General features: G+C 57.3%; 39 protein-coding genes and 3 pseudogenes. 18 read left to right on the forward strand and 24 right to left on the reverse strand.

Annotated features, from left to right (window positions below):
* Positions 1-596 precede the first annotated feature (596 nt).
* The 3 genes from V6S97_RS26390 to V6S97_RS26400 all read right to left on the reverse strand — a co-directional run bounded on the left by V6S97_RS26390 (position 597) and on the right by V6S97_RS26400 (position 3,344).
* Positions 597-1,286 carry a Fic family protein gene (locus V6S97_RS26390; protein WP_334428067.1) on the reverse strand — a complete coding sequence of 230 codons (690 nt, stop codon included), beginning with the start codon at positions 1,284-1,286 and terminating at the stop codon, positions 597-599.
* Positions 1,287-1,806: 520 nt separating this feature from the next.
* A complete protein-coding gene (locus V6S97_RS26395; RefSeq protein WP_060726580.1) occupies positions 1,807-2,793 on the reverse strand; it encodes an NAD(P)H-quinone oxidoreductase in 987 nt (328 codons plus the stop codon).
* Positions 2,794-2,807: 14 nt separating this feature from the next.
* Positions 2,808-3,344: a hypothetical protein gene (locus tag V6S97_RS26400; protein ID WP_087744414.1), complete on the reverse strand. Its 537-nt coding sequence runs from the start codon at positions 3,342-3,344 to the stop codon at positions 2,808-2,810.
* Between the two features lie 118 nt (positions 3,345-3,462).
* Between V6S97_RS26400 and V6S97_RS26405 the strand changes: the two genes are divergently transcribed.
* The gene (locus V6S97_RS26405) at positions 3,463-4,377 is read left to right on the forward strand and encodes a LysR family transcriptional regulator (protein ID WP_060726582.1); all 915 of its coding nucleotides are present in this window, start codon (positions 3,463-3,465) and stop codon (positions 4,375-4,377) included.
* Positions 4,378-4,530: 153 nt separating this feature from the next.
* Here the strand turns inward: V6S97_RS26405 and V6S97_RS26410 are convergent, their stop codons facing one another.
* The 4 genes from V6S97_RS26410 to V6S97_RS26425 all read right to left on the reverse strand — a co-directional run bounded on the left by V6S97_RS26410 (position 4,531) and on the right by V6S97_RS26425 (position 6,907).
* Positions 4,531-5,364, reverse strand: coding sequence for an oxidoreductase (locus V6S97_RS26410; protein WP_111792092.1), 834 nt, complete (start codon positions 5,362-5,364; stop codon positions 4,531-4,533).
* Positions 5,365-5,411: 47 nt separating this feature from the next.
* On the reverse strand, positions 5,412-5,717 hold the full coding sequence (locus V6S97_RS26415; protein WP_087744410.1) for a putative quinol monooxygenase: 306 nt from the start codon (positions 5,715-5,717) through the stop codon (positions 5,412-5,414).
* Between the two features lies 1 nt (position 5,718).
* The gene (locus tag V6S97_RS26420) at positions 5,719-6,384 is read right to left on the reverse strand and encodes an SDR family NAD(P)-dependent oxidoreductase (protein ID WP_111792091.1); all 666 of its coding nucleotides are present in this window, start codon (positions 6,382-6,384) and stop codon (positions 5,719-5,721) included.
* A 61-nt stretch (positions 6,385-6,445) separates the two neighbouring features.
* Positions 6,446-6,907: a VOC family protein gene (locus V6S97_RS26425; RefSeq protein WP_060726586.1), complete on the reverse strand. Its 462-nt coding sequence runs from the start codon at positions 6,905-6,907 to the stop codon at positions 6,446-6,448.
* 117 nt (positions 6,908-7,024) lie between these two features.
* Between V6S97_RS26425 and V6S97_RS26430 the strand changes: the two genes are divergently transcribed.
* A complete protein-coding gene (locus tag V6S97_RS26430; protein ID WP_060726587.1) occupies positions 7,025-7,909 on the forward strand; it encodes a LysR family transcriptional regulator in 885 nt (294 codons plus the stop codon).
* Between the two features lie 31 nt (positions 7,910-7,940).
* Here V6S97_RS26430 and V6S97_RS26435 read toward each other — a convergent pair whose 3' ends face one another.
* The 3 genes from V6S97_RS26435 to groES all read right to left on the reverse strand — a co-directional run bounded on the left by V6S97_RS26435 (position 7,941) and on the right by groES (position 10,796).
* Complete coding sequence (locus tag V6S97_RS26435; RefSeq protein WP_087744407.1) at positions 7,941-8,531, reverse strand: hypothetical protein; 591 nt, start codon at positions 8,529-8,531, stop codon at positions 7,941-7,943.
* 269 nt (positions 8,532-8,800) lie between these two features.
* Complete coding sequence (gene groL, locus V6S97_RS26440) at positions 8,801-10,429, reverse strand: chaperonin GroEL (protein ID WP_334428068.1); 1,629 nt, start codon at positions 10,427-10,429, stop codon at positions 8,801-8,803.
* A 52-nt stretch (positions 10,430-10,481) separates the two neighbouring features.
* Positions 10,482-10,796 (reverse strand): co-chaperone GroES, encoded by a 315-nt coding sequence (gene groES / locus V6S97_RS26445; protein WP_060726590.1) that lies wholly within the window; start codon positions 10,794-10,796, stop codon positions 10,482-10,484.
* A 275-nt stretch (positions 10,797-11,071) separates the two neighbouring features.
* Between groES and V6S97_RS26450 the strand changes: the two genes are divergently transcribed.
* Positions 11,072-11,344, forward strand: coding sequence for an usg protein (locus V6S97_RS26450; protein WP_334428069.1), 273 nt, complete (start codon positions 11,072-11,074; stop codon positions 11,342-11,344).
* A gap of 93 nt (positions 11,345-11,437) precedes the next feature.
* On the forward strand, positions 11,438-11,728 hold the full coding sequence (locus tag V6S97_RS26455; protein WP_307008203.1) for a hypothetical protein: 291 nt from the start codon (positions 11,438-11,440) through the stop codon (positions 11,726-11,728).
* Between the two features lie 771 nt (positions 11,729-12,499).
* On the opposite strand, the gene V6S97_RS26460 is transcribed toward V6S97_RS26455, so the two are convergent.
* A complete protein-coding gene (locus tag V6S97_RS26460) occupies positions 12,500-13,450 on the reverse strand; it encodes a LysR family transcriptional regulator (RefSeq protein ID WP_334428070.1) in 951 nt (316 codons plus the stop codon).
* Between the two features lie 145 nt (positions 13,451-13,595).
* On the opposite strand from V6S97_RS26460, the gene V6S97_RS26465 reads away from it, so the two are divergent.
* The gene (locus V6S97_RS26465) at positions 13,596-14,669 is read left to right on the forward strand and encodes a nucleoside hydrolase (protein WP_334428071.1); all 1,074 of its coding nucleotides are present in this window, start codon (positions 13,596-13,598) and stop codon (positions 14,667-14,669) included.
* A gap of 345 nt (positions 14,670-15,014) precedes the next feature.
* Here the strand turns inward: V6S97_RS26465 and V6S97_RS26470 are convergent, their stop codons facing one another.
* The 6 genes from V6S97_RS26470 to V6S97_RS26495 all read right to left on the reverse strand — a co-directional run bounded on the left by V6S97_RS26470 (position 15,015) and on the right by V6S97_RS26495 (position 22,107).
* Entirely contained in the window at positions 15,015-15,821 is an 807-nt protein-coding gene (locus V6S97_RS26470; protein ID WP_334428072.1) for an ABC transporter ATP-binding protein, read from the reverse strand.
* Positions 15,814-16,818, reverse strand: a complete 1,005-nt coding sequence (locus V6S97_RS26475; protein WP_334428073.1) for a FecCD family ABC transporter permease — start codon at positions 16,816-16,818, stop codon at positions 15,814-15,816. Before V6S97_RS26475 ends, V6S97_RS26470 begins: the two co-directional genes overlap by 8 nt.
* Entirely contained in the window at positions 16,815-17,828 is a 1,014-nt protein-coding gene (locus V6S97_RS26480; RefSeq protein ID WP_334428075.1) for a FecCD family ABC transporter permease, read from the reverse strand. Before V6S97_RS26480 ends, V6S97_RS26475 begins: the two co-directional genes overlap by 4 nt.
* Before the next feature lie 6 nt (positions 17,829-17,834).
* Complete coding sequence (locus V6S97_RS26485; RefSeq protein ID WP_334428076.1) at positions 17,835-18,758, reverse strand: ABC transporter substrate-binding protein; 924 nt, start codon at positions 18,756-18,758, stop codon at positions 17,835-17,837.
* Between the two features lie 58 nt (positions 18,759-18,816).
* Positions 18,817-20,961, reverse strand: coding sequence for a TonB-dependent receptor family protein (locus tag V6S97_RS26490; RefSeq protein WP_334428077.1), 2,145 nt, complete (start codon positions 20,959-20,961; stop codon positions 18,817-18,819).
* 279 nt (positions 20,962-21,240) lie between these two features.
* Positions 21,241-22,107 (reverse strand): MurR/RpiR family transcriptional regulator, encoded by an 867-nt coding sequence (locus tag V6S97_RS26495; RefSeq protein ID WP_129567089.1) that lies wholly within the window; start codon positions 22,105-22,107, stop codon positions 21,241-21,243.
* Between the two features lie 119 nt (positions 22,108-22,226).
* Between V6S97_RS26495 and V6S97_RS26500 the strand changes: the two are divergent.
* Positions 22,227-22,674: pseudogene (locus V6S97_RS26500) on the forward strand (GMC family oxidoreductase N-terminal domain-containing protein); the annotation flags it as partial.
* A gap of 11 nt (positions 22,675-22,685) precedes the next feature.
* On the opposite strand, the gene V6S97_RS26505 reads toward V6S97_RS26500, so the two are convergent.
* Positions 22,686-23,642 carry a LysR substrate-binding domain-containing protein gene (locus V6S97_RS26505; protein ID WP_307008217.1) on the reverse strand — a complete coding sequence of 319 codons (957 nt, stop codon included), beginning with the start codon at positions 23,640-23,642 and terminating at the stop codon, positions 22,686-22,688.
* Between the two features lie 129 nt (positions 23,643-23,771).
* Here V6S97_RS26505 and V6S97_RS26510 point away from each other — a divergent pair, with 129 nt between their 5' ends.
* The 8 genes and pseudogenes from V6S97_RS26510 (at position 23,772) to V6S97_RS26545 (ending at position 32,204) form a co-directional block, all read left to right on the forward strand.
* The gene (locus tag V6S97_RS26510) at positions 23,772-24,731 is read left to right on the forward strand and encodes a quinone oxidoreductase family protein (protein ID WP_129567091.1); all 960 of its coding nucleotides are present in this window, start codon (positions 23,772-23,774) and stop codon (positions 24,729-24,731) included.
* 242 nt (positions 24,732-24,973) lie between these two features.
* Positions 24,974-25,353 (forward strand): annotated as a pseudogene (locus tag V6S97_RS26515) (helix-turn-helix domain-containing protein); the annotation flags it as partial.
* Positions 25,354-25,600: 247 nt separating this feature from the next.
* Positions 25,601-27,076: an ABC transporter substrate-binding protein gene (locus V6S97_RS26520; RefSeq protein ID WP_334428078.1), complete on the forward strand. Its 1,476-nt coding sequence runs from the start codon at positions 25,601-25,603 to the stop codon at positions 27,074-27,076.
* Positions 27,077-27,242: 166 nt separating this feature from the next.
* Positions 27,243-28,214: an ABC transporter permease gene (locus V6S97_RS26525; protein ID WP_162697687.1), complete on the forward strand. Its 972-nt coding sequence runs from the start codon at positions 27,243-27,245 to the stop codon at positions 28,212-28,214.
* 1 nt (position 28,215) lies between these two features.
* A complete protein-coding gene (locus tag V6S97_RS26530) occupies positions 28,216-29,115 on the forward strand; it encodes an ABC transporter permease (RefSeq protein WP_060726597.1) in 900 nt (299 codons plus the stop codon).
* Positions 29,112-30,086: an ABC transporter ATP-binding protein gene (locus V6S97_RS26535; RefSeq protein ID WP_060726598.1), complete on the forward strand. Its 975-nt coding sequence runs from the start codon at positions 29,112-29,114 to the stop codon at positions 30,084-30,086. Before V6S97_RS26530 ends, V6S97_RS26535 begins: the two co-directional genes overlap by 4 nt.
* Complete coding sequence (locus tag V6S97_RS26540; RefSeq protein WP_129567093.1) at positions 30,083-31,072, forward strand: ABC transporter ATP-binding protein; 990 nt, start codon at positions 30,083-30,085, stop codon at positions 31,070-31,072. The genes V6S97_RS26535 and V6S97_RS26540 overlap by 4 nt, the downstream gene beginning before the upstream one ends.
* 115 nt (positions 31,073-31,187) lie before the next feature.
* Positions 31,188-32,204, forward strand: coding sequence for a serine hydrolase domain-containing protein (locus V6S97_RS26545; RefSeq protein WP_334428079.1), 1,017 nt, complete (start codon positions 31,188-31,190; stop codon positions 32,202-32,204).
* A 13-nt stretch (positions 32,205-32,217) separates the two neighbouring features.
* Here the strand turns inward: V6S97_RS26545 and V6S97_RS26550 are convergent, their stop codons facing one another.
* From V6S97_RS26550 to V6S97_RS26560, 3 genes are all read right to left on the reverse strand, one after another.
* Positions 32,218-33,168, reverse strand: coding sequence for a LysR family transcriptional regulator (locus V6S97_RS26550; RefSeq protein WP_060726601.1), 951 nt, complete (start codon positions 33,166-33,168; stop codon positions 32,218-32,220).
* Positions 33,169-33,259: 91 nt separating this feature from the next.
* Complete coding sequence (locus V6S97_RS26555) at positions 33,260-34,381, reverse strand: serine hydrolase domain-containing protein (protein ID WP_129567095.1); 1,122 nt, start codon at positions 34,379-34,381, stop codon at positions 33,260-33,262.
* A gap of 49 nt (positions 34,382-34,430) precedes the next feature.
* Complete coding sequence (locus V6S97_RS26560; RefSeq protein ID WP_334428080.1) at positions 34,431-36,080, reverse strand: tannase/feruloyl esterase family alpha/beta hydrolase; 1,650 nt, start codon at positions 36,078-36,080, stop codon at positions 34,431-34,433.
* A gap of 172 nt (positions 36,081-36,252) precedes the next feature.
* On the opposite strand from V6S97_RS26560, the gene V6S97_RS26565 reads away from it, so the two are divergent.
* Together V6S97_RS26565 and V6S97_RS26570 are read left to right on the forward strand one after the other, a co-directional pair.
* Entirely contained in the window at positions 36,253-36,474 is a 222-nt protein-coding gene (locus V6S97_RS26565; protein ID WP_060726603.1) for a hypothetical protein, read from the forward strand.
* A gap of 17 nt (positions 36,475-36,491) precedes the next feature.
* A complete protein-coding gene (locus V6S97_RS26570) occupies positions 36,492-36,719 on the forward strand; it encodes a hypothetical protein (RefSeq protein WP_334428081.1) in 228 nt (75 codons plus the stop codon).
* 369 nt (positions 36,720-37,088) lie between these two features.
* On the opposite strand, the gene V6S97_RS26575 is transcribed toward V6S97_RS26570, so the two are convergent.
* The 3 genes from V6S97_RS26575 to V6S97_RS26585 form a co-directional block, all read right to left on the reverse strand.
* Positions 37,089-37,349 (reverse strand): hypothetical protein, encoded by a 261-nt coding sequence (locus tag V6S97_RS26575; protein ID WP_060726605.1) that lies wholly within the window; start codon positions 37,347-37,349, stop codon positions 37,089-37,091.
* 957 nt (positions 37,350-38,306) lie between these two features.
* Positions 38,307-38,678, reverse strand: a complete 372-nt coding sequence (locus tag V6S97_RS26580) for a helix-turn-helix domain-containing protein (protein WP_236731820.1) — start codon at positions 38,676-38,678, stop codon at positions 38,307-38,309.
* Positions 38,679-38,773: 95 nt separating this feature from the next.
* Complete coding sequence (locus V6S97_RS26585; protein WP_334428082.1) at positions 38,774-42,364, reverse strand: autotransporter outer membrane beta-barrel domain-containing protein; 3,591 nt, start codon at positions 42,362-42,364, stop codon at positions 38,774-38,776.
* A gap of 515 nt (positions 42,365-42,879) precedes the next feature.
* On the opposite strand from V6S97_RS26585, the pseudogene V6S97_RS26590 reads away from it, so the two are divergent.
* Together V6S97_RS26590 and V6S97_RS26595 are read left to right on the forward strand one after the other, a co-directional pair.
* Positions 42,880-43,475, forward strand: a pseudogene (locus V6S97_RS26590) (transglutaminase-like domain-containing protein); the annotation flags it as partial.
* A gap of 109 nt (positions 43,476-43,584) precedes the next feature.
* Positions 43,585-44,658, forward strand: a complete 1,074-nt coding sequence (locus V6S97_RS26595) for an AI-2E family transporter (RefSeq protein WP_060726608.1) — start codon at positions 43,585-43,587, stop codon at positions 44,656-44,658.
* Positions 44,659-45,149: the final 491 nt, after the last annotated feature.

Genomic DNA, 45,149 nt, shown 5'->3' on the forward strand with positions numbered 1-45,149 from the left:
GTCATAGGCGGATTGATTACCTCCACTTTCCTAAGCCTTCTGGTCATTCCTGTGGTCTTCACTTTCCTGGATGACGCACTTGTGTGGCTCAAGGCGAGGATTGGAAGGGGCGAGATCAAACAGGCGGCGGGATTTTCTACGTCTCAAGTTTAAAGCGTTAGGCACCACCGGAGGCGTTCCGACGCCGCATTAGGTCGCCTGTTGAGTTTCAGCTGGATTTGAGCCACTTTTCCAGCTCGCGTTGCGCCAACCTATCACATTTAAGATGTTGACCGAAAATCTCTTCTCCCGGTGTGGCCGGATCCCTCCCAAATGGAAAAGCGGGGTGCGGATCAAATTCGTGCGGTAATCGACAGTTAGCATTCAAAGCTTTCCGCTCGGCCACTTCGACAAAACCGATCATGGACCCAACCGGGTTGGAGACTAGAAGCCTTCACACGTATTTCCTACCTGGTCTGACGGTCCAGATGACCAACCCGAAGGCGGCATTGACCTGGATCGCAATAATGTCGCTCGGCCTCGCGCACTCTGCGCCATCGTCAACCGTGCTCGTGATCGTAGTCGGAAAAAATCCTCTCGGTTGTCGCTCACATCGCCTATGCCGTCGCCTTCTCGACCAAGCGCGTTGTCACGGCATATGACCGTGCTCGCAGATGGATTGACGCGGGATTAGGAGTGTTCTTCACCTTTGCCGGGATCAAGTTGCTTACAAGCCGGGCCTGATGCCGCACAGGCCCCCGAGGGTTTTGGGACGGTCTGACTGAGTTTCGCGACAAAATCGACCATATTGAAAAATCAGAGGAGTTTCTGTCGCAAAACTCGTTTGCAAAAGTTAGAATAATGCAGTGCAACGAGATGTAATAGCTCTCCTTGCTTTGCTCGATGATGCTTTCGAGCGAGCTGTAGGGGATGTAAGCGTAGCCGGCTCGCAAGAGCAACAAGGTGGTCAGAATACGCGATAGGCGGCCATTGCCATCCTGGATTGGATGGATTTCGAGGAAAACGGCAACGAAGATCGCGACGACCAAAAGTGGATGGAGCCACTTTTCTCGCCCTTGCTCATCCGGCCAGGCGATGAGCTCTTCCATTCGACGCGGCGTATCGAGCGGCGACGCCGTTTCGAAAACGATACCGAGGCTCTCGCCCTGCTTGTTAAATGCTTCCACGTTGTTGGACAGGGTTTTGTAGGCGCCGCGATGCCGCTCCTCTTTCGTCAAATGCGCAAGAAGGTTGCGGTGTAGCTGACGGATATGGTTCTCGGGCGAACGAAATAGTTTCGTAAGCACTGAAGATGGTCTCCATCACCTCCGCATAGCCGGCAACCTCTTGCTCGTCGCGGTGTCTTAAAACGACCCCAGACGAACGTTTGCCAACAACTTTTCGACCTCCGGTCGATGAGGCGTGCCCCTTCGATACGTGTGCAGGAACCGACGCTTTCGATCGTGGCAACCCGCCTGAGGCTGCATAGCCGCTCAGGCGTGATCCGGACGGTCGCCCCTGAGGCGCTGTCATGCACTATTTATCCATCCATTCCCATCCGATTTCCATGAAATAGTTTGTCGGATTTGTCAGTTTCTCATGAGCTAGATGACTGACCAGTCTTCACTCGAGTGGGTTCAGACTTTTGCAGCGAGAGGAGAAGTACGAGGACGACAGCTAGCAGGCCTATGTCATTGCCAAGACACTGGTGACCGAGCACGAGGACTTCTACGTCTCTGACGTCTCTAAGAGTTTGGACGAGATCGACGCGGAACAGCAGCGGGGTCGTAGCTTCGACTCCGCTCAAGAGCAAGAACCATTCCGGCATCACTCATGAAAATCGCCAAGAACGATTTTGCCGAACACTCCGCCGGCTTCCATCCGGCGATGGGCATCCGATGTAGCTGAAAGCGGATACAGTGCCCCGACAACGGGCTGAAGTTCTTTGCCCATCATTGGCAGCACATCGTCCCTGAACCGGCAGATCATAGCTCTCTTTTCTGAGCGCGATCTGGATTTCATGACTGTGCCCAGCAGTTGCAGATGATTGTGAAGAACAGTCCCGAGAGGAATGATGGCATCGCCATCGCGGCCCAACAGGCCGACTTGGACAAGCCGGCCACCAGGCGCAAGACTACGGATGTTGCGGGCGAGGTAGGACCCGCCGACAAAGTCGATGATCAGATCGGCACCATGCGAGGCGGTCACGTCGATGATCTCTGCCTCGAAGTCAACGCGCTTGTAGTCGAAGACGGCATCCGCGCCGAGGGCGAGTACGTTTTCGACGTTGTTTCCGGATGCAGTGGCCAGCACTGTGGCTCCGACGGCTTTTGCAAGTTGGACAGCAGCCGATCCGATACCGCCTGCAGCAGCATGGATGAGAACAATCTCTCCCTCCGCGACCCGCCCGAGATGTGCCAGCGCCTCCCAAGCTGTCACAAAGCTCTCCATGACTGCGGCTGCGTCCGTGAACGACATGCCGGCCGGGATGGCTGTTGCCATTCCGCTGTCGAGGCGCGCATACTGGGCATAGGCGCCGCCACCGACGATCCCCATGACACGGTCGCCAACGGCAAAGCCGGTTACTGCGTTTCCTGCATCTATCACTTCTCCTGCGACCTCGAGGCCGAGGACGTCACTGTCGCCGTAACTCTGCGAGCCATAGACGCCTTCACGTTGAAGAAGGTCGGCGCGATTGACACCTGCCGCCATAACCTTCACCAGAAGGTCGTCGGGACGCACTTCAGGCATGGGTGCTTCGGCAAGCCGTAGAACATCCGAGCTTCCGAATTCATCAAAGACGATCGCTTTCATCGCATGTTCCTCCCTTACTTCGAAAGCGCGCGCCGGGCGATGCTGGCAGCGAACAGTGGCGTTTCGCGGCTGTTGTGGTCACCACCTGCGGCCTGACGGGCGGCTGCAGCATCTTCGTAAGCGACCCCATGGTCTTCAATGAACTTCATGAACGCATCGGTTGGATGCGCTGTGACCTTGTTGGTGTAGCGGGTCCTGCCGTCATCGATTTTCTCAGCGATCAGTTCCCAGACGACATTGACCTGAGTTCTGCCACTGGCGGTGAAGACATCCGAGATCGAGTTCATCCGGCAATAGGTTGGTTCGGCGGCTTCGGCCACATAGTGCTGTACCACCAGGCCTGAGCCGATCTGCTCGACATTGATCGACATCCGACGGCCGTCATCAGTCCAGGTGACGCCTGCGGCAATATGGTCAGGCGGGCAGCAGCGAAGATATTCCGCTTCGGGTAGGTTGAAGAGCCAATCGGCAATGTCGATCTTTTCGAGCGGAATGTCCATCTCTGCGGAATAGGCGGATTGTGAGAGAATTGTATCAAGGATCTTGACCATAGGTGTGTTCCTTCTGTTTGGTGAGCAAAATTGCCCGTTGACGAGAAGGAATGTGCTCCTGATGACCTTGGATGATAACCAACTGAATGGTCGGAACGGTTTTGCGTCGTAGGCAAAGATGAGGGATCCACGCTTCGCTGAACATCTGGCGGTATACGTCGACGTCGTCCGCGCCGGCAGCTTTTCAGCTGCGTCCAGGCGTCGGGCTGTCACTCCCTCGGCTGTTGTGCGACAGATCGATGCGCTCGAGCAGGATCTGGGGGTGCCTCTCCTTGTCCGCTCGACACGGGCACTGTCATTAACGGACGCGGGCCGTCACCTCTTCGAGCGTGCGCAGCGCCTGCTCGACGATCTGGCCGATACGCATGCCGAGGTGACGGCATTCGATAGTGAGGTCAGTGGCACTTTGCGTATCGCCTGCTTCCCGACCTTCGGAAAGCGGTATGTCATTCCTGTCTTGGCATCGCTTGCACGGCAATATCCAGGCTTGCATGTTGAGCTGGACTTGACCGAACGACTGGCCGACCCCGTTGCGGAGCGACTTGATCTGGTGGTGAGAATGGGGGAATTGCCCGACAGCACGTTGATCGCAACCAAACTGGCACCCCTCGACCGGATACTCGTGGCAAGCCCCGCCTATGTTGAGCATCACGGCGTGCCGGAAAGCGAAGACGAGCTTCGCAATCATCGCCTTCTCGACAAGCTCCATGGCAACGATCTTCTTGAGTGGTCTAGCATTCTTGGCGCGCCGACAGGGGAAGCGTGTGAGCGCGTTGTATTCCGGTCCGATGATTTTGAAGCGCTGAACGGGGCTGCACTAGCGGGGATGGGTGTGGCGTTCCTGCCGAGCTGGGTATCGGGACCTTCGGTGAAGGTGGGTGATCTTGTACGCCTACCGCTATCGGGCGAAAGATGGAATGAAGCGGCCACCGGAATTTATCTTCTACGCGCGCTTCAGGTGCCATCTGCCAAGGTCAAGGCATTCACACTAGCGTTGAAAGATCACATTGGGACGCCACCGCGCTGGAGCTGAGAGGCGTACAGGCGAGAAACGCTAATTCGCAGAGGTTTTTGGCCGACGCCGCGACCAATAACGGCAGGTCCTTGCGTGCAAATCTGCTCAAGGCGATGGGAGGCCCGAAAGCGGCCTCCCATCGGACGAAGTTTAACCAGACGAGCATCGTCATTAGTCAACGGCGAAGTCGGTCGAGACCGAGACGGTGCGCCATTCGGAGAGGATGGCGCGGTCCTGTGCATGCTTCTTTTCGATCGCTGCGACGGTATCGCTACCAAGTGGCAGGCGCACCGGCGGATTGGGAGCGTCAGCGAAGGCGATCAGTGCCTCTGCCAGTTTTTGAGGATCACCGGGTTGGTTATGGCTGAGACCGGCCGCTATCGTGCGTACCTTGCCGACAGTCTCTGCATAGTCGCTGATGATGTTGCCGCTGACCGACAACGAAGAGCTGTCGAGAAAATCCGTGCGGAAATATCCCGGCTCGACGACGGTGACATGGATGCCAAGTGGCGCGAGTTCGTCATGCAGTGCTTCGCTTAAGCCCTCGACGGCAAATTTGGTCGAGGAATAGACACCGAAGCCTGCTGCACCACGATAACCGCCGATCGACGAAATATTCAGGATGCGGCCGGAGCGGGCCCGGCGCATGAAGGGCAGCACGGCGCGCGTCACGTTGAGGAGGCCGAAGACATTGGTGCGATAGACAGCCTCTATTTCGGATATTGTCGCCTCCTCGACAGCGCCCATCAATCCAAACCCGGCATTGTTAAGCAGGATATCGATGCGGCCGAAGCGATCGATCGCGGCTTTCACAGCTGCGGTCGCCTGTTTGTCGTCTGCCACGTCGAGGGCGACCGGAAGCAGGTTGGGGTGCTCGCCGAACCGCTGGGCGATCGCCCTTGGATTGCGGGCAGTGGCGATGACGGCGTCGCCCTGTGCAAGAGCGCGTGTGGTGATGAGGGCGCCAAAGCCACGCGAGGCGCCGGTGATGAACCAGATTTTCATGAGGGTGTCCTTGATGTCGGATTGATGGGGAAGTGTTGGACCGGGCCTCAGGGACGCGGCGATGTCATGGTGCAGAATGTAAGTTCCATCTCGCGGGCCAGCAGGTCCGGAAAGCGCGCCATGACGGCTTTGGTGTAGGGCTGCTCAAAATGCGCATCGAGATCGGCGCGTGATCGCCAGTTCTCATAGAGAATCCAGATGCTGGGATCGTCGCTGTCGCGGTGCAGGTGATAGTCGATCGACCCCGCCTCGGCGCGGGTCGGGGAGACGAGAGCCTGCAACGCTTCGCCAAGCATCGCGGCACAGTCCGGTTTGGCCGTCAGTCTGGCAATCAAGGTCAATGTTTCGGTCATGTCAGTCTCCTTTGAAGGCGTCTGCGGGGTAAACGGCTTCCCAGCCTGCGGTCGGGTTCGTTGCCAGCGTCCAGATCGTGTCGGCGGCCTCTCTTGCTTCTGTTGATCCGGGGCCGACGAGCGTGGCGATTGTCGCCACCGCGATGTGGATGCCGCGTTCGGCCAGAGGACCAGCCAGGCCCTCGACGACATTTCGCAGCGCAGCCTTGCCAAGCCCGAGGCTGGCATAGCCGGCATGGGGGGACACGGCGAGGCCGCCACCTGTGACCAGGATCGTGCCGCCGCGCGCACCGAACAGCTCGACGGATGCCCGGATCGTGTGAAGGCCGGCAGCGACATTGATGGCAAGGTCGTCCGTGACCTCATCGTCGCGCATGCTGAACAGATCCTGTTCGCGCACGACTGCCGCATTGAAAAGGATCGCCGTCAGGCCGCCGGTGATGCGGTCGCTCTCGGCGATCGCCTTGCGCAGTGCGGCCGGGTCGGTCGCATTGGCTTGTAAAGTGGAGATGGGGAGACCTTGCCCGGAAAGGGTTGCGGAAAGACCGGCCAGGCGGTCGGCATTGCGCGCGGTCAGCACGACATGCCAGCCTTCCCGACTGAATTTTTCCGCAACGGCCTGGCCGATGCCAGGGCCAGCGCCAATAATCATGATGGAGTTCGTCATGGAATGTTCTCCTGATGTGCTGGCCACCCGATGACGGGGTGGCCAAACGGGTGGGAAAGGGTTACGGCAGGACTTCGGCCAGTTCGATCAGATTGCCGTAGGGATCGCAGAAGAAGGCGAGGCGGCGGCTGATTGCCAGAAGCTCGAACGGCTCGGTGACGATGGTCACGCCGCGTGCCCGCAGCTCCTCGACGGTGGCATCGACGCTTTCGACATTCAGGCAAAAATGATGGTAGCCGGCATATTTGAGGCTATCGCCGAGATCGGTATAGGGGCGGACATCTTTCGGCGACGGATCGCCGCCGCCCAGGATTTCCACATAGAAATGGTCGTCCGTAGCAGGTGCAAGATAGGCAAGCTGCTCGTCGGCATAGTCCCATTCTGCAACGACGCGGAAATCGAGCTTCTCGACATACCAGCGCTTGGCGGTTTCAAGGTCCGGCGTGCGCACCGCAACGTGATGGCCACGCATGTCGGCGAAGGGCGATGCAGTGTTGTGGGCGGGAGGAATGAAGTCGGCCATTGTCTTGTCTCCTGTGTGGTCCGGCACCAGCGCCGGTTTGCGAGGAGAAATCTGGACCTTTTCAGCAATGAGAATTAGAGAGATAATCTTCCTCTCAATGATGAGTGAGGTTTGACAATGCGCAGTACGGATCTCTCGGAACTCGCGGCCTTCGATGCGGTCGCCCGTCACCGCAACTTTCGCCGGGCCGGCGAAGAGCGCGGGGTGACGGCTTCAGCGATCAGCCATGCGGTGGGCAATCTCGAGGCGCGCGTCGGCATTCGCCTGCTCAATAGAACGACGCGAAGCGTGTCACTGACCGATGCCGGCGCGATGTTGCTTGCGCAACTGTCGCCGGCCTTCGGCGAGATCGGCTCGGCGCTCGATGCGTTGAACCAGTTTCGCGATACGCCATTTGGCAAGGTTCGCATCAACGCGCCCAATTCGGTCGCACCGTTCGTTTTCCGATCGGTCATTGGTCCGCTCATCGCAAAAAATCCTGGACTCCAGCTGGAAATCGTCGCCACCGACCGGCTTGTCGACATTGTGGAGGAGGGGTTCGATGCCGGCATCCGTCTCGGCGAAAGCCTGCGCGATGGCATGACGGCTGTGAAGATCAAACCGCGGCTTCGGTTTGCCGTCGTGGGCTCAACAAGCTATTTCGAGCGTCATCCGCTCCCTAAAACCCCGGAAGATTTGCGTCGTCATGTCTGCATCCGCAATATCTATCCAAGCGGCAAGCCATACGCCTGGGAGTTCAGTCGCGCCGGCAAGATCATCGAATTCGAGCCGACTGGGTCTCTCTCGCTCGATGACCATGAACTGATGGTCGAGGCAGCACTTTCGGGCGTGGGGCTGGCTTATGTCTGGGAGGAACGGGCGCGTCCCTATGTCCAGAACGGCAGCATGATCGAATGCCTGGCATCCTGGAGTGCGCCCGAGGACTGGCTCTATCTCTATTACCCGACGCGAAAATACCTGTCGGCTGGCCTGCGCGCCGTCATCGATGCGCTGCGTGTGTGAAGGGACTGGCGCACCAACGGTTCGATTCCTGTCAAGAGACTAAGAGACGCACGACAGCGCCACGATGTTTCGCAGTCTTATCCGGTGACTGCTTGCCATCTCCGACAGCACGATCCAGGGTAAAACTCATGGTCTCGCTTATCTTGCCGAGGGTTCCGTCTTTCCGGAATCGCCTGCCAGAAACCACAAACGTGACGCGTTTTTCGATAGAGTAGAGCGAAATTGACTCTGCTGAAATACGCGTGAGCGCTCCGTTCTGCTGTGACGCAACGATATCGCCAGGTCTGACACCGAGAACGGCTTGCGCCAGCTGTGATCGCTCAGCTTCGATTTGTTGTTCCCAGCGCTCCAGATCAGTTTCAATATGGGCAAATGCTTCGCGGGCGGCCTGAAACGGACGCTCGGGCCCAAACCGGATCCGATCAGCCATGGCCAAGTTCTCGTTTGGAACCGACCTGTCCAGGGCACAAGCCGCGTTGGTGAACATCTCGAAGATGCGCTCGGCCTCATCGAGCGCCTGCAAACGCGACAGATAGGGTTTGACTTTTGCTTCGGAAATGGCAGGCGGCAGTACCCTGTCCTCTTCTCCATCCAGAAAGTCGATCGGCATGACGTCACGCAATTTGATCTTGCTTGTCGAGTGTCGTTCCGGCGGGTTTTCCTCACGCCACGATCGCCGATACCATTCTATCCAGGCAGTATCTGACGAAATGCACAGGTAGCTGTTCAGAATGAAATCTGATTCCGGCTGATAGAGATGGGTGCTTGAGCGCGCGCGACCTCCATGACGACACTCGCACACAAGCGTGCATCTTCTTTCGAAATCGGTACTCGCACTCCCTATCTCCCAAAAATGGCCCACCCCACGAATGGGGCAGGCCACAGCTCACCCTAGAAGTCCATACCTGGACCAGCGGGCAGGGCGGGAGCGGCGTCCTTCTTTGGCTTTTCGGCAATCATTGCTTCCGTCGTGACCAGGAGGCCGGCAACAGAGGCCGCATCCTGCAGGGCGGTGCGAACCACCTTGGCCGGATCGATGACCCCCTGAGCATAAAGATCACCATACTCGCCGGTCTGCGCGTTCCATCCGAACGACAGCTCGCTCTTTTCCCGGAGCTTGCCAACGATAATCGAACCTTCGGCGCCGGCATTTTCAGCGATTTGACGCACAGGTGCCTCGATTGCGCGGCGGACGATATCGATACCGACCCGCTGATCGTCGTTGGCAGTCGGGAGGCCGTCCAACGACTTAACCGCACGTAGCAAGGCTACGCCACCGCCAGGCAGAATACCTTCTTCGACGGCTGCGCGGGTTGCATGAAGGGCGTCATCAACGCGGTCCTTCTTCTCCTTCACCTCGACTTCGGTGGAGCCACCCACTCGAATGACGGCAACACCGCCAGCGAGCTTGGCAAGGCGTTCCTGCAGCTTCTCGCGGTCGTAGTCGGAGGTAGTCTCGTCAATCTGGGCGCGGATTTGCGCGACACGTCCGTCGATCTCGGCCTTGGAGCCGACGCCGTCAATGATCGTCGTGTTTTCTTTTTCGATCGCCACCTTCTTGGCGCGGCCGAGCATATTCAGCGTGACGTTCTCCAGCTTTATGCCGACGTCTTCGGAGATCACAGTGCCACCAGTGAGGATAGCGATGTCTTCGAGCATGGCCTTGCGGCGATCGCCGAAGCCTGGCGCCTTTACCGCCGCAATCTTGAGGCCACCACGCAGCTTGTTGACGACGAGGGTCGCGAGCGCTTCGCCTTCGACGTCTTCAGCAATTATCAGCAGAGGCTTGCCGGACTTCACCACCGCTTCCAGCACCGGCAGCATTGCCTGGAGATTGGAGAGCTTTTTCTCATGGACGAGGATATACGGCTCTTCGAGTTCGACCCGCATTTTATCTTGATTGGTGACGAAGTACGGGCTGAGATAGCCACGGTCGAACTGCATGCCTTCGACGACTTCCAGTTCGGTCTCGGCGGTCTTTGCTTCTTCGACGGTGATCACGCCTTCGTTGCCGACCTTTTCCATCGCTTCGGCCAGATACTTGCCGATCTCTTCGTCGCCGTTGGCCGAGATGGTGCCGACCTGGGCGATCTCCGAATTGCTGGTAATCTTGCGAGCGTTGGCTTTCAGTTCTTTAACGACGGCTTCCACGGCCATATCGATGCCGCGCTTCAGGTCCATCGGGTTCATGCCCGACGCAACCGCCTTGGCGCCTTCCTTGACGATTGCCTGGGCGAGGACAGTTGCAGTGGTGGTACCGTCGCCGGCGAGATCATTGGTCTTTGATGCCACTTCGCGCAGCATCTGCGCGCCCATGTTTTCGAACTTGTCTTCCAGTTCGATTTCCTTGGCGACCGAAACGCCGTCTTTGGTGATGCGCGGCGCGCCGAACGACTTGTCGATGACGACATTGCGGCCCTTCGGACCGAGCGTTACTTTTACCGCATTGGCGAGCACGTCGACCCCACGCAGCGTGCGCTCGCGCGCATCGGTGTTGAATTTGACTTCTTTCGCAGCCATTTGTTCACTCCTTCAATAGGCAGCTTTTTGACTGATGGGCGGCAGTGCGTGATTACGCAGCCTGCTTTTCCTCGGCCTGGGCTTCGATAATGCCCAAGACGTCGCTTTCCTTCATGATCAACAGGTCTTCGCCGTTGATCTTGATTTCGGTGCCTGACCATTTGCCGAACAGGATGCGATCGCCGGCCTTGACGTCGAGCGCCTGGATCTGACCGGCTTCGTTGCGCGCGCCAGTGCCGACGGCGACGACCTCGCCCTCGGAAGGCTTTTCCTTGGCGGTATCCGGAATGATGATGCCGCCCTTGGTCTTTTCCTGGGATTCGACCCGGCGGACGAGAATACGATCATGAAGTGGTTGGAACGACATGTTTTCCTCCATTGGACAAAAAAGATGACGCAAAATCCCCTACCGGACCGGGTGACCAATCCGGACGGGTGCGAACCTCAATCGAGCGTTCGCGGGCAAGATTTATTTTCGGGATTTTTCGATTTCAAGAGGGTGTTTTGGAAAAATTAGCACCCGGCCATCGCGGCTGCTAACATGCTATAATCGCTAAGTAATTTTAACTGGTAATGCGGAATTGTCTTGATGCCGATCAAAATTTGCGTCACCTTCGCCTTGTTACGAAATGGAGATGAAGCATGCAATTCTCATCTGACCTGGAGCGACAGCTCAATGGCTACGGACTGACGACTGCCCACATCCTCTATCGCATCCCAGACTTTGAATCCGTTCTACAAACCTATGTCTGGCAGGATTACGATCTCGCGCCCGTTTTCCCCGAGATGCACAAGTTCCTGGATTTTTGGCGGGCGTCCCTCGATGGGCCGCTGCATTCGGTTCGCTACAGCCATCAGCGCCTGATCGGGCCCAACGAATGGCGGCGCGTCGATGGCGAATTCAAGCTGCATTAAGGCTTGAATCTGACTTTTCCACTTCCCGGCTCACCCGGCGATCGGGGCTTGATGAGCCCGATCGCTTTCCACGTCTGTACGGAGTGAGACCACATGGAAGAAAATATCAGGATCATCAAGAGTGCCAGTATCCCGGAGAGGGAGGAGATCATCACCGATTTTGCTCGTTGGCTTGAGACCACCTCGCAAGATGCGCTGGTCTACGGTGAGGGCCGTTTTGCTGTGATGTCGGCCAATATGGCACAAGCGATCCGCATAAACGCCGACGAACTTGCACGCGACAATCCCGAAACGACTGAACGGGTATTGCAGCAAGCTTGCGCGATGATCTCGCAGTTCAAGGCGGCGTACCCGCATCGCGTTCTCAGTCGATCAGTGCATTGACGATAGAGCAAATTGGGGTCGGTAAAATTTGCAGCAGATCTTGAATCGCCCACACCGCATAGGCGAGATCTCACGCGGAAAGCGAAACCCCTTCAGCGGGGTAGTGAGCAAGGCATCTTCATGCCGGACCGATAATCCAAATGACCGGCTCAAACAACCTGGCAATGCCCCCGCAATCGCGATTCACCATTACCGGGCGGTTGTTCAAAGCCGCTCGCAATCAGGAGAAGGAATATTTTTCTCTGATTTTACGGCTCCAAAAATTTTGCAGCAGAGCCGGGTTAGGCAGAAGCTGACATTCAGTCGCTGGCTTTTCAACTGCATCCTCGCAGCTCGTACAGCCGTGTGTGGTCGATATCTCACTCGTACCCGTCGATATGGTAGTCTGCACCAGTAACGCTGATATAGTATCCTGCATGGTTAGCCCGCATGATATGCTATTATATATCGTCGTTGCCAGGCCCTGAAGAAGATTCTATATATTATCCTTGATGGTATCTTATGGTACAGGATAATGATTATCGCATAAAAGAATGAGCACATTACCCAGCAGATACGTGCAGCACGCGAGGCACGTGGCATGAGGTTGGCGTGATCTAGTCCTGGTGTATGCACAATGGGGTAAACGCAGGACGGTTATGTTGAGCCGCGAGCCAAATTTACTTTTTTGAATCTAGAGCTTTAGTCTTGCGCGTTCGCTCGGTCGGCGGTTCAAGTCCCGTCAAGAGCATGCCATGCATCTCACGAACCCAAGCAATTCTTTCCATAGCCTCATGACGGCTTGATTCCGCCCATATCGAAATCCTCCTCGCGGTAGGGGAAACGATAGAACCCATGAAACTGGGTTGCCAGAAACGTCACGAATGCTTTGATCTGCGGGTTAGAAAACCGATGGGCATGATAATAGATGCCGACCGAAACCGCATCGGATGTCCATTCTGGCAGGATAGGGACCAGGATCCCGGCGCGAACCTCTTCAATAGTGAACCATTCAGGGAAAAAGCCGATTCCCATGCCTTGGATTACGGATAGCTTCGCCAGCCAGTTGTCGTTGGTCGATGTTCTACCGTTCGGATGAATGACGACACGTTCATGCCCGGTGGCGATCGACCAGGCACCGGTACCGCCAGCGTTACGGTTTTCAATCAACGGATGGCGGCGCAACTCGTCGATGTGCGTTGGAGCACCATTGTCGCGAATGTAATCTGGCGAGGCGTAGAGACAGCTGACGTACCGCGCGATGCGACGGTGGATCAGGTTCTTGGCCTCGTCTTCCGGGGGTGGGCCGGCGAAAATGATGCAATCGAGGCCAGCGTCGCGATGAAACAGGTCTACCTTGTTGAGCACCGCAAGGTCAAACGAGACGTCATCGTTGCGCCTGAGATATTGCAGGCACATGGGCGCCATGAGGTTGGTCCCCAGTTCGTCCGTCGTGCCGATCCGCAATTTCACGATACTCTTGAGACGCGTCGTTCGAACGGCATCTTCGGCGCGCTCGCAGGCGCGAACGACATCCTGAGCATGGTTGAGAAACGCATGGCCCTCATCGGTCAGGATAAGCCGGCTTCCCTTCCGTTCGAACAGCGCGGCTCCCAGCGCCGCCTCTAGCCGCCTAAGTCCATGGCTCAGGCTACTTTTGGGAATTCCGTATCTGCGTGCTGCGTCGGAAAGCGAACCGGTCGAGGCGATCCGTTCGAAGGCGCGAATGTCATCCAGCTGCATGATATCACTCGTTCAAAATCTTGGACGATAGTTTGCATCTCAAAGGGCTGACAGCAGGTCAAGCGTCAATAAGATCGGCAGCGACCCGACCACGGCCATATTTGCTCAAGCCCGATCACACGTTCGGGCAATAGGAGAAGCCCGGATGAAGAGACACTGCGTGCAATCCTTTGTTCATCAACTCGCTGCCGCGCTTTTGCTAGGGATGTCTATTGCGACAGTCGGTCATGCCCAGACCGTGCCTGCCAAATTCATCCTCGACCAGGATTTCGCCGGACCAGGGGGATCTGACCTGCAGCCCATTCTTTTCTTCCTCGACAATCCGAAGGTAGAGCTCCTCGGATTGACGGGGGTCACGGGCGATGAATGGATGCCAAAGGGCGTTGCCCAAACACTTCGGTTTCTGGAGATCGCGCAGCATCCGCAAATCCCGGTCTACAAGGGCGCGCTGATGCCGCTTATCAATACGCCTGCTTGGGAAGCACAATACGGGAAACTCAGTTGGAAGGGGGCGTGGAATAAGGCGGAGGCGGATGGGACGACACCGGCGTTCGATCCAATGAAGGTGCCGGATCTTCAGGAAGGCATGCCGACGACGAAACCTCAAACACAATCGGCTATCGATTTCATGATCGAGGAGGTTCACAAATATCCAGGTCAGATAACGATCGTCGCCGCGGGGCCATTGACCAATATAGCGCTCGCTGTCCGAACCGACCCGCAATTTGCATCACTTGTAAAAACCTTGCTGGTCACCGGGGCGCCCAAAGCGACTTTCGATCCTGCGTCAGGTAACGTACTGTCGGCCGATGCCTTCAATTCCATCTTCGATCCGGAGGCTGCCCATATCGTCATGACGGCGGGGTTTCCATCGATTGTGGCGACTGGCCTCGTTACGGATGCGGTGTCAGTCGATGAAACGCTGATCAAGGACATGAAGGCAAAATCACCGGCCTTGACAGATTATCTCGTGAAGAATGCCTGGAAAGATCTGCCAATGTGGGACGAGATCACCACGGCGATCGCCATCGATCCAACGCTTGCCACGAAAACCACCGAGGTCCTTGCGGACGTCGATATCGGCGAGGGCCGCCAGCGCGGCCAGTTCATCGTCTTTGACGCCAAGGGGGCACCCGCAAAGGTCGGCAAGATCACCGTCGTTCTTGATATCGACCGCGCGCGGTTCAGAGAAATGTTTATCGAGGCGGTGGCGCGTTAGATCCACTTGCGAGGGGTTGGAGTTGGCGCGACAGCCCCTTTTGGTGCTCAGCGGCGATTGCTGTTCATCATAGAGCCCCGAAACGAATTGATATGCGTCCTGATTGCCAACGACAGCGGATCTCCCAGGACGAACGTGCTTTCGCTCGTCTCGGCCAGAAAGCTGACGTCGGCCCCCGTCCATTGCCGTTTAAGGCGGGGCCAAAACGCTGAACCGGCGAGCCGCCCTAGCTCGACTGGGCGGCCGCGCACGCGCTCATCATGCACTGTCGAGACGCCTAGACACGACGTAGCGGCTGCTTGCAGCAGCCATTCCTCGAACGATCTGTTAGCTTCAAATTTCCGGTCAGGCGTTCGATTTGCCGCCAAGAGGCAAACACAGCGGGGTGCCGTCAGCGGGATGCGGAATGACGATCGCCTCGACACCAAAAATGACCTTGATGAAGGCCGGTGTCAGCAAGGCAGAGGGGCTTCCCGTGGCAACTATGCCGCCATCTGCAACAGCTACCAAGTGGTCGGCATATTGTGCCGCGTGGTTGAGGTCGTGCACAACAATGATGATCGTTCGGCCCTGATCCACGTTCAGCTTCCTCAAGAGCTCGAGAATTTCCAGCTGATGGGCGATGTCCAGATAGGTCGTCGGCTCATCGAGCAGGAGGAGCGGAGTTTCCTGCGCCAGCGCCATGGCAATCCAAGCGCGCTGTCTTTGACCGCCGGACAGGCGATCGAGTTGGCGCTCGGCAAGTTCAAGAAGTCCGGTGGACGCCAGCGCCTGCTCGACAATCATTTCGTCTTGCCGGCCTGGACGTGACAGGATGCCTTTGTGCGGATGGCGGCCGAAGCGGCAGAGTTGTCGCACCGTCAGGCCGTCCGGAGACACCGGGCTTTGAGGCAAGAGGGCGAGCGACTGGGCGACCGTTCGTGCCGCGATTGTTCGGATCGGTTTGCCGTCGAGATAGACCGTGCCGGAAGACGGTTGGATGACGCGCGCCAGCGTGCGCAGCAGGGTCGACTTGCCGCTGCCGTTTGCGCCTATCAGGGCCGTGATTTTCCCATCCGGGATCGCGAGATCGACATCGCGAAGTACAGGGGCTGCGGCATAGCCGACGGTGATTTTTTCACAGCGAAGGCGTGTCGGATGGGTTTCAGCCATGGCGACCTGTCTCCTTGATCAATAGAAAGACAAGATAGGGGCCGCCGATCACAGCGGCGACGATACCGGCGGGAATTTCATTCGGCAGGGCGACCACCCTTCCGATCAGATCTGCTGAGGAAAGGGCGAGAGCGCCGAAGAGGGCGCCCGCCGGCACGAGATGACGTGCGCGAGTGCCGACGAAAAGGCGTGCGGCATGCGGTGCGATAAGCCCAAGAAAGCCCATGCTGCCCACAGCCGCCACACCGCCGGCGCACAGGAGAACGGAGATGAGGATCAGAATACCACGAAGGGCATGCGGCGCAATTCCCAAGCTCGTCAACGTGTCATCGCCAAAGCCGCTAGCATCGAGACGCAGCGCAGCGAAGACCACGGTCGGCAGGCAGAGGACGAGCCAGAGCGAGAGGAAGAAGACATGGCGCGCGGTACTACCGTAGACGCTCCCGGCCAGCCAGACCATCGACTGGTCGGCGCGGGAAGGGTGAAGCACCATGATATATTGTATCAGCGCTTGGGCTAGTAGGCCGAGGGCGACGCCCGTCAGCGCGAGCAAAGCAACGCCGCCGAAGCGCCGACCGATGAAAAGAAGTGCGACCGCACCTAACAGGGCGCCTGCAATCACGCCAAGCGGCACGGACCAACTCATCCAGGTCGGCGGTGTCGCGAGCCCCGCGAGAAAAGCGCCGAGGCCCGCCCATTTGGTGATGCCGACGACGTCCGGTGAAGCTAGTGGATTGCGCAACGCGCCCTGCAGGAAAACGCCGGCGAGGCCGAAGGAGAGACCTGCCAGAAGGGAGACGGCAATCCGCGGTAGACGGTATTGCATCACGATGAAGGCGTTCCTGCCGCCGCCGAGCGCGTCGAGAACCTCGCGAAAACCGAGCGTGACGGCACCCGCCATGATGCCCAGAAGAGCGACGGCCGCAAGCAGCAGAAAAAGGATGCTGCAGACGCCGATGGCACGCACGTCTGTCTGTCGCTCCATCGCGCGGCTCATACACCTCTCCGCCGGTTGAGCAGCAGAAGAAAGGCAGGAGCTCCGATCAGGGCGGTCACGATGCCAACGGGCACTTCAGACGGAAAGGCGGCGATGCGGCCGAGAAGGTCGGCGGTGTTGAGCAGAAGCGGACCGCAGAGCAGGGAGAGGGCAAGGACGGTTGCCTGGTCGCTGCCGACGAGACGCCGGACGATATGCGGCACCAGGAGCCCGATGAAGCCTATGGGTCCGCTGACGGCGACGGCTGAGCCGGCCAGAACGACGATGAGTACCGCAGCCAGGGCGCCGACGCGCCGCGCATTCTGCCCGAGTGACAGACCGGTGCCTTCATCGAGCGACAGGACGCCGAAATGCCGCCCGGCAACAAGCGCCAATCCGCCGCCCACCAGCGAGAACGGCAGGATCGTCCAGACCTTGGACCATTGCGCGCCGTTGACCGAGCCGGCAAGCCAGTACACGATGTCCTGCGCCGCATTATTGGCGATCAGGATTGCTTGGACGAGAGCGGACAGCACGAGCTGGATCGAGAAACCGGCAAGGGCGAGTTTCATATCGTTCATTGTCCCCGATACGGAGAGCGCCCACATCGCAAAGCCCACGATGGCGGCGCCCACGAAGGCCGGCCAGACTGTACCTGCTCCCCGAAGCGCCGGAAAGGCGATCAGGCAGACGACGATCGCAAGCGACGCACCTGCATTGATGCCGAAGGTCTGCGGCGACGCCAGCGGGTTGCGTGTCAGGGTCTGGATCAGGACACCGGCCACCGCCAGATTGGCGCCGACCAGAATCGCAAGAAGGACACGCGGCAAGCGGATGTCCCAGACAAGCGCGCTTTCAGGCGACCTGTCTGGAGCAAGCAGAAGCCGCAGGGCCGTCGTTGGCGACGATTGTGATACACCGAAGGCAGCCCCGGCGATCAGGCTTGCGGCCAGAAACACGAAGAGAAGGGCTGCGACGAGAAGTGGCCGCCGTATTTTGTTGTCCGGGCTTCTGGAGGCCGTCACCGTCACGATTCTCTACCCCGCCCTGTAGACCTTGGTCAGCAGCTCCCGGACGATCATCTCGGCCGTTCGCAATCCGCGGAACCGGGCGAACTGGTTGCGATCGACCTCGAAGACCATGTTGCCTCTGATTGCCGCGATGTTGGCCCAGGCGGCATTTCCCTTCCATTCGTCGAGCGCGGTACCGCCCGGGTCGGTAGCGACAAGCAAGATGTCGGGATTGACCGCGATCAGCCGCTCAAGGCTGGCCCCGCTCTCCACCGGATCAGAGGACCGGAGGGCGGGTAAGAGGCCGAGGGCCTCAAATACCGAACCGGTGAAGGATGACGAGGTGTGCAGGCTCATCGAATCCGGCGTTGCCACCGCAAGCAGAATGCGACGCTGTTCACCGGACGGGATGTGCGAGGCCAGTGCGGCGATGGTCTCATCGTGCGCTGCAAGCATCTGCTGACCCCTGTCGTGTTCGCCGAGGGCGTCGGCAATGGTTGCCACGCTCTCCTTGATGGTCCTGTAGTCACCTTCCCAGCTATTCAGGATGATGGTTGGCGCAATGGCACTCAGCTGGCCATATATGGCGGCGTGCCGCACCTCATCTGCAATGATCAGGTCCGGCGTAAGCGTGCTGACAAGTTCGAGATTGGGTTCAAGCCGTGTCCCGACGGAGGCGTAGTCGATGCTCTTGCCCAGCAGCAGCTCAATGCGCTGGCGCTGGTTATCGTCGGCTATCCCTGCCGGAACGACGCCGAGCGCATCGAGAGCCTGCACGAAGGAGAATTCCAGCGCCACGATGCGGCCTGGTCTGCCGACGATTTCCGTGGAGCCAAGCTGGTGGGTAATGCTTCTTGGCGAATCCTCGGCTATGCCGGTTCGGGAAAACATGGCCGACACGATTGTCGAAAGAAGCAGGATGCCTGTTGTTCTGCGCGTAAGGGTAATCATCGTTGGTTCCGGAGAGTGCAACAGGCCGGTACTATACCGGCCCGCAAATTCTACGCGATCAAAAAGCAACCGAGGCACTGACAAAGAAAGTGCGTGGCTGGCCGACGAACTTGCCGCCGTTGTTGTCAGTTGAGCGTGTGAAATATTCGTTGTCGAAGAGGTTTTTTACGCCGAGTGCGAATTTGGGTGCGTTCTTGTTATTTTCCGGCTGGTACGCCAAGCGCAGGTTGACGGTGCCATAGCCCGGGATGTCGCCAAGGCGCCCGGTAGAGTCTTCTTCCGTGATATAGGTTGTGCCGCTTCCGGGGGAGCGCTGCTTCGACTGCGTCGTGATATCCGCATTGATGACCCAGTCGTCATATCGGTAACTTGCACCGACGGTGCCGAAGTGGCGAGAATAAAACGGGAGATCTTTCCCTTTGAAATCCCCTGCCTCGTAAACGGCTTCCGTATAGGTGTAGTTCGCATAGACGGAGAACCCATCCAGTGACGAGGTGAGGCTGCCGAGATCGTAGCGCGCTGCCGCTTCTATTCCCTGGTGGGTGGTTGCGCCGAGATTTGTCCACACGCCTTCACCGACGATGTTTCGGCTGAGCAACAGTTCCTTGTCGAAATCGATGTAGAAGGCCGTCAATTCTCCGCTCAAGGCGTCGCCTTGGTAATGTGTGCCGATTTCATATGTCTTGGCCTTTTCAGGATTAAGGCCATCCGTGGTCGAGGCAAGATGGCTATATTGCTGAGGCCCGAAGGAAACGCCGGCATTTCCGAATATGCTCCAGGCATCATTGATCTGGTAGGCGACGGACAGCGTGGGCAGCAGTTCGTTTGCGTCGAATTGCGGCGAGCGCGATGCAGTCACGACACCGCCGGTGAGGTCATTGACCGTGTTGTTGGTACTGATCATCTCGTAGCGGACGCCAGGCGTGACGGTCCAGTTGCCGAACTGGATCTTGTCGTCGATATAGATGGCGTGTGCCTTGGTGCCGCCTTCGCTGGTCTGGTAGGTGACCATCGGACGCGTATGGGGATTGTAGCCGGGAACGCGGTCGTAATATGCGGTGCGCGCTGCCACCTCGGAGCTTTCCTCCCAGACATAACGATAGCCGACAGTCACCTCGTGCGTGGTGTCGCCGATTTCGAACAGGCGCGAGTAGCGTGGTTCGATGCCGAAAAATTCATAGTCGCGCGGTGCTGAAGTCAGGCGATAGCGGTTTGCGCTTGTCCCCGTTCCCTGCTGTTCGACGAAGCTGCCGCGGAACGAGTTCACATAGTAGCCGAGGATCTCGAAGTTGTTTTCGCCGTCATTGTGCTGATAGCGCAGCGAGATATCATTACGGCGCCCATTGAACTCGTCGTATTGCCGTGTCGACTGGAACGGGTCTGCCGCATATTGACCCGTTGTCAGGCCCCCTGGCATTTGCCCTTCGCCGCTGTAGTGATGATATTGCAGGCTCAGCGCGTCCGTATCCGAAAACTCGTATTTGCCCTTGAAGATCAGGTCGTCGATATCCGTGCGGTCGTTGCGGTTACGATAACCGGTGCCATGAATGCCCGAATAGAGAAGCGCGGCTCCAAGCCCGTCGTCATTGGTCCCGCCGATCAGCAAACTCGGTGTTGCCTTGGCGCCGCCGCCGGATTCAGCAGAGGAAGACATGCGAACGGTGACGTCATCCGGGATCGGGTGTGTCACGAAATTTATGATTCCGCCGACATTCTGTGGGCCGTAGCGTACCGAGCCCGCCCCGCGCACCACGTCCACGGTATCGACATTGCCCAGCGCAAGCGGGAAAAGCGACAATTGCGGCTGGCCATAGGGCGCATAGGACAGCGGAATGCCATCCATCAACACGGTGGAGCGTGGCGACAGGCGCGAGGTGAGGCCTCGAACACCTAGGTTGAGGGAGACGTCGCTGCCGCCGGTGCCGGCGCTTTCCTGCACCTGGACACCGGGAATCTGGTTAAGGGCGTCGCGAATGTCGATGGCACCCCGCTCTTCCAGCTCCGTTTTGTCCATGATGGTGCGAGCGCCGGGGTGCTTCAGCGCCAATTCCTTGTTTGGCTGCTCCAGCCAGTTGCCAGTAATGGTGATGGTTTCAAGGCGTGTTTCGCCGCCATTGGCGCTATCCTGCGCGAAAACGCTGGCGGGTGCGAAGGCCACCGAAGCGAGGAGAATGGAATTTGTTAATCTACGGTAGGAAATCATCAGAGCCCCAAACTGAAAGTAGGACAACAAAATTCCTTCCGTGCCGGTACGGCGCGGTAAAGGGATCATCGGTTTGAAATGGTGTGCGGGAGCGGGCGCTTGCGCGCTTCCGCTAGAAAAGGATTTTTCGAATGTGTCTCATGAGTGCCCCTCGACAGAAAATACGGGATCGGCGCTGTTACCCGCGGATATGTCGTCGTCACTACATTATTGAAGTGCGGATATCAATAAAACATTACTGATATTCTCATCTTTTTGAATGGCGCCTTTCGAGATGCGCTATTGCGGTATCTGTTCGCGCAGCCGTGCAAGGCGCTTTCGGCTCTTGAGCGCTCGATCCTGGTTGCGCGCAGCAATGCCGTAGGCAAGAATATCCGACGTGACGACGGCGCCGAGCGTCCAGCTTGCAAGTCCGGCCGCGGAGCCGACGCATGTCAGCACTGCGGAAGCCCTGTCGCAATAAAGCTCCGTCAGTTGGACGCCGCATACCAGGATGACACGACAGCCAATGTCGCTGACCTGATTGACGATGAGCCGCAATTCGGCAGTGTCGCGGGCGACTTGGAACAGAATGACGACATCCTCCTGCCGCAGTTCAACCAACTCGTTTGCGAGCGAAAAGCCGGACGATCCGGAATGACGGGTTCTCAGCCCGACGCGGCTGAGTGCTGTCGCGCAATGCCTTGCTTCTACCTCGGATCGTCCCAGGCCCAGGCACCACACCGTATCGGCAGCGTCGAGCAACCGGATAGCGTTCGCAAGCGAATCGATCTCCAATTTTTCTTCACATGAGGTCATGATCTCATGCGCTGTGGAGAAGATGTGTTTTTTGATCCTGCCAAGATCGTCGCCGGTAGCGCGGAACCGCTGCGACAGCCGTTCCGTTGTTGGAACGCTTTTGGCCATGTTGCGGCTCGAGAGCCGCTTGAGTTCCGGCAGGCCGGTAAAGCCGAGCCGTCGCGCTGCACGAATGACCGTTGCGTCGCTCGTACCGCTCTTGGCCGCTATATCTTCGGCGCTTTCGAAGATCAGGATATCGATCGGCGTTGCCAGTAAATATTCAGCAACAGCCAGTTCCGAACGGCTGAGTTTCGATTTGTGCTGCTGAAAGCGATCCTGCAGCACCATGTGATTATTATCGTTCATGTCATTCCCGTTTTGAAAATGAAGTGCTCACGACAAACTAGATAGCTGACAACCCTTTCCATCGAAACAGGAAATTCGTTCACTGATGAGAATGAGCGGCGAAGGGATGAGCGGGCATGGGCGTTCCGATCTTCGATTCAACCAACGGCGAGATGATGGAAGCGCCCGGCGACGCTTCGATCGCTGAATTGCGCATCCGGGATGGCAAGCGGGAGTCGGTATTCAATTCCTGTGTCCGTCCGCTGCCGTCACGCCCAAACCTGATAATGATCACAGATGCGCTGGTCACGCGTCTCATCTTCGATGGGAAGCGGGCGCGGGGAGTTGAAGTGCTGATCGATGGTCGGCGGCGCCAGTTCCTGGGGCACTGTGAAACCTTGCTGTCGCCTGGAGCGATGAATACGCCGAAGGTCCTTATGCGGTCAGGTATCGGCCCGGAAGACGAGCTAAAATCGCATGGTATTCCGGTTGTCCAACATCTGCCGGGGCGTCGGCCGCAATCACAAGGATCACCTCGCCTTTGGCTGCACATGGGCCTATCGAAAGCCAGAAGCGGTTGGTGGTAGCACTCACCCGGCTCAAAGGGCTTCACCATCCCTGAACGACCTAGCGGTGGGCCCAAGAAATTCAGAACTCTTCACTTTGCCGACCTCCTTGAAATGCTCGATCAATGCGCGGAAAGCTGGCGAGGTTCTTCGTCGGCTCGGGTAGTACAGACTGAAGCCTGGCAGGTCGGTCAGCCATTCTGTGAGAACGTCGACAAGGTTGCCGCCTTTGAGATCGCCGAGAACTTGAGAGCGGAGCAGAAAGCCCAAACCCATCCCGTCTATCACGGCTGACCGAATCGCCGCTCCGTCGTCAAAGATCAACGCAGGGTCAGCTTTGAACTCGAACTTCTGCCGGCCCTTTTGCAATGGCCACCGGAGCAGCCGCGATGAACTCTTGTAGCGGTATGACACGATCCGATGGGCAGCTAGATCTTCTGGAACTAGCGGGATTGGATACCTCTCAAAGTAAGATGTAGACCCTGCAATCACGACAGGGGTCGACTTGGTCAATGGAAGTGCGACCATATCTTTATCGATAAGCGTTCCAAAGCGGATCCCGCCATCGAAGCCTTCCGCCACAATATCATTCAAGCCTTCATTTGTAGAAATTTCGATCTCGACATCAGGGTAGCGCTGACAAAAACTTGGTAGCGCGGGGCGGACGAAGCTTTCAAACGCGGCCGGAATCATCGTCAATCGGATGACGCCCGCCACCGTCTCTCTTGCTTCCTGCAATCTCACCAACTCCTCCCTGAGGTCGCGCATGGCCGGGCTCAGGATTTCCAGCAGGCGCCGCCCCGAACTGGTGGGTGCCACACTTCGGGTAGTTCTTGCGAGAAGAGAAACTCCAACTTTTCTTTCGAGCTGGCTAATCGTGTAGCTGAGGGTGGATTGCTTAACTCCAAGTTCGGATGCCGCGTCCGTGAAGCTTCCGCGGCGTGCAACGGTTTCGAAAACCGCCAGATCGCGAAGGATCAGTCTATCCATTTATCGATCTCCTCTATAGGCCTGCTCGAAGTGCAGTAGTTTATCAATATGTGCCCGGTCGTCTATCCTTGGTGACGAACTTCCAGATTCGTAGCTGCATTGGGCGATAGACTTGGCAGGAGAAGAGAGATGAAGGCGGCCGTATACGATCAAGCAGGACCTCCTGATGTTTTGAGCTATAGAGACGTTCCCGACCCGACAGTGGGACCGGACGATGTCCTCATCGCTATAGATGCGATTTCTATCGAGGGCGGAGACTTAATGAATCGTCGATTCACACAACCTCCCAGCGGCTCGTGGATTGTCGGATATGCGTCTTCCGGACATATCGTGGAAGCCGGTGCAAACGTGAAGACTCGCAAAGTTGGAGACAGAGTTACTGCCTTTGACATGCAGGGTTCACACGCCGAACTCTGGGCCGTACCTGCGACCCGAACGTGGCTTCTACCCTCTGGGGTCGATGCAGCGTCGGCGGCAGCATTGCCGATATCGTTCGGAACGGCTCATCATTGCCTTTTTGCCAGGGGCGGCCTCCTTCGCAATGAGACGGTTCTCGTGCAGGGAGCAGCTGGTGGAGTTGGCCTCGCAGCAGTACAACTCGCAGCTCGAGCCGGGGCAACCGTGATTGCCGTCTCAAGTGGGGGAAAGCGTCTGGAAACAATATCGTCGCTTGGCGCTGATCACGTTATCGACCGATCCTCTGAAGACCTTATTCAAGCTGTGCAGAAGATCACTGAAGGTAACGGTGTCGATCTGGTGATTGATCCTGTTGGGGCCACCTTGCCTTCTTCGCTTGCTATCCTGGCGCCGGAGAGCCGTCTGGTGTTTGTTGGGAATGCGGGCGGTGGCAACCTGTTGGTGGATCTTTGGCCAGCCATGCAGTCAAATCAGACTTTGCTCGGGGTCTTTATGGGTCCAGTTTTCGAAAGGCCCCGGATGCGTTCGACGATCGACGAGTTATTAGTCGCGCTAGAGAACCGCGAGATCGAGGTCAGGGTCGAACGAGCCTTTCCCCTTTCCCAAGCCAGGGACGCCCATGATTTTGCGGAGAGGGCGAAGCCACTAGGACGCGTCATCATGGAGCCGTAATGGTTCCGGCGGCAGGCATTTCGGACCGTGCGGGAGTGGTGGGGCTGGTGGACGTGCAGATATAAAATCCGGCCCCAAAAACTTGAATCTTCATCGGAGCGGGAGGATCTCATTCAGCCACTCCACGCCGCCACGTTTGGCGGCTGGCGGCTTACTAGAGCAAATCCAGCGATCAATGAATCAATTGTGATGTGACGGTGCAATGCGAGGCTGATTCAACATCCACAGCGAAAAGGTGGATGATGGCACGGGCACTGGATGATGACCTTCGATTGCGTTTATTGAAAGCGTCTGCTGCGGGCTTGTCGGCACGGCAGGCTGCGGCTCGCTTCGAGGTTGGCGTTTCGACGGCGAACCGCTGGATTGCAAGAGCGAAAGACGGTCAGCCAACCTCCCGACCGCAAAGTTGGAAGCGCCCGTCGGCACTGGATGCACACGAGGCATTCGTCATCGAACTGATCGAAGAGCGCAAGGACGTGACGCTCGATGAAATGGTTGCGCTCTCGTCTGCCGAACGGCAGGTCAGGATCAGTCGAAGTGCCGTTGGTGCATGGCTGCGCGGCCGCGGCTGGATGTTTAAAAAAAGTCCGCACATGCACTGGAGCAAGACCGGCCCCCGGTGACGTGGCGCGAAATTTAGCACAACTAAATATTCGTTTGGCGAATGATGGAGAGAAAAAACATTCATTTGATAAATCCCGCCTACGCCGAAATAGTGGTTACCGAGCCACTGGGGCGAAGGCTGCTATTCGCTAAAAGCAATCAATAAAAAAGGGAACAAGATGAGAAAAAATGCTGTTTTGCTATACTTGGCGGCTTGCGCCAGCTTTGCGGTTTCTCCGGCTATTGCAAGGGATATTACGGTAGGATTGAGCGGTACCGTAACCTCGGTCGATCCGCATTTTTATAATGCCTCTCCAAACAACAGCATCGCCATGCAGATATTCGACAGGCTGACCGAGCGAACTGCCCAAGGGCAGCTTGTCGAGGGCCTTGCAACGAAATGGGAGGCCGCTTCCGAAACCAAATGGCGGTTTACCCTTCGCGAGGGCGTGAAATGGCATGACGGAAAACCCTTCACTGCCGATGACGTGGTGTTCACGCTCGGTCGCGCGGGAAATGTTCCCAACAGCCCCGGCGGCTTCGGCGGCTTCATCAGAAATGTCGCAAGTGTCGAAGCTGATGGAAATCTTGCGGTCATCATCAACACGAAGGCACCGGCGCCTACCCTTCCGGGCGACCTTGCCAACATCGCGATCATTTCCCGGCACGTCGGGGAGAGCGCGGACACCGCAGACTATAATTCCGGAAAGGCGGCAATCGGCACCGGCGCCTTTCGCTTCTCTACTTTCAAGCAGGGCATCGAAGTCGGGCTGGAGCGCAATCCCGAATGGTGGGGTAAGAAAGTGGACTGGGACCATGCGACCTACCGCATGATCTCCAGTGCCAGCGCGCGTACCACGGCCATTCTGGCGGGTGATGTCGACATTATCGATGCTCCCGCCGCCACCGATATTGCCCGCTTCAAGTCGACAGCCAATCTGTCCTTCGTCTCCACGCCCGGTCTGCGCGTGATCTATCTGGCGCCGACGACATCGGGCGAAACCTGGAAAGCCAATGTGAAGGGGCCGAATGGCGAAGCGCTGGAGACAAACCCGCTTGCCGATGCGCGCGTCCGCAACGCTTTGTCCGTGGCGATAAACCGTCAGGGTATCGTGGACAAGATTATGGAAGGTACAGCGACGGCATCCGGCCAATGGTTGCCCAAAGGCGCCTTTTCCTACACCGACGACATTCAGCCACCGAAGCCTGACGCGGCGACCGCCAAGAAGATGCTTGCTGATGCCGGCTTCCCGAACGGTTTCCAACTGACTGTTCACGTGCCAAACGACCGCTATCCCAACGCGCCTGCAGTCGTTCAAGCCGTTGCACAGATGTGGACGCGCATTGGCGTAAAGACGAATGTGGAAGCCCTGCCGTGGACAACCTTCTCGTCGCGTAAATCGGAATTCTCCATGAAGCTGCTGGGGCTCGGCAACGCCACCTATGATGCAAGCTCCATGTTGGTGAACGTGCTCGGAACCGTTGATCCCAAGCGCGGACTGGGTGCTTCAAATGACAGCGGATACTCCAATCCGGCACTCGATGATCTCGTCGCGAAGGCGATGACGATTTACGACGACAAGGCTCGCGAGACGGCCCTTGTCGAGGCGGTCAAGGTTGCGGTGAATGACGGCGCCATCATACCTCTTTACCAGCAGAGCAATGCCTGGGTTACGCGCAAAGGCCTGTCCTATGCACCGCGCATCGATGAGCGTACGCTCGTGAAGGATATATCCGAATAAGTCGCACTGGCGGATCGGAATGTTTTCGATCCGCCGCCGCCACGTCCTGCGCGCAGATGAGCGGCTTTTGCACAGGAATGCAAAACCTGAAATGCGGTATATCTGACAGCGCCCGCATGTCGAAATCGGCGGGCCGTCGCCACATCATCAATTTTTTGAGGGTATCATGACCCTATGGATTATCCAGCGCCTGTTGCAAGCGATCCTGGTCGCTCTGGCAATGGCCGTGATCGTGTTTATTGGCCTTCACCTGATAGGCAGCCCGATCGAAACCCTGCTTCCGGCGGAAGCCACCCATGAAGATCGCCTGCGGCTGATCGCCGATCTCGGCCTTGATCGCCCGCTTTACGAACAGTTCTTTCTGTTTCTGAAAGGTGTCCTCCAGGGAAATCTTGGCATCAGCTATGTCTACAAGGAGCCGGCTGTCGAGTTGATCCTGTCCCGCCTGCCGGCGACATTGGAGCTTGCCTTTGCGGCCGTCCTGCTGTCACTCGTCTTCGGCGTGCCTCTCGGCCTCATGGCGGGTTGGAAACCCGAGAGCCCATTTTCCCGGATGATCATGGTCGGTTCGATCTTCGGTTTCAGTCTGCCGATCTTCTGGATAGCCATTCTGCTTATCATGATATTCAGCGTGCAGCTGGGCTGGCTGCCGAGTTCAGGTCGCGGTGCAACCGAAACCCTGTTTGGCATTCCCTGGTCCTTCGTCACGCTGGACGGGCTCAGGCACATGGTGCTGCCGGCAGTCAGCCTTTCGCTGTTTAACATTTCCATGGTGACGCGCCTGACCGAAGCCGGTGTCCGCGAAGCAATGTCCAGCGAATATGTGCGATTTGCCAAAGCCAAGGGCCTTTCACCACGGCGCATACTCGGCATCCATGTTCTCAAGAACGTGATGATACCGGTCGTGACCGTTGTCGGGCTCGATATCGGCCAGACAATCGCCTTTTCTGTCGTCACCGAAACAATCTTTGCCTGGCCCGGCGTCGGAAAGATCATCATCGACAGCATCTCCGCGCTCGATCGCCCCGTGATCGTGGCCTATCTCATGCTTGTGGTCATCATGTTCGTCATCATCAATCTCGTCGTCGATGTCACCTACAGGCTGCTCGATCCACGTATCCGACTTCAGGGAGAGTGACGTGCAAGCTATCCCCGTCTCCGCAAAACTTCGACCCGGGCTGCAATTCCTGCGGCAGTTTGCACGCTCGCCGCTCGCGCTTATTGGCCTCATCCTGATGATCCTTATCGTCCTGCTGGCGATCTTCGCGCCGATGCTGTCGCCTCAGAACCCCTACGACCTGATGCAACTTGACATCATGGATGGCCGCATGCCGCCGGGATCGGAGGCGTCCGCCGGCTTCACTTTCCTGTTCGGCTCGGACGATCAGGGGCGCGACATGCTTTCCGCCATTCTCCACGGTCTGCGGATCAGCCTGATCGTCGGTCTTGGATCGGCGGCCATCGCCTTCATCATCGGCACCGCTTTCGGCCTGACAGCTGCCTATGTCGGCGGCAAGGTGGAGACGGCAATGATGCGCGTGGTCGATCTTCAACTTTCCTTTCCCACCATCCTTTCGGCGCTCCTCATTCTTGCGCTGCTCGGGAAAAGCGTCGGCAACGTTGTCTTCGCAATCGTTCTTGTAGAATGGGCGACATACGCCCGCACCGCACGCGGCGCGGCACTGACGGAACTTCGCCGCGAATATGTCGAAGCGGCAAGGTCGTTGCGCCTTCCCCACCGGAATATTCTTTTTCGCCAGCTTCTGCCAAACTGCCTGTCACCGCTGGTCGTCCTGCTCACCATGCAGGTTGCCCGCGCAATCACGCTTGAGGCGACGCTCAGCTTTCTTGGCCTCGGCGTGCCCGTTACCGAACCGTCGCTCGGGCTTCTCATTTCCAGCGGTTATGAATTCATGCTGTCGGGCACCTACTGGATCGCGCTGTTTCCAGGAATAGCGCTACTTGTGACCATCTTTGCGATCAACCTTGTCGGCGATCGCCTACGTCAAATGCTCGATCCGAAGGCTGCACAGAAATGACCGCCATGCTTGAAATCAAAGGTTTGAAGACTGAAGTCGTGACCGCCGAAGGCCTTGTCACCCTTATCGACGACATCAATCTCGAGCTCGCAGCCGGTGAAGTGATGGGGCTGGTCGGTGAATCCGGATCCGGGAAATCGGTAACCGGCCTGTCGATCATGGGATTGATCGATAAGCCGGCCCGGGTGACGGGTGGGCAGATACTCTTCAAGGGCAGGGATTTGCGAAACCTCTCCGAAAGAGAGCTGCGCTCCATCCGTGGCAACCGGATCGCCATGATTTTCCAGGATCCAATGTCAACGCTCAACCCCGTCCTGCGGATCGACACGCAGATGATGGAGGTGGTGCATGCCCATGAAGCCATCAGCAGGCAGGCGGCCCGCGAGAGGGCGCGCGATGCCTTGGGCATGGTCGGCATTCCAAGCCCTGAGGAGAGGCTGAGCGCCTACCCGCATCAATTCTCCGGCGGCATGCGGCAGAGAGTCGCCATTGCCATCGCGCTCTTGATGTCTCCGGATCTCATCATCGCCGATGAACCGACCACCGCCCTTGATGTCACCATTCAGGCGCAGATCCTTTCGATCGTGCAAAAGCTCGCCCGCGAAAAGGGAACTGCCCTCATATGGGTCACCCATGACCTCTCGGTCGTCGCTGGCCTCGCGGATCGCGTTTCGGTCATGTATGCCGGCCGTATCGCCGAGCAGGGCAACACGGCCGACCTGCTTCGCCGCCCCATGCATCCCTATACGAACGGCTTGATGGCGAGCCTTCCCGCGCACAACAAGCGCGGTTCCAGGCTCAAACAGATATCGGGCACGACACCCTCCGTCGCCAATATGCCGAAAGGTTGCGCCTTTCATCCCCGCTGTTCGTCAGCGACCGAGCTCTGTCTCAGTCCACCGCAGCTTGAACCTGTCGAAGGGCGACTTCTTCGATGTTTTCACCCCGTCATGGAAGGAGCGCCAGCATGAGCAATCGACTGGAGGTCCGCAACGTCAGCAAGCGCTTCAGCCGCAAATCCGGCCTGATCGAACGTGGCGCCGAGTTCATCGGCCTGAAATCCCCCAATCCCGTCGTCCGCGCTCTGGATGATGTTAGTCTTACCGTCGCAGAAGGCGAAGTCGTCGGAATCGTCGGCGAGTCCGGCTGCGGGAAGTCGACGCTTGGACGTGTAGTGGCCGGTCTGCTGCAGGCGTCAGACGGAACGGTACTCTTCCGGGACAAGCGTCTTCAGGATATGCAGGGCGACGAGGCGGAGACGGCGCGGCTGAAGGTCCAGATGATCTTTCAGGATCCGTCCTCCTCTCTCAATCCCCGTCAGCGGGTGCATGAGATAATTGGCGCAGCGCCCCTGCATCATGGGCTGACCACGGCGCGGCAGTTGGATGATTATGTCACCCAGCAGATGGTGCGCGCTGGTCTCGACCCCACAATGGCATCCCGCTTTCCTCACCAGTTTAGCGGTGGGCAGCGCCAGCGTATCGGCATCGCACGCGCGCTTGCCGTTCAACCGGACATGCTGATCTGCGACGAGTCGGTCGCGGCTCTCGATGTGTCGATCCAGGCGCAGATACTGAATCTGTTTCTGGACCTCAGGAAGCAGCTGGGCCTCACATATATCTTCATCAGCCATGACCTCTCGGTTGTTGAGCATATCTCCGATCGCGTCGTCGTGATGTATCTCGGACGTGTGGTGGAAGAGGCGACCGTCGAGGAGTTGTTCGCGCATCCCAATCACCCCTATACCCGCGCACTTCTTCAGGAGAGACCGAGCCTCGATCCCGTGCAGCGCAGTTTCACCGCCATCGAAGGCGAAATACCAAGTCCGCTTTCACCACCCTCGGGATGTCACTTTCACCCTCGCTGTCCGCTGGCGATGGAACGGTGCCGGGTCGAGCGGCCGGAGCTGCGCTCGGTCGGTTCGCGCCACAAGAGCGCGTGCCATCTAAACGACTGATATCGGCAAAACCAAATCCAAAACCGCAAAAGGAAAAATTATGTCTGTTTCAGCACCTCTGGAACATTTGTCTGTAGAGCAAGGCCGGGAATTTCCGGCACAAGTATGGAAGCAGGTGTCCAAACCTGTCGATCACGGCCTTTCGGCCGATGTGCGCTCGACCGTCGATGCGGCTCTGGAGGCCCTGCCCACCACGTCCTTCATGGCCGTCGTCGGCGGCCAGATCCTCTATAGCTACGGTGATATTTCTGAGGTGAGCTATCTCGCCTCGACCCGCAAGAGCATCCTTTCGATGCTGATGGGCAAGGCGGTTGTCGACGGAAAGATCGATCTCGATCTGACCATGGCAGACCTCGGCATCGATGAGGATCACGGCCTGCTGCCTATTGAAAAGACGGCGAGACTGCGCGATCTTCTGATCAGCAGTTCCGGCGTTTACCATCGGCCGGGAAGCCCCGGTAGCAATACCAAGAACATTCCCGAGCGCGGCTCCAAGAAACCCGGCACCTATTTTCATTATAACAATTGGGATTTCAATGTGCTCGGGGCCGCTTTCGAACAGCTGACCGGCCGCAGTGTCTTTAAGGCGTTCGAGGAAGATTTCGCAGGGCCGATGGAAATGCAGGATTTCGATCCTGGCCGTCAGCGGATGATGGGTTACGAGGGAGCGTCACGATACCTTGCCTATCACTTTTTCCTGTCCGGGCGTGACATGGCGCGGCTGGGGCTTGCGATGGTCCGGCACGGTCGTTGGGCCGACAAGCAGGTGATGCCGACCGGATGGGTTGCAGAAAGCACGAAAATCCGCGTTCCCGCGCAAAGCATGAACGAGAGTGAAAAGTCCCGGATTGCCGGTTACAGCTATCTCTGGTGGATTCCTCTCGTGACGGATGAGACGCCGGAATGGCAGGGCGCCTGTGTTGCTGCCGGCCACTTTGGGCAGTTCATCCTGTGCCTGCCTGCGCTCGACATGGTTTTTGTCAACAGAAGAGCAATCCCGGATGACCTGGCCATCGCCCGCAACGACGGCAGCTTCAAGGAAGAATTGCCGGCGGTGACCATGGAAAATTTCCTTGGCGTCGCCGATCATTTCATCCGGGCGAAACTGGCCGTCGAGCGATCGATGGCGTAAGGCGGCTCACCGTTCAGGCCGGATCTTGGGTGAAACAGTCTAAAATCTGTTCCCGCAGCCACTGACTTGCCGGATCGCGTACCTTTTCGGCAAGCCAGATCATGCTTGTTGACTGTTTTTCTTCGGCAAAGGGAGATTCCAAGAGCAGGAGTTCGTGCGAACGTTCGAAGAGTTTCGCAACGCTTTCGGGCATGATCGCCACAAGATCGCTGCGGGCGATGATCGCCACTGCGGCAGAAAAATGCGGCACGACGGCAACCACTCTTCGCTCAAGCCCCATAGCGTCCAGCCGCTCGTCGATCCAGCCACGACGGCTCGGCGCGGAGGTGACCTTGACGTGTCCAAGCGACAGCAGCGCATCCAGCGTCAGCGGGTCGCGGGCCGCCGGATTGGTGGCCGACATGATGCAAACGCGCCTTTCTGTAAAGAGTGAGGTGCAGCGGTAACGGGCTGGAAAATTGTCCGCCGTCATCACGGCGACATCAATTGTGCCCTCGTCGAGATGCTCCTGTACGACGGGGAGAAAGTTTCGATTATTGGCCACGCCCGTGCGCGGCATGTGAATGACCTCCAGTACACAATGCTTAGCCCGTGCTTGCACACGTTCAATGAGCCGCGGCATCAGAACAACGGAGAAATAGTCGTTCATTCCGATCCTGAAGGCGCGGTGAGATGTTTCCGGTTCGAATTTGAGATGTGACAGCATCACGGATTCGGTATCTTCGATGATACGCCGTACTGCTGGGAAAATCTCGGCGCAGAACCGGGTCATCACGAAACCGCCCGACGTCTTCCGGAACAATTCATCACCGGTGATGGCCCGAACGCGCTTTAGCGCATGGCTCATGGCGGGTTGGGACAGACCGATATACTCCCCGGCTGCCGTCATGTTGCCTTTGACCACGAGGGCGTAAATGACCTTGAGTAGATTGAGATCGATGGATCCCAATGAAAATCGCTGCATGCGAAACCTGCCTTAGCCTTCAAAACGTGTATGAACACAATGGCATGGACTGCCCCTACCGAAAATAGGCGGCAGTCCTTCGCTTGCGGTCTCAGGTACTGGCTGCCACCACGGCTTCTGCAATTTTCAGGAACTCTCCGGCAGTGACTTTCGCCGGCTCATAGGTGGTCTTTCCGAGATTTCGGGCAATTGCAAATTCGTCGGTAACGGCGCGCCGATGGACGATGACCGTATCTATAGCCGGCAGGCATAACACGAACTGCCCAAAGTTGCCGTTCATGAGGTAGGCCCCTTTGAAGGCGGGGGCGCTGGACGTCGGTATCCACCAGAGATAACCATAACCCAGACCTTCCTTGCTTTTTGTCTGCTCAGGCGTAAAGCGTACTTTTATGCTTTCGGCGATCCAGGTCTCCGGAACGATCACCTTACCTTCCCATTTTCCGCCCTGAAGCATGAGTTGTCCCAGCCGGGCCATGTCACGTGCCGACAGGAAAAGGTGGTAGGCGAGATAACGCGATTGATTTTCGTATCCCATCATCCTCTGGCGGCTGAAGTCGAAATCTTCAAACCCGAGTGGCTCGGCCAGGTCCTCCTGCAGGGCTTGGAAAACGCTCTTGCCCGTGCGCTTCTCGAAAATAGCACCCAGAACGTTGAAATCCCAGTTATTGTAAAGGAAGACCGACCCGGGTTCTGTCTTTCCACGCTCTGGCGTGTTGTCATTGCCACCAGGGCTACCGGCAGCATGATAGACCCCAGAGCTGGAGGTCAGCAGGTCCTTGACTTTGGCGGTCTTCTCGATCGGCAACAGTCCGTCATCCTCTTCGATGCCAATCTCGCCGATAGACATATCGAGGTCGATCTTGCCTTCGGCCACATATTTCCCGAAGAGCATCGACAGCACGCTTTTCCGGGCCGAGGCGAGGTAGCTCACATCGGACAGGTTCCCGTATTTGTAGACGATCTCGCCATTTCTCACGACCATCATCGAGGTGGTGGCCATTGGATAGAGTTGCGCCTCCATATCCGCCAGCTTTGCCGGAGACCAGCGGGCTGACGGAGTGTCCATTACCGTCTTCCATAGTTTGCCGGTTGTTTTCTGGTGCGCGTGCGAGGGGGCGTCTGTTGCGGAGGCGCTTGCCGCAGCAAGTCCTGCCAGTGCAAGGGTCGAGCCTGCAAGAACAGAGCGACGTGACAGGTTGATACCGATGGCCATAATTGCCCTCCCGATAGATGTTGATTGTTTTTGAGGCCGAAGGCGGACCCTACTCGGTCGCGCAGGTGAAGCTCGAAGCCAGCACCACATCGCCTTCGCCCTTATATTTCGGCCAACTCGGATATTCGCAAAGCGGTCTCGTTCGTCCCTTGGTGGCGGATTTCGTCGCATCCACCACGACCGGGCCGGAAGGCGGCACAGCATTTTCCACCCAGTTGTCAAGCGCCGTCAGATTGTCCCAGGTCGGAGAGAAGCGACCGCTGCCATGCGCAAGGCCGGGAACAAGGTAAAAACGAAGGAACTTTTGGGCTTTTTCGCGCCCCATCGTGGCTATGATGCTCTCATAGAGCCGGGCATTGCCGAGCGGGCTCACGCTTGGGTCGTCATTGCCCTGCAGCCATATGATCTTGCCGCCACGAGCACTGAAAGCGGTCCAGTCGGTGCGGGTCGCGCCGATCACCTCTGACAATTCGACGATCCGGCCCTTGAAACGACCTGGATTACGGATGTCGAAAGACAAAAGATCAAATGACTGATCGCGTGCAACGAAATTCTGCAAAAATTCAAAGGATCGGCTGGAATGATGTGCATTCGGCCCTGAGACGGGTGGAGTGCGAAGGTTTGGCTCCGATCCCACCTGCATCATAATTCCCTCAAGGCTGTTATAGCCGGGATAGGTGTCGATGCCGTTTGCGAGCTTGTATGGCAGCGTGTATCCGTCGTGATAGATCGCAAGCGTTTGCTCAATTTGCGCTTTGGTCAGGCACTCGTGGGAACTTCCTGCGCTTTCGGCCTTGCAGGAGAGGCTTTCCACCAGCGCGTTGGATCGAGCGCGGCATCCATCCATGTTGCTGATCAATCCGTCTTCGGCCCCGTCCAGCCCATCGCAGGATTTGATTGCTTCCCTGGCGATCTTTTCAACAAGTGCGGGCGGTATCCAGCCGGCCGAATTGTCGTCATAGACTGAACGGGCAAGTCCTGCTCCCCAGAGCCTCAGACCGACGAAGTTGGCGGTGGGGTAATTTGTGAGAATACCATCATAGGCTTCCGGCCAGCGCGACGCTGCTGTCAATCCTTCGCGGCCGCCGGTCGAGCCGCCCTGAAAATAAACGCGTTTTATCGGCTGGTCATATCGTTCAGCAACGAGGACCCTGGCCACATCAAGCGTTTTCTTGATGTGCATATATCCGTAATTGAGCATTGCTTCGTCGTTGCGGGCAAAGGAAGTATCATCTGCATTGGGGGCTTGATGTCCTGAATCGCTTCCGAATGTCACATAACCCCGGGCGAGGGGGGTGGGCACGGTATCCAGTCCCAATGTCGTCTTCTCGGATGTTGGCGGCAGGGAACCATTGTAACCGCCGCCGCCATACTGGAGCATCTTGCCGTTCCACGCACTTGGCAGGTTGACCTGCCAGATAATCCTGGGCGCATTCTGATCGACCGGTCTGGTTTCCCCGACCACCTTGCAATATTCGCCGCTTTGATTTCCGGGATCGGCAGCGCCGACTAATGTCGCGGACAAAACCCTGGCGCCGGTGGTGGGGAGGGTTATGGCGGAAAAGGCAATTTCCTTGTTGGCCATGCCTGAGCAGAGCGCTTGCGCCTCCTGCGGTGCCGCAATTGCCGGCGATAATAAAGTATAGACAAGCGGGATCGACATCACTCCGCGTGACGCAGCCCAAAGCAGAGATGACATGATTTCCTCCCGGCCGGCCACTCCTATGTCCGGCAGCATTTTTCCTTGCTCAAACTAGCTATAAGAACTTCATAATGTGAAATGCAAATAATGGACGGATTATTGCGATGTGCACATGAGTTCCGCGGTTTTGTAAGCTGAGTGGGACGGGGCTGGCGATTGCCGCCATTGCGTGGAAAAAGAATATCCCACTTCCCAGCTTTGGTCCGCTCGGAGAAGTCAGCTCTGGCATGTCTTCGCCTTCCTGTTCGGCAGCGCCGCCGCCCTCGACGTGCTGGTCCACCAGACCTTCGTCGCGGAGCTGGTCGGCTCGGCCGTTTCGCGCGTCGCGATCGCCACTGTTGGCACCACATGGGCTTTCTCGCCAATGGCGCATCCTTCCTGGTTTCTCTGATGCTGCTGCGGCCGAACATGCGGGCGCCCCGCGGCAAGGGCAACTTCGTCGAAGACCTGCACTATGTCCGCGGCCGCCCCGATCTTGTCGCGATCCTGTTCATGCTGTTCTTCATCGGCACCTTCGACCTGAACTTTCCGATCTTCGTCTCGAAGATGGGCGTGCGCATCTTCCATGCAGATGCTGCCGGCTACGGCCTGCTGTCATCGATCACGCGGTCGGGACAATCACCGGCCCATTCCTGAATGCCGGTTGCGACTGCATCGAATTCCGCAATCTGGTCGTCAGCACCACGGTATTTGGCCTCGGCTGCGCATTGGCAGCACACGCGCCCGGCTACTGGCTCTTCGCGGCAGCGCTTGTCGTTACTGGCGTTGCCACACTCTCCTTCACCAACGCCACCAACAGCCTGCAGATCTGTACGACGAGACCGTCGCGGCGATTGCATAGCTGCGTTGCACAATAAATGTTTTCCTGTTGGTCAAAATTCAGGCATAACGCCTTCAGCTGATGCACATGACGGTCACCTCCCAGTTCCGTTGCAGCAGCTGTTCCCCTCTGGAGGTTTTAGATCTCCACACTTCATGGGCCGCGGTTTCCGCAGGCCCATTTTTTTATTCTTCGTTGGCCTCGTCCGACGATTCCGAGGGGTTTATGCCGAGGCGGCTTTTGCGCAGGCCCCGCCGCTCGGCAGCTTGAAGTGCGATTATATCAAGGTACCGTTCGCGCATGGCCCTTATGTCGATATCTCCCCGGATCCATTCCTCCAGCAGGGCAACGAAAGCGGGATCCTTGTCGATCGGCATACCACGCGCCGCCGCGCGATCAATCGCACGCTGCGCGTTGGCTCTGCGGGTTTCGGGGTCTGTGCTCATACTGCCTCGCCTGACATTTAGAATGACGGGAAAATCTAACAGGGGGTAATCCAGATCGCGACTTGAAATTGCTCTTCGTCAACAATATCTGTGCGTCACTTCCCGATGAGACGATGTTCTGCTGGCTGCAATCGCATCGGCGTTTGATGTTGTCCCGGGATCCAAAAGAAGGCGCTCCCCTCGCGGGTCGAGCGCCTTTTTTATTTCGGAGGCGACCGTAAACATGGTCCTGCACCTTGACCGAAGCCGCTTTGCAGACGAGACCTCAATCAAAACACTCCGTGGAAAAACATGCCTTTTTTTCTCGTAACGCAGACATCGCTGGTCGAAGCTCAGGATGAGCGAGAGGCCGCTCAAACGGGGGTCGACCGTCTCCGCTCCGGAACACAGGTCACCGTTTCGGTTAAATCCGATGAAACGACGATCACGCACATCGTTGTCCCTGCCATCGTCGAAGAGCCCCTTCCGATCCCACCCTCTGAACGCATCAATCCCTCGCGTGCTGGTGTTGCTGTCCCGGAAGCTGCCTTTGCCACACCGGGAAACAGAAAACTCATCTTGAAGCGTATGATGGTTGACGCGCTAGCCCTTCTGGGGCGCCGAACCTAGTCCCGTCCTCCAAGCATCGCGGCCGCCAGCATCTATCGTCTTCGATCGTCGGCTCGAATTGAACAGTGAGGATTGAAAAAGAAAAGCGGGCAGGATGAACCCGTCGCAGACCGGGCCTCCTGCCGACGCTGTTGCTCAACCTCCGCCTGCGTCATCCCGGCTCAGCGATTTCAGCCGCGGCGATGTTGAGCCCGGAAAGCCAAACAGCCGATTTATGTCCGGAATTTGATGTCATGCGCTCCGCATTCGTCAAGCTGCAGCCTTTACCACGCAACTGGAAGGACGCGCATCCGACCTCATCGCGACGACGACCTGCGCAACCTCCATCATAGTCCGATCCTTTCGCCATTACCCTTCCTTTGTCTCATCGTCGTCGAGATCGATGAAAAGCTCGTCGAAAGCTCTCGGAGCCTCGATCGAATGTCTTGGAGCGGGTATGTCATCGACCGGTAGGCGCACGCTTTCCATGCGCGATTTCGGGATCAGCGCAGAGACGAGATCAAGCGTATCGCAGAGTTCGGCAAACAGAGTCAGACGGTCCCTGCCCAAACGATTGTTGGCAAGGTCACGTTCCAGTTCCGATATGCGGGCACGATTTCGGCCAAGTTGCTCGGCGAGTGTCGGTTGGCTCAGGTCACGCTTTTTGCGGGCTGCGAGCAGTTGTTCGCCCAATGACTGAAAAACGGTAGTGGTCTTGCGGCGCGTGATGTCTATATCCACTGACTAGCCAACCGACCGCTTGTGGACACACGTGGTTCCCACTCGTGTAATTTTTTCCGGATGACGAAGTGCGTTTTACCGATAAGGTCAGCCTGTTACCACTTCATGCGCAAGCCCACTTGTACCTTGACGGAATAACTGTCGCCAAAGTCATTCAGGCTGGTCTGGACAAGACCTTCACCATAGATCGAGTACTTATCGTCATCCCAGCTATAAGTTCCCCCGAGCCCCACGCCGCCCCAGACACGATCATTGCGGCTGGCGAAGCTCATGCCCTGGACATCGACCCTCGCCCCTTCAAGGAACTCATAGTAGAGATTGCCAATGCCGTACACATGGGAGCGGTTGAGCAAGCCCTTGTCATTCTGCCACGCGCTTTCATGGTCAAGGGTCACACCGAGACGGCCTCGCAGGCTTTCTCCACGGTTGAGGCTGACACGGGCGCCGAATGCATCGGTAAACGCATCGAAATCGACATTGGAATACACTAGTTGGGCTTGCGGTGTGACTGACCAGGCTGGATCGACGGCCATGCGCTTGCCGCCTTCTACCGACAGCGTATAGCCAAACCCGTCATTGTCGTCGCTGAGGTTCTTATGGGCAAGGACAGAGTCGAGATCGCTCGTATACCAGGTCATCTGGCCCAGACCGTCTAGGTAGAAGCCATTCTCGCCATACCAGGTCAATGTACCGCCAAGACCGTAACCGTCCGTGGCGATCTCACCATCGCCGTAAACAGAATTGATATCGGTTTTGCCATGGGCGTAATGGATTGTGAACCCGCCAATGAGTTTGCCGCTTTCCGTTTCCGTCAACAGCCCATCAATGCCGGCCTGAAGCTTCAAGACATTCTGATCGTAATCGGTGCCACCTGAGGTCGAAAAACGCGGTTCGATGCTGTTATGCGCACCTTCGATGCGGCCCCACAAACCGCTTTCTTCGATTGCAGCGCTTGCGTCTTCCGAAGCGGCATAAGATGTGCGTTTAGAAGCGCCATTGCCGGCCCAAAAACGGTTACCGACACGTTGCTGCAACGTTGGCACGCCATTCAAACCCAGCAATGCCTGGGGATATGCCTCATAGGTCGACACACCAGCCTGGTAAAGCGGGGAGGTCGGTGCCGTCGGCGTTGTCGGATTGGTCAATTGCGAACGCAAATACCAGTTACCATCATTCGGCGTCGATGCGCCCCCCTGATAGAGTTGATAGGCGTAGGCACCCGCTACGACCGCCTGCCTGTCGCCAATCATGTAATCGCCAATGAGCGAAAAAGAACCGCTGGAAGCACCGTTCACCTCGATGATACGGATACCTTCGCTGGTCTGCGCACCCGTCCCACCGAAATTGTTGACGCCGACATTTGTCGTGCCAGAAGTGTCGCCATTGACGATGACCATATCCGTCTTGGAGCTGTCGTCACCAAGAGCAACATCGAACAGCATCTGTCCGCCATTGCCGTTATAATTTCCACCGATGATGATAACATCGCCGACAGCATCATCTACCGTGGTGATGGTTCCGGCATTGGCCGCATCGCCGCTGAACGAATAGACCCCGGTTCCGCCGCCCGTTCCGACGAAAGTGGACGTTGAATCAATCGTCATATTGCCGTCGAAGGCGAGCGACGCCATGCCGTCAAGTGTAGAACCGCTGCTCAGGAACACACCGGTCGTTGCTTCATCCGGCTCGCCGACATGCCATGCGCCGTCGTCGATAGACAGATTGGCGCCATCCAAATTGACAACTTCCCAATTGACGATCTTGCCGCCATTCGTCGTCGCCGTCACATCCCTGAGCGTAAGCGTATCGATCATGCCATCGGCAATCGAGGTATCTTCGCCGCCGTCAAGCACCTGTGAACCATCATAGGTCGATGCTCTCACCACTGCCACATCGGAACCGTCCTGACCGTAGAAGCCGCCAGCCAGTCCGCCGGCCGTCCAAATGAACGTATCGTTGCCTTCATGGTTGGCAATACCGTCGCCGCTTCGAGCGTCGTCTCTGTCGTCACCGTAAATATTGCCGGCATAGGTTCCACCAGATAGACTGACGGTGTCATCACCGAGGCCAAGGATCGCATCACCGGTTACGGTGCCAGCGCTGTTAACTGCGACATCGCCCCCGATTGTGTCCGAAGCAATCGGGTTACCCCCGACACCGCCGTCACGAATGGCAATTCCGGACGTTGCCGTGACCGTTGCGGAAGATGCAATATCGACGGTCGAGCCGTTCGCTGCAATCGTTTGGATACCCGCGCCCGCGCCGCCACTCACCGTGCCACCTACGCTGACCAACGAGACGCCCGCACCCCTATTCCAAGCCAGAATGCCGGTTTTTCCAGCAATAGAACCCGCCGTCTGTCTTACAGTTAGATCGGTGGCACTGCTGCTATTACGCGAATAGACACCGTAGTCACCGGAAGCGATCACATCGCCGGACAATGAAACCGTTGTTGAACCGATACCCGCATTGTCTGCGAAAACGCCATAGGTGCCGCCTTTGACCGTTCCTACCGTCTGGTTTACAACGATGTCCTGCGCTGTGCCCGCGTTGTAAGCGTAAAGTCCAGCGCGTTCGATTGCCGTGACATCGCCGGAACTGATGATCGTCGTTGAGCCGCTACCCTGATTGTTGGCATACATGGCATACCAATTGCCCGAGATCGATCCTGCGGTCTGGGTGAGAGTGATATCCGCCCCGGATATGGAATTGTAGGCATAGATACCATAGGTGTCGTTATTAGCCGCGCCAGTCTGGGTCTGGTTGATAATCCCGGCCGTCGTGATCGACACAGCGCCGGCAGCCCAATTATCGGCGCGGATGCCATGCGTATAACCGGTTATCGTGCTGCCGGCTGCCTGGGTAATCGTGATGTCTGTCGCGTTAGCGAAATTTTGCGCCCATATACCGTTTTCGGTTGCACCGTTCACATCACCGGCGACAACGATTGTGGTCGTCCCAATTCCATAGTGTGTCGTAAAAATTCCGTTGCTCGCGCCAGAAATCACACCGCCCGTTTGGTTAACAGTCAGGTCGGTTGCGCTGCCGTCGTTGGTAACATTGATACCGTCACCAGTTGTCCCGGTCACCGTGCCCGAGGATGTGACTGTTGTGGAACCTGTACCGGTATTGCTAACATAGATACCATCGGCACCGGTGATGCTACCGTTCGAGGTAATTGCAACCGCGCCTGAAAGATCATTGATCGCCAAAATGCCCTGCCCACCAGAGGACATGATAGAAGAGGCATTTACGTCCGTTATGATGATCCCGCCGAGGGTATCGACACGTATGGCCTCAACAGCGGTGGACAAACCAAATCCGGGCTGCGTGACAATTGTTACAGGAGCAGGGGACAAAATAGCCACCGATGCATCGCTAGCGGTGCCTGAAGCAGCACCGGAACAACTCCAGGTTCCAGGACCTGAGGGATCGCAGCTACCTGCCAACGATGGCGAAGACCAAAGGAGCAAGGATACAAATGCTGCTGCAACCGACAAAGTCGTAAACGACAGCACCAAACCTGCTTCACAAGGCGCTACGCCGCCGGCGATCCCCTTATGCTTCCCCACCCGGCCACCGCGGATGAGCGTGCTACGTCGTCTCAGGTTTTCGTCAGAATTATTGAAGGAATTCTCAACCCCGTTAGATGGTTGATTCACTAAAAATGCTGCAGGCGCGATCATTCAAGCCCCCCGTTTTGCTTCACATTTCCTCCCGAGTGAGGTTGAAGAACGCTTTTGGTGGAACCATCTTCCCCGAATCAGTTTCGCCCAATGGTTGTTTCCAATGATTGAGTTCTATATATTACTAAAATATAATCAATGGTGAGTTTGAGGTTGTGTAATTGCTAAAAGACTTGAAAACGACGCAGCTGAAACGCCAAGTGGGGCTCGCGTCCTTGCATCGAGCTACCTAGCGTACCTGCATCAATATGCGGCCAGCAGCCAAGCAGGTGGGCATAATGCTAGATTGCCGGCACTGCCTGCAGCGTTCTTGAAAAAGGTGCCCCGGTGCCAAGCGGGAGAAGACAAGAAGGATCCTGCATAGGCCATGTCGGGGAACCAGCAGTTGGAAAATTCGTTAGCGTCGAAGCCCCTGTGCCGACATATCAGGAATTTCGCAATGCCAAGGCACTTTATTCCACGTGCGCGACATGGAGGGACTCTCCATGGACACGGAAGGGACCATCCTTTTGACGGATGAGCACGCGAGGTGCGAAGCTGTTCAGGCTTCGAAGGAAATGTTAGCCGAGAAAATTCTCAAAGACGAAATTCTGGACGGCAGTGCGTTTGAAGTGGTGCTGGGCAGCCGCTACTGCGACACCGACCGGTTGGCGGACTTTGCCTGGAAAAACTTCTCCGCTACACCACTCGGCTGGCCCCGTGTTCAGGCGATCGTCGATTTCGTCCATTCCCGTATTGTCTTCAACTACGAGAAAGCCGATCCGCTGAGGACGGCTTTCGGCGGGTTCAATGACAGGACTGGCGTCTGCCGCGATTTCGCGCATCTTGCCATCACCCTCTGCCGCTGCATGAATATCCCGACCCCTATTGCACCGGTTATCTCGGTGATATCGGCGTGCCCAAAGACCCCAACCCGATGGATTTCAGCGCCTGGTGCGAAGTCTATTTCAGCGGCCGCTGGTATACGGTCGATGCCCGTCACAACACGCCCCGCATCGGACGCATATTGATGGCGACAGGACGTGATGCCACAGACGTCGACTTGTCTACTGCTTTCGGGCCGGCAGTCATGAAACGGTTCGAGGTCGCTACAGAGGAGCTCACCGGATGACGACGGTTTAGCGTTGGCTTCGTAACTGGACAGCGCTATCATCGGACGGACAACCCTGCAGGCGGTCGCGTGGAAGCGAGAGGCGGGGTCAAGCCCAAAAAAGGCAGACATGTCTATTCAACGCACGAGCTTCTACGTCCTGCTGGCCTTTGTGACAGTCGCGTTCCTTTGGCTTGTCCTGCCCTATTATGGTGCCGTTCTTTGGGCGGTGATTCTTGCAACGATCTTCTTTCCCGTCCATCGGCGCCTTGAGCGCACTTTGAACGGCCGTGGCGGCATAGCCGCCCTCCTGACAGTGCTGTTATGCATCTGCCTGGTCATCCTGCCCGCAATGCTCATTCTGGGATCTCTCATTCGGGAAGGAACAAGCCTTTACCAAAGGATAAGCAGCAACGAAATTGATCTCAGCGCATATCTCGTTCGCATCCAGGACGCGCTCCCGCAATTTGCCGACAACTGGTTGAACTCTGTAAAGCTTGGCGGTTTTGCTGAACTGCGTGAGAAGTTATTTACGGGTTTCATGCAAACCGGGCAATCCATTGTGGGCAGCGTTATCAACTTCGGCCAGAATACGCTGAAATTGTTCATTAACTTCGGCATTATGCTTTATCTTCTCTTCTTCCTATTCAGAGATGGCGCGCAAATCGGCGAGACCGTTCGCAGCGCTATACCCCTGAGCGACGACTACACCCGTCAATTTGTTGAGAATTTCTCTGCCGTTGTGCGTGCCACTATCAAAGGCAACGTCATTATCGCGCTCATTCAAGGCACCGTCGGTGGCATCGCATTCTGGGCTCTTGGCATAGAGGCCGCCCTGTTGTGGGGCGTGATGATGACTTTCCTCTCGATGCTCCCGGCCATCGGGACTGCGTTTGTGTGGGTTCCTGCCGCGATTTGGCTTTTTCTCACGGGCGCCTGGGTGAAGGGGCTGATCCTTGTTCTCGTTGGTGTGCTTATCATTGGATTGATCGACAATCTTTTGCGCCCGCAGCTGATCGGCAAGGAAACGCGGTTGCCGGATTATCTGATCTTGATCTCGACGGTCGGTGGTATCTCGCTGATCGGGATCAACGGTTTTGTTGTGGGCCCACTGATTGCCGCGCTATTTATTGCAGCCTGGTCGCTTTTCGTACAGCAGCAGAACGCCAGGAAGCCCGAGTCTACGGATTCAAACGCTGTCTGACGCTTTGAAAAGGTCTCCTCACCGCAGTCCCACGCAGACCGAATGCCCCCACGCAGAATGGTGATCCTGCGCTCGTCGGCCGGTACGGACATCTGGTCTTCTATCAGGTTGTGGTGCCGCGAACAAAGTCGAATTTCGCTGCGTGTGACAGTGATCGAAAGCTTCCCGACGGTGAATTGCCCGGCGCCAGTCTCTCGTCTTAACCACAGGCCCAGCCCCAAGGCTTCCACAGAGGCTTTCCGGCCTTGTAATTGAGAAATAACGCACGACATATGCTGACAGGGACAGCTCGTTTCACGGGCGCTGCCGCCGAGGGGTTTTCCCCTGCCCCAACAAAGGAGGACGGCGTGTCTCCCAGTCCGTCACCGGAATACTCCGACCCCGTCCACATAGCGATGTTCAGAGATATCTTGAGAGCCGCAGGCTTTAGAGGAGTTGCGGTTGAGGTCAGTTCGGACGCCAAACGCCAAGCCATGGTCTTCCTGATTTCG

The sequence above is a fragment of the Agrobacterium sp. CCNWLW155 genome, from assembly GCF_036888815.1.
GTDB lineage: Bacteria > Pseudomonadota > Alphaproteobacteria > Rhizobiales > Rhizobiaceae > Agrobacterium > Agrobacterium radiobacter.

Bases quoted from the DNA above. Each gene is read 5' to 3' on its own strand.
- V6S97_RS26595 (WP_060726608.1), top strand. From the start codon at position 43,585: ATGTCTATTCAACGCACGAGCTTCTACGTCCTGCTGGCCTTTGTGACA.
- V6S97_RS26550 (WP_060726601.1), bottom strand. From the start codon at position 33,168: ATGCAGCGATTTTCATTGGGATCCATCGATCTCAATCTACTCAAGGTC.
- V6S97_RS26465 (WP_334428071.1), top strand. From the start codon at position 13,596: ATGAAGAGACACTGCGTGCAATCCTTTGTTCATCAACTCGCTGCCGCG.
- V6S97_RS26410 (WP_111792092.1), bottom strand. From the start codon at position 5,364: ATGAAAATCTGGTTCATCACCGGCGCCTCGCGTGGCTTTGGCGCCCTC.
- V6S97_RS26415 (WP_087744410.1), bottom strand. From the start codon at position 5,717: ATGACCGAAACATTGACCTTGATTGCCAGACTGACGGCCAAACCGGAC.
- V6S97_RS26420 (WP_111792091.1), bottom strand. From the start codon at position 6,384: ATGACGAACTCCATCATGATTATTGGCGCTGGCCCTGGCATCGGCCAG.
- groL (WP_334428068.1), bottom strand. From the start codon at position 10,429: ATGGCTGCGAAAGAAGTCAAATTCAACACCGATGCGCGCGAGCGCACG.
- V6S97_RS26540 (WP_129567093.1), top strand. From the start codon at position 30,083: ATGAGCAATCGACTGGAGGTCCGCAACGTCAGCAAGCGCTTCAGCCGC.
- V6S97_RS26510 (WP_129567091.1), top strand. From the start codon at position 23,772: ATGAAGGCGGCCGTATACGATCAAGCAGGACCTCCTGATGTTTTGAGC.
- V6S97_RS26430 (WP_060726587.1), top strand. From the start codon at position 7,025: ATGCGCAGTACGGATCTCTCGGAACTCGCGGCCTTCGATGCGGTCGCC.
- V6S97_RS26570 (WP_334428081.1), top strand. From the start codon at position 36,492: ATGCGGGCGCCCCGCGGCAAGGGCAACTTCGTCGAAGACCTGCACTAT.
- V6S97_RS26395 (WP_060726580.1), bottom strand. From the start codon at position 2,793: ATGAAAGCGATCGTCTTTGATGAATTCGGAAGCTCGGATGTTCTACGG.
- V6S97_RS26505 (WP_307008217.1), bottom strand. From the start codon at position 23,642: ATGGATAGACTGATCCTTCGCGATCTGGCGGTTTTCGAAACCGTTGCA.
- V6S97_RS26575 (WP_060726605.1), bottom strand. From the start codon at position 37,349: ATGAGCACAGACCCCGAAACCCGCAGAGCCAACGCGCAGCGTGCGATT.
- V6S97_RS26405 (WP_060726582.1), top strand. From the start codon at position 3,463: ATGAGGGATCCACGCTTCGCTGAACATCTGGCGGTATACGTCGACGTC.
- V6S97_RS26555 (WP_129567095.1), bottom strand. From the start codon at position 34,381: ATGGCCATCGGTATCAACCTGTCACGTCGCTCTGTTCTTGCAGGCTCG.
- V6S97_RS26470 (WP_334428072.1), bottom strand. From the start codon at position 15,821: ATGGCTGAAACCCATCCGACACGCCTTCGCTGTGAAAAAATCACCGTC.
- V6S97_RS26460 (WP_334428070.1), bottom strand. From the start codon at position 13,450: ATGCAGCTGGATGACATTCGCGCCTTCGAACGGATCGCCTCGACCGGT.
- V6S97_RS26525 (WP_162697687.1), top strand. From the start codon at position 27,243: ATGACCCTATGGATTATCCAGCGCCTGTTGCAAGCGATCCTGGTCGCT.
- V6S97_RS26495 (WP_129567089.1), bottom strand. From the start codon at position 22,107: ATGAACGATAATAATCACATGGTGCTGCAGGATCGCTTTCAGCAGCAC.
- V6S97_RS26490 (WP_334428077.1), bottom strand. From the start codon at position 20,961: ATGATTTCCTACCGTAGATTAACAAATTCCATTCTCCTCGCTTCGGTG.
- V6S97_RS26585 (WP_334428082.1), bottom strand. From the start codon at position 42,364: ATGATCGCGCCTGCAGCATTTTTAGTGAATCAACCATCTAACGGGGTT.
- V6S97_RS26560 (WP_334428080.1), bottom strand. From the start codon at position 36,080: ATGTCATCTCTGCTTTGGGCTGCGTCACGCGGAGTGATGTCGATCCCG.
- V6S97_RS26400 (WP_087744414.1), bottom strand. From the start codon at position 3,344: ATGGTCAAGATCCTTGATACAATTCTCTCACAATCCGCCTATTCCGCA.
- V6S97_RS26485 (WP_334428076.1), bottom strand. From the start codon at position 18,758: ATGATTACCCTTACGCGCAGAACAACAGGCATCCTGCTTCTTTCGACA.
- V6S97_RS26450 (WP_334428069.1), top strand. From the start codon at position 11,072: ATGCAATTCTCATCTGACCTGGAGCGACAGCTCAATGGCTACGGACTG.
- V6S97_RS26475 (WP_334428073.1), bottom strand. From the start codon at position 16,818: ATGAGCCGCGCGATGGAGCGACAGACAGACGTGCGTGCCATCGGCGTC.
- V6S97_RS26535 (WP_060726598.1), top strand. From the start codon at position 29,112: ATGACCGCCATGCTTGAAATCAAAGGTTTGAAGACTGAAGTCGTGACC.
- V6S97_RS26455 (WP_307008203.1), top strand. From the start codon at position 11,438: ATGGAAGAAAATATCAGGATCATCAAGAGTGCCAGTATCCCGGAGAGG.
- V6S97_RS26425 (WP_060726586.1), bottom strand. From the start codon at position 6,907: ATGGCCGACTTCATTCCTCCCGCCCACAACACTGCATCGCCCTTCGCC.
- groES (WP_060726590.1), bottom strand. From the start codon at position 10,796: ATGTCGTTCCAACCACTTCATGATCGTATTCTCGTCCGCCGGGTCGAA.